48 protein-coding genes and 1 pseudogene (2 of these 49 only partly in view) are annotated in these 57,671 nt (G+C 67.9%); 28 read left to right on the top strand and 21 right to left on the bottom strand.

Going from position 1 to position 57,671, the window contains the following annotated elements; all coding sequences use genetic code 11:
* Together alaS and KXD97_RS20835 are read right to left on the bottom strand one after the other, a co-directional pair.
* Positions 1 to 2,432 carry the 5' portion of an alanine--tRNA ligase gene (gene alaS, locus KXD97_RS20840; RefSeq protein ID WP_260752068.1) on the bottom strand. 265 nt of this gene lie to the left of the window's left edge, so the window shows 2,432 of its 2,697 coding nt (coding positions 1–2,432); its start codon is at positions 2,430 to 2,432; its stop codon lies beyond the left edge, outside the window.
* Between the two features lie 73 nt (positions 2,433 to 2,505).
* Entirely contained in the window at positions 2,506 to 2,895 is a 390-nt protein-coding gene (locus tag KXD97_RS20835) for a secondary thiamine-phosphate synthase enzyme YjbQ (protein WP_260758088.1), read from the bottom strand.
* Between the two features lie 113 nt (positions 2,896 to 3,008).
* Between KXD97_RS20835 and KXD97_RS20830 the strand changes: the two genes are divergently transcribed.
* Entirely contained in the window at positions 3,009 to 3,317 is a 309-nt protein-coding gene (locus KXD97_RS20830) for a GlsB/YeaQ/YmgE family stress response membrane protein (protein WP_260752067.1), read from the top strand.
* Between the two features lie 75 nt (positions 3,318 to 3,392).
* On the opposite strand, the gene KXD97_RS20825 is transcribed toward KXD97_RS20830, so the two are convergent.
* The 7 genes from KXD97_RS20825 to KXD97_RS20795 form a co-directional block, all read right to left on the bottom strand.
* On the bottom strand, positions 3,393 to 4,733 hold the full coding sequence (locus KXD97_RS20825) for a replication-associated recombination protein A (protein ID WP_396884536.1): 1,341 nt from the start codon (positions 4,731 to 4,733) through the stop codon (positions 3,393 to 3,395).
* A 9-nt stretch (positions 4,734 to 4,742) separates the two neighbouring features.
* A complete protein-coding gene (locus tag KXD97_RS20820; RefSeq protein WP_260752066.1) occupies positions 4,743 to 5,582 on the bottom strand; it encodes a DUF3097 domain-containing protein in 840 nt (279 codons plus the stop codon).
* A 90-nt stretch (positions 5,583 to 5,672) separates the two neighbouring features.
* Positions 5,673 to 6,758 carry a putative zinc-binding metallopeptidase gene (locus tag KXD97_RS20815; protein WP_260752065.1) on the bottom strand — a complete coding sequence of 362 codons (1,086 nt, stop codon included), beginning with the start codon at positions 6,756 to 6,758 and terminating at the stop codon, positions 5,673 to 5,675.
* Positions 6,751 to 7,683: a transglutaminase family protein gene (locus KXD97_RS20810; RefSeq protein ID WP_260752064.1), complete on the bottom strand. Its 933-nt coding sequence runs from the start codon at positions 7,681 to 7,683 to the stop codon at positions 6,751 to 6,753. Before KXD97_RS20810 ends, KXD97_RS20815 begins: the two co-directional genes overlap by 8 nt.
* Complete coding sequence (locus tag KXD97_RS20805; RefSeq protein WP_260752062.1) at positions 7,680 to 10,316, bottom strand: circularly permuted type 2 ATP-grasp protein; 2,637 nt, start codon at positions 10,314 to 10,316, stop codon at positions 7,680 to 7,682. The genes KXD97_RS20810 and KXD97_RS20805 overlap by 4 nt, the downstream gene beginning before the upstream one ends.
* Complete coding sequence (locus KXD97_RS20800) at positions 10,316 to 13,648, bottom strand: DUF2126 domain-containing protein (protein ID WP_260752061.1); 3,333 nt, start codon at positions 13,646 to 13,648, stop codon at positions 10,316 to 10,318. Before KXD97_RS20800 ends, KXD97_RS20805 begins: the two co-directional genes overlap by 1 nt.
* Positions 13,649 to 13,691: 43 nt before the next feature.
* Positions 13,692 to 14,621, bottom strand: a complete 930-nt coding sequence (locus KXD97_RS20795; protein ID WP_260752060.1) for a DUF389 domain-containing protein — start codon at positions 14,619 to 14,621, stop codon at positions 13,692 to 13,694.
* 159 nt (positions 14,622 to 14,780) lie between these two features.
* Between KXD97_RS20795 and KXD97_RS20790 the strand changes: the two genes are divergently transcribed.
* The 8 genes from KXD97_RS20790 (at position 14,781) to KXD97_RS20755 (ending at position 22,920) form a co-directional block, all read left to right on the top strand.
* Positions 14,781 to 15,599 carry a DeoR/GlpR family DNA-binding transcription regulator gene (locus KXD97_RS20790; RefSeq protein ID WP_396884534.1) on the top strand — a complete coding sequence of 273 codons (819 nt, stop codon included), beginning with the start codon at positions 14,781 to 14,783 and terminating at the stop codon, positions 15,597 to 15,599.
* Entirely contained in the window at positions 15,596 to 17,077 is a 1,482-nt protein-coding gene (locus KXD97_RS20785; protein ID WP_260752057.1) for an FGGY-family carbohydrate kinase, read from the top strand. The genes KXD97_RS20790 and KXD97_RS20785 overlap by 4 nt, the downstream gene beginning before the upstream one ends.
* A 25-nt stretch (positions 17,078 to 17,102) precedes the next feature.
* Positions 17,103 to 18,437 (top strand): ABC transporter substrate-binding protein, encoded by a 1,335-nt coding sequence (locus KXD97_RS20780; protein ID WP_260752056.1) that lies wholly within the window; start codon positions 17,103 to 17,105, stop codon positions 18,435 to 18,437.
* A 65-nt stretch (positions 18,438 to 18,502) separates the two neighbouring features.
* Complete coding sequence (locus KXD97_RS20775; protein ID WP_260758086.1) at positions 18,503 to 19,354, top strand: carbohydrate ABC transporter permease; 852 nt, start codon at positions 18,503 to 18,505, stop codon at positions 19,352 to 19,354.
* Positions 19,351 to 20,166: a carbohydrate ABC transporter permease gene (locus KXD97_RS20770; protein WP_260752055.1), complete on the top strand. Its 816-nt coding sequence runs from the start codon at positions 19,351 to 19,353 to the stop codon at positions 20,164 to 20,166. The genes KXD97_RS20775 and KXD97_RS20770 overlap by 4 nt, the downstream gene beginning before the upstream one ends.
* Positions 20,167 to 20,190: 24 nt before the next feature.
* Positions 20,191 to 21,252, top strand: a complete 1,062-nt coding sequence (locus tag KXD97_RS20765; RefSeq protein WP_260752054.1) for an ABC transporter ATP-binding protein — start codon at positions 20,191 to 20,193, stop codon at positions 21,250 to 21,252.
* A gap of 28 nt (positions 21,253 to 21,280) precedes the next feature.
* Complete coding sequence (locus KXD97_RS20760; protein WP_260752053.1) at positions 21,281 to 22,051, top strand: SDR family NAD(P)-dependent oxidoreductase; 771 nt, start codon at positions 21,281 to 21,283, stop codon at positions 22,049 to 22,051.
* A gap of 47 nt (positions 22,052 to 22,098) precedes the next feature.
* Positions 22,099 to 22,920 carry a BtpA/SgcQ family protein gene (locus KXD97_RS20755; protein WP_313901319.1) on the top strand — a complete coding sequence of 274 codons (822 nt, stop codon included), beginning with the start codon at positions 22,099 to 22,101 and terminating at the stop codon, positions 22,918 to 22,920.
* On the opposite strand, the gene KXD97_RS20750 is transcribed toward KXD97_RS20755, so the two are convergent.
* Positions 22,908 to 23,393 (bottom strand): helix-turn-helix domain-containing protein, encoded by a 486-nt coding sequence (locus tag KXD97_RS20750; RefSeq protein WP_260752052.1) that lies wholly within the window; start codon positions 23,391 to 23,393, stop codon positions 22,908 to 22,910. The genes KXD97_RS20755 and KXD97_RS20750 overlap by 13 nt on opposite strands.
* A gap of 96 nt (positions 23,394 to 23,489) precedes the next feature.
* On the opposite strand from KXD97_RS20750, the gene KXD97_RS20745 reads away from it, so the two are divergent.
* Both KXD97_RS20745 and KXD97_RS20740 read left to right on the top strand, forming a co-directional pair.
* The gene (locus KXD97_RS20745) at positions 23,490 to 24,674 is read left to right on the top strand and encodes an acetyl-CoA C-acyltransferase (RefSeq protein WP_260752051.1); all 1,185 of its coding nucleotides are present in this window, start codon (positions 23,490 to 23,492) and stop codon (positions 24,672 to 24,674) included.
* 134 nt (positions 24,675 to 24,808) lie between these two features.
* Positions 24,809 to 26,200 carry an IS1380 family transposase gene (locus KXD97_RS20740; protein ID WP_260752049.1) on the top strand — a complete coding sequence of 464 codons (1,392 nt, stop codon included), beginning with the start codon at positions 24,809 to 24,811 and terminating at the stop codon, positions 26,198 to 26,200.
* A 157-nt stretch (positions 26,201 to 26,357) separates the two neighbouring features.
* On the opposite strand, the gene KXD97_RS20735 is transcribed toward KXD97_RS20740, so the two are convergent.
* Together KXD97_RS20735 and aspS are read right to left on the bottom strand one after the other, a co-directional pair.
* A complete protein-coding gene (locus KXD97_RS20735; RefSeq protein ID WP_260752048.1) occupies positions 26,358 to 26,819 on the bottom strand; it encodes a nitroreductase family deazaflavin-dependent oxidoreductase in 462 nt (153 codons plus the stop codon).
* Positions 26,816 to 28,630 (bottom strand): aspartate--tRNA ligase, encoded by a 1,815-nt coding sequence (aspS, locus tag KXD97_RS20730; protein ID WP_260758083.1) that lies wholly within the window; start codon positions 28,628 to 28,630, stop codon positions 26,816 to 26,818. Before aspS ends, KXD97_RS20735 begins: the two co-directional genes overlap by 4 nt.
* 109 nt (positions 28,631 to 28,739) lie before the next feature.
* On the opposite strand from aspS, the gene KXD97_RS20725 reads away from it, so the two are divergent.
* Positions 28,740 to 29,243: an SRPBCC family protein gene (locus KXD97_RS20725; RefSeq protein ID WP_260752045.1), complete on the top strand. Its 504-nt coding sequence runs from the start codon at positions 28,740 to 28,742 to the stop codon at positions 29,241 to 29,243.
* Between the two features lie 74 nt (positions 29,244 to 29,317).
* Complete coding sequence (locus tag KXD97_RS20720) at positions 29,318 to 30,961, top strand: HNH endonuclease signature motif containing protein (RefSeq protein ID WP_260752043.1); 1,644 nt, start codon at positions 29,318 to 29,320, stop codon at positions 30,959 to 30,961.
* 72 nt (positions 30,962 to 31,033) lie between these two features.
* On the opposite strand, the gene KXD97_RS20715 is transcribed toward KXD97_RS20720, so the two are convergent.
* On the bottom strand, positions 31,034 to 31,333 hold the full coding sequence (locus tag KXD97_RS20715) for a hypothetical protein (RefSeq protein ID WP_260752041.1): 300 nt from the start codon (positions 31,331 to 31,333) through the stop codon (positions 31,034 to 31,036).
* A 173-nt stretch (positions 31,334 to 31,506) separates the two neighbouring features.
* Between KXD97_RS20715 and KXD97_RS20710 the strand changes: the two genes are divergently transcribed.
* Positions 31,507 to 34,662: an AAA family ATPase gene (locus KXD97_RS20710; protein ID WP_260752040.1), complete on the top strand. Its 3,156-nt coding sequence runs from the start codon at positions 31,507 to 31,509 to the stop codon at positions 34,660 to 34,662.
* Positions 34,663 to 34,682: 20 nt separating this feature from the next.
* Positions 34,683 to 35,456, top strand: a complete 774-nt coding sequence (locus KXD97_RS20705) for an enoyl-CoA hydratase/isomerase family protein (RefSeq protein ID WP_260752039.1) — start codon at positions 34,683 to 34,685, stop codon at positions 35,454 to 35,456.
* A gap of 24 nt (positions 35,457 to 35,480) precedes the next feature.
* Here KXD97_RS20705 and KXD97_RS20700 read toward each other — a convergent pair whose 3' ends face one another.
* Positions 35,481 to 36,968: a carboxylesterase/lipase family protein gene (locus KXD97_RS20700; protein ID WP_260752037.1), complete on the bottom strand. Its 1,488-nt coding sequence runs from the start codon at positions 36,966 to 36,968 to the stop codon at positions 35,481 to 35,483.
* Positions 36,969 to 37,054: 86 nt separating this feature from the next.
* On the opposite strand from KXD97_RS20700, the gene KXD97_RS20695 reads away from it, so the two are divergent.
* A complete protein-coding gene (locus tag KXD97_RS20695; RefSeq protein ID WP_260752034.1) occupies positions 37,055 to 37,951 on the top strand; it encodes a neutral zinc metallopeptidase in 897 nt (298 codons plus the stop codon).
* On the top strand, positions 37,944 to 39,575 hold the full coding sequence (locus KXD97_RS20690; protein WP_260752033.1) for a DUF885 domain-containing protein: 1,632 nt from the start codon (positions 37,944 to 37,946) through the stop codon (positions 39,573 to 39,575). Before KXD97_RS20695 ends, KXD97_RS20690 begins: the two co-directional genes overlap by 8 nt.
* On the opposite strand, the gene KXD97_RS20685 is transcribed toward KXD97_RS20690, so the two are convergent.
* On the bottom strand, positions 39,576 to 40,460 hold the full coding sequence (locus KXD97_RS20685) for an acyl-CoA thioesterase II (protein ID WP_260752031.1): 885 nt from the start codon (positions 40,458 to 40,460) through the stop codon (positions 39,576 to 39,578).
* A gap of 75 nt (positions 40,461 to 40,535) precedes the next feature.
* Between KXD97_RS20685 and KXD97_RS20680 the strand changes: the two genes are divergently transcribed.
* From KXD97_RS20680 to KXD97_RS20665, 4 genes are all read left to right on the top strand, one after another.
* Entirely contained in the window at positions 40,536 to 41,156 is a 621-nt protein-coding gene (locus tag KXD97_RS20680; RefSeq protein ID WP_260752028.1) for a TetR/AcrR family transcriptional regulator, read from the top strand.
* Positions 41,157 to 41,287: 131 nt separating this feature from the next.
* A complete protein-coding gene (locus tag KXD97_RS20675) occupies positions 41,288 to 42,517 on the top strand; it encodes an amidohydrolase family protein (RefSeq protein ID WP_260752027.1) in 1,230 nt (409 codons plus the stop codon).
* A 34-nt stretch (positions 42,518 to 42,551) separates the two neighbouring features.
* Positions 42,552 to 43,685, top strand: coding sequence for an acyl-CoA dehydrogenase family protein (locus KXD97_RS20670; RefSeq protein ID WP_260752026.1), 1,134 nt, complete (start codon positions 42,552 to 42,554; stop codon positions 43,683 to 43,685).
* Positions 43,682 to 44,965: an acyl-CoA dehydrogenase family protein gene (locus KXD97_RS20665; protein ID WP_260752024.1), complete on the top strand. Its 1,284-nt coding sequence runs from the start codon at positions 43,682 to 43,684 to the stop codon at positions 44,963 to 44,965. Before KXD97_RS20670 ends, KXD97_RS20665 begins: the two co-directional genes overlap by 4 nt.
* 27 nt (positions 44,966 to 44,992) lie before the next feature.
* Here the strand turns inward: KXD97_RS20665 and KXD97_RS20660 are convergent, their stop codons facing one another.
* Complete coding sequence (locus tag KXD97_RS20660) at positions 44,993 to 46,015, bottom strand: Rv2578c family radical SAM protein (RefSeq protein WP_260752021.1); 1,023 nt, start codon at positions 46,013 to 46,015, stop codon at positions 44,993 to 44,995.
* Positions 46,016 to 46,154: 139 nt separating this feature from the next.
* Between KXD97_RS20660 and helR the strand changes: the two genes are divergently transcribed.
* The gene (gene helR / locus KXD97_RS20655) at positions 46,155 to 48,347 is read left to right on the top strand and encodes an RNA polymerase recycling motor ATPase HelR (RefSeq protein WP_260752020.1); all 2,193 of its coding nucleotides are present in this window, start codon (positions 46,155 to 46,157) and stop codon (positions 48,345 to 48,347) included.
* A 1-nt stretch (position 48,348) separates the two neighbouring features.
* Here the strand turns inward: helR and KXD97_RS20650 are convergent, their stop codons facing one another.
* The gene (locus KXD97_RS20650; RefSeq protein ID WP_260752017.1) at positions 48,349 to 48,774 is read right to left on the bottom strand and encodes a hypothetical protein; all 426 of its coding nucleotides are present in this window, start codon (positions 48,772 to 48,774) and stop codon (positions 48,349 to 48,351) included.
* A gap of 291 nt (positions 48,775 to 49,065) precedes the next feature.
* Here KXD97_RS20650 and urtA point away from each other — a divergent pair, with 291 nt between their 5' ends.
* The 5 genes from urtA to urtE are packed head-to-tail and all read left to right on the top strand — an operon-like array spanning position 49,066 to position 53,863.
* Positions 49,066 to 50,307, top strand: a complete 1,242-nt coding sequence (gene urtA, locus KXD97_RS20645; RefSeq protein WP_396885483.1) for an urea ABC transporter substrate-binding protein — start codon at positions 49,066 to 49,068, stop codon at positions 50,305 to 50,307.
* Between the two features lie 40 nt (positions 50,308 to 50,347).
* Positions 50,348 to 51,232 carry an urea ABC transporter permease subunit UrtB gene (gene urtB, locus KXD97_RS20640; RefSeq protein ID WP_260752012.1) on the top strand — a complete coding sequence of 295 codons (885 nt, stop codon included), beginning with the start codon at positions 50,348 to 50,350 and terminating at the stop codon, positions 51,230 to 51,232.
* Complete coding sequence (gene urtC, locus KXD97_RS20635; RefSeq protein ID WP_260752010.1) at positions 51,229 to 52,341, top strand: urea ABC transporter permease subunit UrtC; 1,113 nt, start codon at positions 51,229 to 51,231, stop codon at positions 52,339 to 52,341. Before urtB ends, urtC begins: the two co-directional genes overlap by 4 nt.
* Complete coding sequence (urtD, locus tag KXD97_RS20630) at positions 52,338 to 53,171, top strand: urea ABC transporter ATP-binding protein UrtD (protein ID WP_260752009.1); 834 nt, start codon at positions 52,338 to 52,340, stop codon at positions 53,169 to 53,171. The genes urtC and urtD overlap by 4 nt, the downstream gene beginning before the upstream one ends.
* Positions 53,171 to 53,863 (top strand): urea ABC transporter ATP-binding subunit UrtE, encoded by a 693-nt coding sequence (gene urtE / locus KXD97_RS20625; protein WP_260752008.1) that lies wholly within the window; start codon positions 53,171 to 53,173, stop codon positions 53,861 to 53,863. Before urtD ends, urtE begins: the two co-directional genes overlap by 1 nt.
* 375 nt (positions 53,864 to 54,238) lie before the next feature.
* Here the strand turns inward: urtE and KXD97_RS33170 are convergent, their stop codons facing one another.
* Both KXD97_RS33170 and KXD97_RS33165 read right to left on the bottom strand, forming a co-directional pair.
* Positions 54,239 to 54,715, bottom strand: a complete 477-nt coding sequence (locus tag KXD97_RS33170) for a cation:proton antiporter (protein ID WP_313901318.1) — start codon at positions 54,713 to 54,715, stop codon at positions 54,239 to 54,241.
* Between the two features lie 37 nt (positions 54,716 to 54,752).
* A pseudogene (locus KXD97_RS33165) lies at positions 54,753 to 55,394 on the bottom strand (cation:proton antiporter); the annotation flags it as partial.
* A gap of 232 nt (positions 55,395 to 55,626) precedes the next feature.
* Between KXD97_RS33165 and KXD97_RS20615 the strand changes: the two are divergent.
* The gene (locus KXD97_RS20615; protein ID WP_260752007.1) at positions 55,627 to 57,015 is read left to right on the top strand and encodes a DUF2254 domain-containing protein; all 1,389 of its coding nucleotides are present in this window, start codon (positions 55,627 to 55,629) and stop codon (positions 57,013 to 57,015) included.
* Positions 57,016 to 57,032: 17 nt separating this feature from the next.
* On the opposite strand, the gene KXD97_RS20610 is transcribed toward KXD97_RS20615, so the two are convergent.
* Both KXD97_RS20610 and KXD97_RS20605 read right to left on the bottom strand, forming a co-directional pair.
* On the bottom strand, positions 57,033 to 57,560 hold the full coding sequence (locus tag KXD97_RS20610) for a DUF421 domain-containing protein (RefSeq protein WP_260752006.1): 528 nt from the start codon (positions 57,558 to 57,560) through the stop codon (positions 57,033 to 57,035).
* Between the two features lie 8 nt (positions 57,561 to 57,568).
* Positions 57,569 to 57,671 carry the final stretch of a SigB/SigF/SigG family RNA polymerase sigma factor gene (locus KXD97_RS20605; protein WP_260752005.1) on the bottom strand. It continues 704 nt past the right edge of the window, so only the last 103 of its 807 coding nucleotides appear in the window; its start codon lies off the right edge, out of view — the gene reads right to left on this strand; its stop codon occupies positions 57,569 to 57,571.

Raw genomic sequence — 57,671 nt, 5'->3', positions numbered from 1 at the left:
CCGACCAGGGAGCGGAGGTCGCCGCCGGAGATCCCGCCGGCCATCCGCTGCGCCACCAGTTTCACGCCGCCGATCTGCTCGGCCCCGGCAGCGGCGTTGACCGCGGCCGAGCGCGCGTTGGCCAACCGCAGCCGGTCGAGCTCCTTCTCGGCGGCGCGCAGCCGCTCCACCAGCGTGGCGACGCGGTCGGGCACCTCCTCGGAGGGCACCTTCAGTGACGACGCCAGGCCGGCCATCAACGCGCGCTCCTTGGCGAGGTGACGGAACGAGTCCAGCCCCACATAGGCCTCCACCCGGCGCACCCCGGAACCGACCGAGGACTCACCGAGGATCGTCACCGGGCCGATCTGCGCCGAGCTGCGCACGTGGGTGCCGCCGCAGAGTTCCAGCGAGAACGGCCCGCCGATCTCGACCACACGCACCTCGTCGGGATAGTTCTCGCCGAAGAGCGCCATGGCACCCATCGACTTGGCCTTCTCCAGTTCGGTGGTGAAGCTGTGCACCTCGAAGTCGGCCTCGACCGCCTCGTTGGTGACTTCTTCGATTTGTGCGCTTTGCGCGTCCGTCAATGCGCCCTGCCAGTTGAAGTCGAACCGCAGGTATCCCGGCCGGTTCAGCGAACCGGCCTGAACGGCGTTGGGCCCCAACACCTGTCGCAGTGCGGCGTGCACCATATGGGTACCCGAATGGCCCTGTGTGGCGCCATGCCGCCAGCGCGGGTCGACCGCCGCGACGATCGTGTCGCCCTCGACGAACTCGCCGGACTCCACGTTCACGCGGTGCGCCCACAGCGTTTTGGCGATCTTCTGGACATCGGTGACGGCGGCCTTCGCCGTCTGCGAGGCGCCGGTGCCGGCGATGGCGCCCTCGTCGGCGATCTGTCCGCCGGATTCGGCGTAGAACGGGGTGCGGTCGAGGATCAGCTCGACTCGCTCCTGCGCGCCCTCGCGGCCGGTGTGCGTCACCACGGGCACCCGTTTGCCGTCCACGAAGATCCCGAGAACCCTTGCCTCGCTAGTCAATTCGTCGAAGCCGGTGAACTCGGTGGGGCCGGCGTCGACGAGTTCGCGGTAGGCCGACAGGTCGGTGTGCGCCTGCTTGCGCGCCGCCGCATCGGCTTTGGCCCGGGCCCGTTGCTCGGCCATCAGGCCGCGGAAACCCTCTTCGTCGACACTCAGGTCGGCCTCGGCGGCCATCTCCAAGGTGAGTTCGATCGGGAAGCCGTAGGTGTCGTGCAGGGTGAACGCGTCGCGCCCGGACAGCTTCCGGGCCCCCGATGCCTTCGTGGCGCGGGCCGCCTCGTCGAACAGCCTCGACCCGGACGCCAGCGTGCGGTTGAAGGCCGTCTCTTCGGCGACCGCGATGCGCTGGATGCGCTCGAAGTCCGTGGCCAGTTCCGGGTACGAGGGGCTCATCGCGTCGCGGACGGTGGCCATCAGCTCGGCCATGACCGGCTGCTCGACGCCGAGCAGCTTGGCGGCACGGATGATGCGGCGCAACAACCGGCGCAGCACGTAGCCGCGACCCTCGTTGCCCGGGCTGACGCCGTCGCCGATGATGATCGCGGCGGTGCGGCTGTGGTCGGCGATGATCCGGTAGCGGACGTCGTCGTCATGGACGCCCTGGCCGTATCCGCGCGGCGCCAGACCGGCGACCAGGTCGATGACCGGGCGCAGCAGGTCGGTCTCGTAGACGTTGTCCACGCCTTGGAGCAGGCACGCCACCCGCTCGATGCCCATGCCGGTGTCGATGTTCTGCCGCGGCAGCGGCCCGAGGATCTCGAAGTCCTCCTTCGAGGTGCCCTCACCGCGCTCGTTCTGCATGAACACGAGATTCCAGATCTCGATGTAGCGGTCCTCGTTGGCCTCGGGTCCGCCTTCGATGCCGTACTCGGGGCCACGGTCGTAGTAGATCTCCGATGACGGTCCGCACGGTCCGGGTATGCCCATCGACCAGTAGTTGTCGGCCATGCCGCGGCGCTGGATGCGTTCGGCAGGCAGGCCGGCCACCTCCTGCCAATACCCGACCGCCTCGTCGTCATCCAGATACACGGTGGCCCAGAGCCGTTCGGGGTCGAAGCCGTACCCACCCTGCTCGACCGGGTTGGTCAGCAGAGTCCAGGCGAACTCGATGGCGCCCTTCTTGAAGTAGTCGCCGAAGCTGAAATTCCCGGCCATCTGGAAGAAGGTGTTGTGCCGAGTGGTGACACCCACCTCGTCGATGTCCGGCGTTCTGATGCACTTCTGGATGCTGGTGGCGCGGTCCCACGGCGGAGTGCGCTGACCGAGGAAGTACGGCACGAACTGCACCATGCCGGCGTTGACGAACAACAGGTTCGGATCGTCGAGGATCACCGAAGCGCTGGGCACCTCGGTATGGCCCGCCTTCACGAAATGATCAAGGAACCGCTTCCTGATCTCGTGTGTCTGCACGTCCTGTTGTCCTTCGTTTAACCTGCGAATACTCGACCGCACCACAGTACCGGTCGCCCACAGGTGCGGGCCGTCAGCCCGACACGAAGCTCAGCCGGACCGAGCGGCTCGGATTGTCCCTGTTCAGGTCCACCAGCACGATGCTCTGCCAGGTGCCCAGCAACGGCCGGCCACCGGCCACCGGCACCGTCACAGACGGCGACACCAGCCCCGGCAACACGTGGTCGGCGCCATGGCCGGGTGACCCGTGCGCGTGCCGGTACCGGTCGTCGCGCGGCAGCAGGCGTTCCAGCGCGTCGAGCAGGTCCGCATCCGATCCGGAGCCGGTCTCGATGAGCGCAAGGCCGGCCGTCGCGTGCGGGACGAACACGTTGCACAGCCCGTCCTGGCGGCCCGCACAGAAGGTCCGCACCTCCGAGGTGAGGTCGACGATGCGGCGGCGAGAGGTGTCGACGTCGAGCAGTTCGGTGTCCACCTGTCGAGGGTACGGGCCGGGCACCCGATTGACGTGCGCGTTTATTGACCGGCCGGTGGGGTATGCCTGCGCCAGCCTGACATTCGCTTCTGGAGGAAGACATGACCATCACCGGCATCATCAGCGCCATCCTCATCGGCATCGTCGTCGGCGTGCTCGGTCGGCTCGTACTGCCCGGCAAGCAGCCCATCGGCATGCTTGTCACCATCCTGGTCGGCATCGTATCGGCCCTCATCGGCACCGCGGTCGCCCGCGCCATCGGGATTCCGACGGCCACCAGCGGTGTCGACTGGCTCGAACTGCTCGTCCAGGTCGTCGTCGCAGCTCTGGGTGTGGCGCTGGTCGCCGCGCTCATGGGCCGCCGTCGCACCGGCATCACCGGTGGCCGCCGCTCGGGGATGATGCGGTAGACGGACCCCAACACCCCCCTTGGTGATCCCGGCTGGGCCCCCGACCAGCCGGGATCACCTCATCTGGGGGGGCGGTCAGTGTCGACGGCGGATGATCGCCCGCAGCTTCTCCACCCGGGTCGAGATCTCCCTTTCCACTCCACGGTTCGTGGGCCGGTAATAGTCGACCCCGATCAGCTCGTCAGGCGGATACTGCTGCGGCACAACCCCGTCGGGACTGTCATGGGCGTACTTGTAGCCGACCGCGTTACCCAGCTTCTGAGCGCCCGAGTAGTGACCGTCGCGCAGGTGCGCCGGAACCAGTCCGGCCTTACCCGCGCGGATGTCGGCCATCGCGGCGCCGAGCGCGGTGGTGACGGCGTTGGATTTGGGTGCGGTCGCCAAATACACCGTCGCGTGGGCCAGCGTCAGCTGCGCCTCCGGCATACCGATCAGCTGGACGGTCTGCGCCGCCGCGACCGCGATCTGCAACGCGGTCGGATCGGCCATTCCGATGTCCTCGCTGGCAAGGATCATCAGCCGGCGCGCGACGAAACGCGGGTCCTCGCCGGCCACCAGCATCCGGGCCAGGTAGTGCAGGGCGGCGTCGACGTCGGAGCCGCGGACGGACTTGATGAACGCGCTGACGACGTCGTAGTGCTGATCGCCGTCCCGGTCGTAGCGCACGGCCGCCTTGTCCAGGGACTGCTCGATGACCTCGACCGTCACAGTTCCCTGGCCGGCCGCGGACGTCTCGGCCGCCACCTCCAGCGCGGTCAGCGCCCGCCGGGCGTCGCCGGCTGCGAGCCGGACCAGCTGCTCGACGGCCTCGTCGGTGACCTTCACCTTTCCGTCCAGCCCGCGCGAATCCTCGATGGCCCGCCGGATCACCGTGTCGATGTCGGCCGGCGTCAGTGGCTGCAACTGCAGGATCAGCGAACGGCTCAGCAGCGGCGCGACGACGGAGAACGACGGGTTCTCCGTGGTCGCCGCGACGAGCAGCACCACCCGGTTCTCGACCGCGGCCAGCAGCGCGTCCTGCTGGGTCTTGGAGAACCGATGCACCTCGTCGATGAACAGCACGGTCGGCTGCCCCCGGAGAAGCGCGACGCGGGCCTCCTCGATCACCGCGCGCACCTCTTTGACACCGGCGGCCAGCGCCGACAACGCCTCGAACCGGCGGCCCGTGGCCTGCGAGATCATCGACGCCAGCGTGGTCTTCCCGGTCCCCGGCGGCCCGTACAGGATCACCGACGCGGCGCCGGAGCCCTCGATCAGGCGGCGCAGCGGCGAGTTCGGTGTGAGCAGATGCCCCTGCCCGACGACCTCGTCGAGCGAGGTCGGACGCATCCGCACGGCCAGGGGCGTCGAGGCTCCCGCGGCCGCCGGGCGCGCGGCAGGCGCCTCGCCGGGGTCGTCGAACAAGCTGTCGGACACGCTCCCTGCTTACACGGGGGCGGTGACGAAGTCGATGAGCTCCTCGACACGGCCGATCAGCTCGGGCTCGAGGTCGGTCCAGTCCCGCACCCGGGCCCGGATCTTCTGCCAGGCCGCGGCGATGTCCGCCTGGTCGCGGTGCTTCCAGCCGAGCGCGGCGCACACGCCGTGTTTCCAGTCCTGGCCTCTCGGGATCACCGGCCACTCGGCGATCCCGAGCCGGACAGGTTTGACCGCCTGCCAGATGTCGATGAACGGGTGCCCGACCACCAGGGTGTGCTCACCGCCGGGGCCGCGCCGCACCGCTTCGGCGATGCGGGCCTCCTTCGTGCCGGTCACCAGGTGGTCGACCAGCACGCCGAGGCGGCGTCCCGGTCCCGGGCGGAATTCGGCGACGATCGCGGCGAGATCGTCCACGCCGCCGAGGTACTCGACGACCACCCCCTCGATCCGCAGATCTTCGCCCCACACCTGCTCGACGAGCTCGGCGTCATGGCGGCCCTCGACGTAGATACGGCTGGCCAGCGCGACCTTCGCGCGGGCCCCTTTGACCGCGACGGAGCCGGACGCGGTGCGCGTCGGGGCGGCCGGCACCGCTTTCTTCGGCGGGGTCAGGATCACGGGCTCACCGTCGATCAGATAACCGGGACCGACCGGAAACGGTTTGGTACGGCCGTTGCGGTCTTCGAGCACCATCCGGCCGTATTCGACGCGCAGCACCGCACCGACGAAGCCGGTCTGGGCGTCCTCGACGACCATGCCGATCTCGATCGGCTGCTCCCGCGAGCGCGGCTTGCGGGCCTGGTGCGGGTTGTTGGACAGGATGTCGGCGCCATAGCGATCAGCCACCGGCTGATCGTAGGGACAGCGCGGCCGGACTCGGGCCAACGCGGCCCCGTGTGTTGCTCACCTTCCGGCGCGGCGGCTCGCGCCAACCTGTCAGCCCATCTGCTGGCTCTGATCCGCGACGGGCGCTCCCACCTCGGCCAGTTTGGCCGGGTTCGAGGTGATCTCGTCGATCACGGTGTGGATGAACCGCATCTTCTCCAGCACCGGCGGTGGCAGCACGAACGGGTAGAGGTCCTGTTTGCCCATCGACCGGTTCACCATGTTCAGCGCCCAGGAAAGCGGCAGCCACAGGTCGATCAGCGTGTCGAATCCGCTGGGCCCCAGCATTCTGCGGTCGTAGGTGGCGTTCGCCGGCGCGAACCCGAACGCCGCCGCGGTGTCCAGGGTGTCGCGGATGTGGAGGTAATGCGCGAACGTCTCGGCCCAGTCCTCGGCGGGATGCATGGTGGCGTAGGAGGATACGTAATCGTCCTCCCAGCCGGCCGGGGCGCCCTCGCTGTAATGCCGGTCCAGTGCAGCCTGGTAGTCGGCGTTGGGGTCACCGAACAACTCGTGATAGCGCTGCAGGTAGTCCTGCGACGTCCCGATCAGCCGGTACTGGTAGTAGTGGCCGATCTCGTGGCGGAAGTGACCGAGCAGCGTGCGGTACGGCTCGTCCATCGAGATGCGTAACTGCTCGCGGTGAACGTCGTCACCCTCGGCGAGATCGAGTGTGATGACCCCGTTCTCGTGCCCGGTGAACACCTTCTCGAACTGACTGGAGAGCAGGTCGAACGCCAGTCCGAACTCGGGATCCAGGTCGCGGCCGACGATCGGCAGTTTGAGTTCGTGCAGCTCGGCGATGAGCCGGCGTTTGGCCCGCTCCGCGTTCGCGAACGCAACGAGCGCCATGGTGTCGGCGTCGTTGGGCCGCGTTCTGGTCAACGCGCACGACACGCACAGCTTGGCGATCGGACCCTTTTCCACCAGCCAGTTGCATTCGGCGAGATGCAGATTGGCGCACAGTTGGAACTGCCTCTCGTCGACCGCACCGGCGTGCTCGCTCTCCTCGGTCGGCGCGATCACCAGCAGCGCCATGTCGTCCAGCGAAAAGCCCAGCGCGCTACCGCAATTCAGACACACCGAGTTTTCGAACGCCAACCGCTGGCCACAGTTCGGGCACGTGAAGTCACGCATGCAGAACTCCCCCTCCATACGGCGCGACGTCGACGGACACGTCGATCGCGCTGTTCTCCGAATCGGTGTAGATGATGCCGCGCAGCGGCGGAATGTCGGCGTAGTCACGTCCGTAGCCGACCGTGACGTAGCGTTCGTCGACCATCTGGTTGTTGGTCGGGTCCAGCCCGAGCCAGACATTCTGGGGCGTCCACACCGAGGCCCACGCGTGTGTCGCGTCGACTCCCACCATGCGTTCCTTCCCGGGCGGAGGATCGGTGGCCAGATACCCCGACACATAGCAGGCGGCCAGACCATTGGCACGCAGGCAGGCGATCGCCAGCCGCGCGAAGTCCTGACATACCCCTTCCCGCGCCGCCAAAACCTCGCTCACCTTGGTCGACACCGTCGTCGACCCCGACCGGTAGGTGAAGTCGGTGTGGATCCGTTCGGTGAGGTGGCGCAGCACGTCGATCAGCGGCCGCTCCGCGGTGAAACTGGGTGCGGCGTAGGCGCGGATCTCCTCGGTGATCTCCGGCGGCTGCAGGTCGAGAGTGAACTCGGTCGCCAGGGCCCCGTCCGGGCCGACCGGACGCGCGATCTCCCACGGCGCCCGCGCCGAGGGGCCGTTGTAGAGGTCCGGCGGCGGCGGATCCACCTCGACCACCGAGCGACTGGTCACCGTCAGCACCCGATGCCGTTGCGTGACATGGAAATACGAGCTGACATTGCCCCATCCGTCGCGACTGGTGGAGCTGTCGGCCGCGTGCGGTTCCAGCACGACTTCGTGGAACAGGCACCGCTGGCGCGCCGAGTCACGCGGTGTCAGGAACCCGCGCCCGTAGGAGCTGGTGACCACATCGGAGTAGCGGTACTGGGTGCGGTGGGTGATCTCGTAGCTGCGGCCGCGGGCCGAAGCGGTGGGCCCGTCCGGGTACGCCGTCACGGAACCAGCCGCCGTTCGTGCGGGCCCCACAACGGCTGCATGTCACCGGGCAGGGACAGGTGGATCGCGGTGATCACGCTGGCGAGCTCGCGCAGGTCGCGATGGATGGCGGCCAGCAGCGCGTCGAACTCGTCGCGTCGGCCGTCCTCGCCGGCCTCCTCCAGTTCTGTCGGCTCGATGCGGCGCAAACGCGCGGCGATCTCGTCGACCATGCGCTCGGGCCGCGACGACCCCGACGCCCCGGGCAGCGACCGCAGGTGGGTGCGCAGCCGCTCCAACTGATACACCAGCGAGCGGGGATTACCGGCGTCGAACAGCACCAGTTCCGCGACACCTGCGACGTTGTAAGTGCCCGGGTTGCGGCGGCGGTAGATCACCAGCGACTCGCAGACCACCAGCGTCGACTCGGTGACGGTCTGCTCGGCGCCCGGCGTCCGCACCGTGGTCATGGTCGCCCGTAGCAGTGCGGTCATCGCGAGCGCCCGCTCGATGCGTTTGCCGATCTCGAGCATCGTCCAGCCGGCGTCGTGCACCATCGATTCGGCGACGACCCCCGACAACGTCAGCATCCCTGCCAGCGTGAGCGTGCTCGTCGACGACAGGAACGCGTCGCCTTCGGCCTTGGACTCGGGCGGGGTGTCCGGCGCATTGAGCAGTGCGCGTTCCAGCGTCGAGAGCACCATCCAGGTGTCGTTGGACATCTGATCACGCACCGCACGTGCCGCCAGCCCGAGCCGCTCCACCGAATGGGCCAGTGATCCCGGCCGGTGCCGGTCGGCGGTCAGCGACCACAGCGTCGTCGGTGCGATGGCCACCATTTCCGCATAGTCGCCGCCGGCTCCGGTGTCTGTGCCTGTGATCACACCCAGTGCGGTCAGCAGGACGGGCACGCACTCGCTGCCGTCGAGCGTGCGGCGGTACCGGTACTTGTGGTAGCGCTCCCGGGTCACAGTCAGCAATCGGGCCATGTTCTCGGCACGCTCGGCGTAGCGGCCTATCCAGAACAGGTCGGACAGCACGCGCGGCGAGCTGACCTCCTGGGTGGGGCTCGCAGTCGCCAGCTGTGGCAGCGCCGGAACCGTCTCGGCGGTGACCCGGCTGGGTGTACGGACCCAGATATCTTTGGCGGCAACTGATTTCAAACGGTATCCGTCGGCGCCAGGTGCCACCAGGTAGCCGAGGCCGCCGATCATCGGGGCATACCCGCCGCGCTGGGACACGGTGAACAGCCGCATGCCGACGCTAGCCGAGGTCAGCCCGCCCCCGAGGAAGTCGGCCGGCGCCGAGGAGAACTCGGGCAGCTCCTGACCGACCCACTGCCACGGCGCGGCGCTGATGCGTGCGGCCAACGCCTCCCGCTGCGCCGCCGACATCTGGGGACCGACGACGGTATCGCCTCCGGTGACGGGCTTGAACAGCAGCGACGACAGGTTTGCCAGCAGGTGGGAACGTTCGGTGTTGATGCCGCCCCAGTACGAGGGGGCGGTGGGTAGCAGCGGCGTCTCACCGAGCAGCTTCTCGGCCAGCTCAGGCAGGAAGCGAAGCAGCCCAGGGCTTTCCAGCACACCGCTACCGAGCGTGTTCACCACGGTCACCGCCCCGCGGCGCAGCACCTCGACGAGTCCGACCACACCGAGCCGGGAATCCGGCCGCAGGTCGAGCGGATCGGCGTAGTCGGCGTCGACGCGGCGCAGCACCACATCGACCCGCTTGAGGGTGCCCATCGACCGCATCCACAGCTTGCCGTCGCGGACCACAAGGTCGGCGCTCTCGACCAGCGGCAGACCCAGTACGCCGGCCAGGTAGGCCTGGTCGAACGCCGTCTCGGAGTGGATGCCCGGGCTGAGCACCACCACCACGGGCTCCTCGGCCGACTCCGGGGCGGCCTCGACCAGGGCCAGCCGCAGTGCCTGCGCCCAGGGCGACACCGGTTGCGGGCCGATCTGCTCGTAGAGCTCCGGGACCGCGTGAGCCACCACCCGCCGGTCGGCCAGCGCGTATCCCGCACCAGACGGCGCCTGGGTCCAGTCCGCGTTGACGACGAAGTCACCCGTGGCGCCGCGACTGATGTCGCAGCCGTGCAGGAACAGCTGGTGACGACCGGGTACCGCGATGCCGTGGGCGGCGCGGACGTACCCGGGATGGGCGAACAGCAGCTGCGGTGGCAGCGCCCCGCTGGTGATCGCGCGCCGCTCTCCATAGAGGTCGGACAGCACGGCGTCGAGTAGCCGCGACCTTTGCACCAGGCCCGCCTCCAGCCGGTCCCAGTCCGGGGCCGAGATGACCAGTGGCAGCGCGTCGAGGTGCCACGGCCCGGGCACCGCGTCGTCACCGTCGGTCTGGATGTAGGTGATCCCGTCGTTGTCGACGAGCTCCCGCACGATCGCGCGCAGCTGATCCAGACCGTCACGGCCGCGCTCCCGGACGCAGTCGGCGAGCTCCTGCCACGCCGGCCTCACTTCCCCTGCCGCGTCGACGAATTCGTCGTACCCGGTGGTCGGGCCGCCAAGCTGCGACCCGACGTCGAACAACGCCTGCTGGGCCCGCATGGTGCCGTAGGGCGCCAGCGGGTTGTCGAGATCGGTCGGTCCGGCACCCGGGTGGGGTGCCGGCGACGGTGCGGGGTAGGCCATTACTGCAGAACGGTACGCACTCGCCGCAGGTCGAGGATGCCGGGTGCGCCCACATCGGTGGATTGTCTGGCCTGCTTCTCGCGCAACTCGGCGAGATCGACCTTGCCCGGGGTGAAGCCGGTGGCCTCGAATCGCCGGGCCCGGCGCGACTCGGCCTCCACCGCGTTGACCGGGGGCGCATCGTAGGCGCGGCCCCCGGGATGGGACACGTGATAGGTGCAGCCGCCGCGGGACACCCCGGTGGCGGCGTCGATCAGCTCGAATCGCAGCGGCCCGTCCACGGTGATCGTCGGGTGCAGCGCACTCGGCGGCTGCCAGGCCCGGTATCGCACCCCGCCGACCTGGACGTCGGGGTTGTCGGTGGACAGCAGCGGCACCGGGTGGCCGTTGACGGTGACCAGGTAGCGCTGCCGGTCCGCTCCGATCAGCCGCACCTGCAGTCGCTCCACCGAGGAGTCGACGTAGCGCGCGGTCCCGCCGGCGGTGGCCTCCTCCCCCAGCACGTTCCACGGCTCGATGGCGCCGCGCAGCTCGACCTCGACACCGCCGAACACCGCGGTCCCGATGCGCGGGAAGCGGAACTCGGTGAACGGATCCAGCCAGCTGGTGTCGAATTCGATGCCGTGGGCGCGCAGGTCGGCGGCCACCTCGGCGATGTCCTGAATGATGAAGTGCGGCAATAGGTATCTACCGTGCAGGTTGGCACCGTGCCGAATCAGCGGCGCCCGCAGCGGCTCCTGCCAGAACCACGCCACCAGCGCGCGCACCAGCAGCGACTGCACCATCGCCATCTGATGGTGTGGCGGCATCTCGAAACCGCGCAGCTCCAGCAGACCGAGGCGGCCGCGCGGGCTGTCGGGGCTGTAGAGCTTGTCGATGCAGAACTCCGCGCGGTGGGTGTTACCGGTGATGTCGGTGAGCAGGTGCCGCAGGGCACGGTCGACGATCCACGGGGAGGAACCGCCCGACTCCTGGGTCAGCCGGGCGATTTCGGCGAAGGCGATCTCGAGCTCGTAGAGCGCGTCCGGGCGACCCTCGTCGACCCGCGGTGCCTGCGATGTGGTGCCGATGAACCGGCCGGCGAACAGGTAGGACAGCGCCGGGTGCCGCTGCCAGTAGGTGAGCAACGAGACCAGTAGGTCCGGGCGGCGCAGCAGCGGCGAGTCGGCCGGGGTGATTCCGCCGAGGGTGATGTGGTTGCCGCCGCCGGTGCCGCCGTGGGAGCCGTCCACGCCGAACGATTCGGTGGACAACCGTGCCTGCCGGGCCTGCTCGTAGAGCGTCTCCAATTGCGCGCACTGCTCGGCGAAGGAGCCTGTCGGTGCGACGTTGACCTCGATGACCCCCGGGTCCGGGGTGATCGTCATCGACGTGAGCCGGGCGTCGGCGGGCGGACCGTACCCTTCGATCACGACGGGACATCCGATCGCGCCGGCCGCGCTTTCGAGCCGCTCGACGAGGTCGATGAAGTGTTCCAGTTCCTCGGTGGGCGGCAGGAACACGTACAGCAGCCCGTCCCGGATCTGGGCGACCAGAGCGGTTGGCGGGAGCCGGTCGACGTCCTCGGTCTCCGGGTCTGTCGCCGCGGTCGCCACCGTGGAGCCGCGGGCCGGCAGCGGCAGCCGGCGCCGTGTCGGATCGGCGTCGAACGTGGGCCGCGGCGGCCGCCAGCTGATCGAATCCAGCGGCAGCCGCAGTCCGGCGGGCGAGTCCCCGTCCAGCAGCACGATCCGGCCGCGCCGCAAGGTCCAGTCCGCGCTCGCCCATCCTGTGTCGTCGTCACGGCGATGCAGCGGCAACACGAACGCGGCCGGTTCGGCGACCGAGGCGTCGAGTCGGGCCAGGAGTTGTGCGCGGCTGTCCGGGGTATCGCGCTCCAGGTCGTCCTGGGTCGGGACAGGCTCGCCATCGGGTTGGCGTACCGCCTTGGCGAGGCGGGCCAGCGCATCTTCATACGCCGGCCGGACCTGGGACCGCGGCAGGCCGAGTCCGTCGGCGACGGCGCCGAGCAGCCGGGCCGCGGCGTCGGGGGCAGGGGCACGGCGGTCCGGCTCCGGCTGCCAGGGGTCGGCCAGCAGCGATCCGTCAGTCCACAGCGGTTCACCGTCGGTGCGCCAGAAAATCCCGATCTGCCAGCGCGGCAACGGTTCTCCTGGATACCACTTGCCCTGGCTGCGCTGGACCAGCCCATGCGGCGCCCACACCGTCTTCAGACGAGCCGCCAGCGCGGAGGCCCGGTCCCGTTTGTGCGGCCCGTCGGCATCGGTGGTCCATTCAGGATCGACCTGGTTGTCGATCGACACGAAAGTCGGTTCACCGCCCACGGTCAGTCGGACGTCACCTGCACAGAGCCGCTCGTCCACGCGCCGGCCGAGCGCGGTGATCGCCGCCCACGACTGTTCGCTGTAGGGCAGCGTCACGCGCGGATCCTCGTGCACGCGGGTCACGACGTTGCTGAATTCCAGTGTGGTCTCGCAGGGTTCGACAGCGCCGGTGATCGGCGCGGCCGAGTCGGGATGCGGTGTCGCCGACAGCGGGATGTGCCCCTCGCCGGCGAACAACCCGGAGGTCGGGTCGAGTCCTATCCATCCCGCGCCCGGGACGTACACCTCGGTCCAGGCGTGCAGGTCGGTGAAGTCGGCGGTGGGACCGGACGGGCCGTCGAGGGCCTCGACGTCGGAGGTCAGCTGGACGAGGTAACCCGAGACGAACCGGGCGGCCAATCCGAGCTGGCGCAGGATCGACACCAGCAACCACGCGGAGTCCCGGCACGATCCGATGCCGGTGCGCAGCGTCACGTCCGGGGTCTGCACGCCGGGCTCCATCCGCACCGAATAGCCGACGTCGGCGTTCACGGCGCGGTTGAGCGCGACGAGGAAGTCGATGGTGCGGGTGCCCGGCGCGACGGTGAAGTTCTCCACCCACGCCCGGGCGAGGTCACCGGGCCCGGAGCCCGCCCCGTCCTCGTCGACGGGCCGCAGGTAGGGCTTGAGGTCTTCGGCCAGCGGACGGGGATAGGAGAAGCCGATGTGTTCGGCGTAGTCCTCGATGAAGAAGTCGAACGGGTTGACCACCTTCAGGTCGGCGATCAGGCCCACCGTGATGGTCAGGCTCCGAGTGCGCGCCGGGAACACGAGCCGGGCGACGAAATTGCCGAAGGCGTCCTGCTGCCAGTTGACGAAGTGATCGGCGGGTTCGACCTGCAGCGAATAGGCCTCGATCGGGGTGCGGGAGTGCGGCGCGGGGCGCAGCCGGACCACGTGCGGATGGACCGCGACAAGTCGGTCGAACGTGTAGCTGGTCCGATGCTCCAGGGCCACCTTGATCCCCATAGCGCTAGATCCCACCACACCGGGCAGTGCCACGCAGGATGCGTCAGGTCTGCGCGCGGCGCGGGATGAGGCTGCCCCGCGGCCGCAGCACCAGCACCAGCACGCCGGCCAGTACGACGCCGACCAGGTTCACCGTGAGCTGCGCGGCCGACATCGCGGCGACGTCCCAGTGTCCGAGGATGCCGGCGACCGCGGCGAAGCCGGCGGCGGGCACGGTGGTGACGGAAATGAACACCCCGACCAGCGCGGCGGACTTCGACGACATCAGCGACAGCATTCCCGCGGCGCCGGCCAGCAGCGCCACCACGAACGAGATCGGACCGACCCGGAAGATGAAGTCCACGTCGTGAATGTCGCTGATGGTGTCGAAGCTCAGCCACCCCACCGCCCGCCCGGCCAGCGTCACCAGCGCGGTGATGCCCATTGCCACCGGGAACCCGACGAGCAGCGCGATGAGCGCCCGCCGTGCGAGGTCCCCGCGTCGCTGCACCACCGCCACCGACAGCGCGGCCAGCGGACCGAACTCCGGCCCGAGCACCATCGCGCCCATCACCGTCACCATCGAGTCGGTGACGGCCCCGATCGCGGCCAACAGGCAGGCCAGGGTCAGGAACGTCGTGAATGTCACCGACAGCGTCGACTCCTCGCGGGTGCGGGTGATCAGTTCGTCCCACACCAGAGCGTCGGCGGGATCGCCTTCGGCTTGGTCCTCGGCCGCGTGCGCCCGGGTGGACAGCACGGTGTCGAGCACGGTCAGCGCGATCGCGCCGCGGTGCTGCACGTCGAGGCCTTTGAGTTGCTTGATCAGGTCGTTGGCGGACTCGCGGGCGATGATGGCGCTGATCTCGTCGCCGGCCGGTTCCACCGCCGCGCCCCGGTGCAACATGATGTGCGCGACGCCGACCTCGTGGCGCAGCACGGCCAGCACCTCGTCGCGCATGTCCTCGGGGACGATCACCTGCAAGTGCAGCACCGCCGCACGGTAACCGGGTGACGCACCGGAATTGAACAATCGCGCGCGAAATGTGGCGGCCCCACACATTCCTGTTATAGATTCACACTCCCGACGGCGATAACCGGCCCAATCCTGGTAGCAGATGGAGTTTTCTGTGAATTTTGAACAGGAAAAGTTTTGGTGACCCTGGACGTCAAGACCCGCCGGCAACGGATCGAACAACGCGTCCGCTCCGCCCGTGAGGTCAACTTCGCCGACCTGGCCGCCGAATTCGACGTCTCGGAGATGACCATCCGGCGTGACGTCGAGGTGCTGGAAGGTCTCGGTGTGCTGCGCCGGGTGGTGGGCGGCGCGATCGCGGTGCAGGGCAAGGACTCCGAACCCTCGTTCGCGACCCGGGTGGCCGACGCCGCACAGGAGAAGATCCACATCGCCGACGTGGTGGCCGACCTCATCGGGGTCAACGAGACGCTGATCCTGGACTCGGGCAGCACCGCGCTGGCTGTGGCGAACTCGTTGAAAGGACGCAACCTCGGTCTGACCGTGGTGACGCCGAGTGTCCTGGCGGCCGTGGCGCTGGTCGACGAACCGGACACCACCGTGGTGCTCACCGGTGGACAGCTGCGTGCGGGCGAGCTGAGCCTGATCGGGCCGAACGCCGAGGACACCCTGGCCAACTACAACTGCGACACCTATGTGATGGGCGTGGCCGGCATCGACGGCGACCGCGGAATCTCCGACTACCACCAGGCGGAGAGCCGGGTGAAGCGCGCCGCCAGCCGGCGGGCCGATCGGGTGATCGTCGCCGCGGACAAGAGCAAGCTCGGCCGGGTCACCTTCGTCAGCATCGCCGCGCTGTCCCAGGTCCAGACCATCGTCAGTGACGGCCCACCGGACCACCCCGCTCTGGTCGCCGCACGCGGCGCCGGCGTCGAGGTGATCTGCGTTGCCGCTCAAGATGATTCCTGTGCCACAGCGGCGGGCGGCGCCCGGTGAGCCGGTACACCGTCGGCGTCGACGTCGGCACCACCGGCACCAAGACGGTGCTGCTCGACACCCTCGGCGGACTGGTGGCCACCACCAACCGGGAGAACACGCTGCACTCCCGGGGACCCGGTTTCGCCGAGGCCGACCCGGCGCAGTGGTACCGCAACGTGGTCGACTCGATCCGCGAGGTGCTTTCCGCCGGCGGCGTCGCCCCCGAGCAGATCGGCGCGGTGTCCACCTCCGGCATGGTCCCGGCCGTCATCCCCGTCGACGCCTCCGGAAACCCGCTGCGGCACGCCATCCTCCAGAACGACGCCCGCGCACACCGGGAAGTCACCGACCTGGCCGCCGAGTTGTCCACCGTCGACCTGGTCAGCCTCACCGGGTCGGCGCTGACACAGCAGTCGGTGGCGCCCACGACCGTGTGGCTGCGCGAGCACGAACCCGACGTCTATGCGCGCACCGCCCACTGGGTCGGCTCCTACGACTGGGTGCTCTCGGCCCTCGGCGCTCCCGTTCACGTGGAACAGAACTGGGCGCTGGAGTCCGGGTTGTTCGCGATCGACGGTGACCTCGCTGCCGACGTCGTGCGGGCCGCCGGCCTGGACCCTGCCACGCTGGCCCCGATCCGGCGCCCCGGCACGCTGGTCGGCGAACTCAGCCGTCAGGCCGCCGACGCGACCGGGCTGCGAGCCGGCACCGCGCTGGTGGTCGGCGGTGCCGACCACGTCCTGTCGGCGTTCGCCGCAGGCGTCAACGAACCCGGTGACGCACTGGTGAAACTCGGTGGGGCGGGCGACATTCTGGTCGCCAGCGACACGAAGGTCGTCGACCGGCGACTGTACCTCGATGCGCACCCCGTCCCAGGCCACTGGCTGCCCAACGGTTGCATGGCCACCAGCGGCAGCCTGATCCGCTGGTTGCAGGCACTCATCGGCGGTCCGGAACTGACCGCGCTCGACGACGAGGCCGCCTCGCGCTCCCCCGCTGAGGTGCTCTGCCTGCCGTACTTCCTCGGCGAGAAGAGCCCGATCCACGATCCGGACCTGCGCGGCGTCTTCGCCGGCCTGCACCTCGGACACACCAGGGCGGACATGTACCGCTCGGTGCTGGAGGCCATCGCGTTCGGCTTCCGCCACCACGTCGACGTCTTCGGCGAGATCGGCATCCCGCTGCGCCGGGTGATGATCACCAACGGCGGCTCGAAATCGACGTTGTGGAAGCAGATTCACGCCGATGTGCTGGGACACCCGATGCATCCGGTCAGCGGCCACCCCGGCGCCTCACTCGGGGCCGCGGTGATCGCCGCGATCGGCATCGGCGCGCTCGACGACTGGTCCGATGCCGCCCGGTTCGTCACCCTCGACCCGCCCTACGTTCCCGACCCTCACCGCCGCGAGATCTACGCCAGCGCCTACGCCACGTGGCGCGACCTGAGTTCGGCGATGACACCGATCTCCCACGCGATCGCCCGCACCACCCGATGAAACACACGAAAGGATCACTCTGCCAATGAGAATCACGCAATGGCCCACTTCGGGGCGGAGGAGCAGGCGCCCAGGCACCGCATTCTCCGCCGTGACCGCCCTCGTCGCCGTGCTGGCCCTCGTGCTGACGGGTTGCGCGGGCAGTGGCGGACCAGACGAGGTGGAGGCCACCGGCACCGGCGAGGTGCCCACCGACGTCTCGGGCACCGTGCGGATCCTGATGGAGAACGTGCCGGACACCGACATCGTGAAGTCCATGGTCGCGGACTTCAACAAGGAGTACCCGGACGTCGAGGTCAACATCGAGTCGCTGACCTACGACCAGATGCGCGACAAGCTGGTGTCGTCCTTCCAGTCCTCGACGCCGACCTACGACCTGATCGTCGTCGACAACCCGTGGATGGTCGACTTCGCCAACGCGAAGTTCCTCCAGCCGCTCGACGCCCGCATCGACAGCACCCCGGACTACGACGCCGCCGACTTCTTCGCCCCGCTCACCGACATCACCACCGTCGACGGAACCCGCTACGCCGTGCCGTTCTACAACTACGCGCTCGGATACCTCTACAACACCGACGATCTCGCGGCGGCCAACCAGCAGGTCCCGACCACGCTCGACGAACTGGTCAGCACCAGCAAGGCCCTGAAGACCGCTGACCGCGCCGGGATCGCGATGCAGCCGCAGCGCGGCTACAAGATCTTCGAGGAATGGGGCAACTGGCTGTTCGCCGCCGGCGGCTCGATCTACGACGCCGACGGCAAGGTCACGCTGAACACCCCCGAGGCCAAGCGCGCGCTCGAGGCCTACATCGACACCTACCGCAACGCCGCGCCCGCCAACAGCCTCAACTGGAGCATGGACGAGGCCCAGCGCTCGGTGGCGGCCAATCAGTCCGCATCGATGATCAATTACAACTGGCAACTGCCCGCGCTCAACGAGCCGGGTTCCGGGCCCGCGGCCGGCAAGATCAAGCTCGCCACCATCCCCGGCGGCAAGCAGGTGCTGGGGTCGTGGAGCTGGGCGATCCCGGCGAACTCGGCCACCCCGGACGCGGCATGGGCGTTCGTGTCGTGGATCACCGCCAAGCCCAACGACGTCACCCGCACCCAGAAGGGCGGCGCGGCGATCCGCAAGAGCACCCTGCAGGATCCGGCCGTGCTCAGCGGCGGATTCGGCGAGGAGTACTACCGGACGGTCGAGCAGCTGCTGGCCGACTCGGCACCGCTGAGCCAGGGGCCCAGCGGTGAGGAGATGATCCAGGCCGTCGGCACCGAACTCAACGAGGCGGTCGCCGGAACCAAGAGCGTCGACGACGCACTGGCCGCCGCGCAGGCCGAGGCAGAGAAGATCCAGGGCTGATTCGAGTGCCCAGACCGGAAACCGACCACCCCACGAAAGGAGCGAGACCAGCCGTGAAGTCGCCCTTGAGGTTTCAGCACGGCATGGTCGCCCCCCTCGCCGCCCTCTTCGTCGGGGTGGTCGGTTTCCCCCTGCTCTACGCCGCATATCTCAGCGTCACCGACTACAAGCTGACCGACCGCGGCGCGCCGGACATCGTCGGCGCCGACAACTACGTCGCCACCTTCGCCGACAGCGCCTTCTGGGGCGCCTTCGGCACCACCGCTGTGTACGTCCTGGTGGCCGTCGGGCTGGAACTGGTGCTCGGGCTGGCCATCGCGCTCGCCCTGCAGAAGCAGCGCTGGGCGCGGGATCTGACCCGTTCGATGCTGCTGGCGCCCATGTTCATCACGCCGATCGCGGTCGGCTTGACCTTCCGGTTCCTGCTCAATGACCAACTCGGCGCGATCCCGGCGATGCTGCACGGCCTCGGAATGGACTACGACTTCTTCGGCCCCGGCCGTGCGCTGTTCACGCTGGCGTTCATCGACGTGTGGCAGTGGACGCCGTTCATGGTGCTGCTGCTGCTGGCCGGGCTGCAGTCCATCCCGAAGGAACCGCTCGACGCCGCGCGTCTGGACGGGGCCAGTGGTCTGTACGTCCTGCGCCGGGTCACCCTGCCGCTGCTGGCACCGGTGCTCGTGGTGGCGATCCTGCTGCGCTCCCTGGACGCGATGAAGGTGTTCGAGTACGTGTTCGCCACCACCCGCGGCGGCCCCGGCACCGAAACCGAGACGCTGCAGTACTTCATCTACCAGACCGGGATCCAGTTCTTCCGGCTCGGATCCGCATCCTCGATGGCGTTCATCGTGCTGGTCGTCGTTCTGGCAGTGATCGTCATCGCGTTCCGCCGCATGGAGAGGACCAAATCGCGATGACCCGTTCCTCGGTGGTCACCGTGTTGCGGGTGGCCCTGCTGTGGGCGGCGGGCATCACGGTGCTCTTCCCCATCGTCTGGATCGCCCTGGCGAGCGTGAAAACGCCCGAGCAGCTCAATGATCCCTTCCTGATCACCTTCACACCGAACTTCGCCAGCTGGCAGAACGTGCTCACCTCGGGGATCCTCGGCGCCGCCGGGCGCAGCGCGCTGGTCGCGCTGATCACCGTCGGCATCAGTGTGGTGGTCGGCAGCATGGGCGCCTACGCGATCGCCCGCTACCGGGCGGGCGGCACGCTGACCCGCTTCGGCATGCTCGCCGCGCAGGTGCTGCCGCCGGCGGTGCTGGTGTTCCCGTTCCTGACGATGGCGTACGCGCTGCGACTGACCGACACCCTGGTGCCGGTGATCTTCGCGCACCTGAGTTTCGTTCTGCCCGTGGTCACCTGGTTCCTGATCGGGTTCTTCGAGGCTGTCCCCCGCTCGCTGGAGGAACAGGCCCAGGTGGACGGCTTCAGCCGGTTCGCGGCGTTCCGGCTGGTGGTGCTGCCGCAGGTTTATCCGGGTATCGGGGCCGCAGCCATCTTCGGCTTCACACTGTCCTGGAACGATCTGTTCTACGGGCTCATCCTGGCTCCGGGTAAGGCGGCGATCCTGCCGGTGGCCATCGCAGGTTTCAACACATTCCGCGGGGTTCAGATCGGCTCGATGAGCGCGGCGATCCTCATCGCGGTCGTTCCCGTCGTCATCGCGAGCTTCTTCATCCAGCGCAAGCTGGTGCAGGGCATCAGCGGCGGCGCGGTGAAGTTCTAGACACAGATAGGTTTTTGGCACACCATGGCAACGGTCCGATTCTCCGGCGTCCAGAAGGCGTACGGAACCACCTCAGTCGTCAGCGATCTCGACCTCGAGCTGCCCGACGGGTCCTTCACGGTGCTCGTCGGCCCGTCCGGATGCGGCAAGTCGACCTCGTTGCGCATGCTGGCCGGTCTGGAGACCGTCACCTCCGGGCGCATCACCATCGGCGACCGCGACGTGACCCACCTACAGCCACGGGACCGCGACATCGCGATGGTGTTCCAGAACTACGCGCTGTACCCGCACCTGTCGGTCGCCGAGAACATCGCATTCCCCCTGCGCGCCACCAAGACCCCGCGACGTGAGGCGCTCACCCGCGCGGCGAGCATCGCCGAATCGCTGGGTCTGGGAAAACTGTTGGAGCGCAAGCCCAAAGACCTCAGCGGCGGTCAGCAACAGCGCGTCGCGATCGGCCGGGCGATCATCCGCGAGCCTTCGGTGTTCCTGTTCGACGAGCCGCTGAGCAACCTCGACGCCAAGCTGCGGGTGGAGACCAGGACCGAACTGCTGCAGATCCAGCGGCGGCTCGGCATCACGTCGGTGTACGTCACCCATGACCAGGAAGAGGCCATGACGCTGTCGGACCGCATGGTCGTCATGCGGGACGGGCACATCGCGCAGCAGGGCACCCCGCAAGAGGTGTACGCGCGGCCCGCCGACACGTTCGTCGCGACCTTCGTGGGCAGCCCGAAGATGAACCTGATCGACGGCGCCGTCGCGGGCACCGCGTTCACCGCGGGCAACGGCTTCACCCTCACCGTCGATCGGCCCCCCGCCCACGGTCCGGTCACCCTCGGGGTCCGGCCCGACGATCTGCTGCCCACCGCCGCCGAGGGTGACGGGCAGGCACGGGTGGTGCTGATCGAACATCTCGGACCACGCGCCATCGTCACGATCGACGCTCACGGCACCGAGCTGACCAGCGTGGTCGAGACCGCGCGTCTGTCGGGCATCAGCGAGGGCAGCCCGGTCGACCTGGCCGCCCGTCCGGGCGCCACCCACCTCTTCGACACCACCACCGGCCGGCGTCTGGCCGGCTGAAACAACACAGAAGAAACGAGTAGTGCAGATGACGAGAACTGTCGTGGTGACCGGAGCGGGATCCGGTATCGGCCGCGCGATCGCCCACACGCTGGCGCAACGGGATTGGCGGGTGGTGGTGACCGACCTCGACGCGGCCGCCGCGGGCGAGGTCGCCGCCGCGTTGCCCAATCCGGATGCCGGCCACGAGTCGGCCCAGCTCGACGTCACCTCGGCCGAGAACGCGGCCGCGGTGGCCTCCGACATCGCCGGTCGCCTCGGCCTGCACGCGTGGGTCAGCAACGCCGGCATCTCGTTCATGCACCGCTTCCTCGACGCACCGGTCGAGCGCTATCAGCAGACCATGGACGTCAATCTCAAGGGCGTCTTCGTCTGCGGCCAGGCCGCCGCCCGCGAGATGGTGCGGTCAGGCACGCGCGGGGCGATCGTCAACACCGCCTCGATGGCCGGAAAGCAGGGCCGGGTGCCGTTCCTGTCGGACTACGTCGCCTCGAAATTCGGTGTGGTGGGGCTGACCCAGGCGATGGCCTACGAACTCGGTGAGCACGGCATCACCGTCAACTGCGTCTGTCCCGGTTTCGTCGAAACACCCATGCAGTCAAGGGAACTGGAGTGGGAGGCCGAACTGCGCGGCACCACCGCCGACGACGTGCGCGCGATGATGATCGCCGACACACCGCTGGGCCGGCTCGAAGCGCCCGACGACGTCGCCCGCTCGGTGGCTTTCCTGCTCTCCGACGACGCCCGCTTCATCACCGGCGAAGCGCTCGCCGTCAACGGCGGCGCCTACATGGACTGAGCCGGCCGCAACTCATCCGTTTCACCCGAAAGAGAAAGGCACTTCACGTGACCACCACCTGGCTCGACGAGGTCTTCGGCGTCTCGAAACCCGTCATCGCCATGCTGCACCTGTCCGCGCTGCCCGGCGATCCCGGCTTCGACTCCGCGGGCGGCATCGCCGCCGTCGTCAACCGCGCCCGCACCGAACTGGACGCGCTGCAAGCCGGCGGTGTCGACGCCGTCATGATCAGCAACGAATTCAGCCTGCCCTACCTGACCAAGACCGAACCCATCACCGCGATCACGATGGCCCGGATCATCGGCGAGCTGCTGCCCGACATCTCGGTGCCGTACGGGGTCAACGTGCTCTGGGACGGCCGGGCGTCCATCGACCTCGCGGTGGCCACCGGCGCGAAGTTCGTCCGCGAGATCTTCACCGGGGTGTACGCCAGCGACTTCGGCCTGTGGGACACCAACGTGGGCGAGGTCGCGCGGCACCGGGCACGCATCGGTGGGTCACACGTGAAGCTGCTGTTCAACATCGTCCCCGAGTCGGCCCAGTACCTCGCCGACCGCGATCTGGCCGCCATCACCCGCACCACCGTCTTCGCGACGCGTCCCGATGCGATCTGCGTCTCCGGCGCGACCGCGGGCGCGCCCACCGACACCGAGACGCTGCGCGTCGTGAAATCGGCCGCAGGTGAGGTGCCGGTGTTCGTCAACACCGGTGTGCGCGCCGAGAACGTCGCTGCCCACCTCAGCGTCGCCGACGGCGCCGTCGTGGGCACCTACTTCAAGAAGGACGGCCTGTTCGCCAACGCAGCCGAGAAGTCCAGGGTCGAAGAGCTCATGGGCGCGGCCAAGGAGTTCCGCGCTCAGCTGGGCTGATCGTTCGTCCGCCGGACGAGCCGCATCCCCAGCTCGTCCGGCGGAACCGAATGCCCTTCGGCACAGACGATCTCGACGCCCGCCTGAGCACCGCAACCCAGGTGGGTGAGTCGCAGCGACGTGTCGTCGAGGTGCTTGCGTCCCCATTCGAACATCGCCCACACCACCGGCATGAACTCCGACCCGGCCTCGGTGAGCACGTATTCGTCGCGCGCCCGCTGTCCAGGCTCCCGGTACGGACGTTTGGTCAGCAGCCCGGCTTCTACGAGTTCGGACAAGCGCGCCGACGTCGCGGCCTTGGTGATTCCGACGCGTTTGGCGAAATCGTCGAAGCGCGTGGTGCCGTAGTAGGCCTCCCGCATGATCAGCATCGCGGACTTGGTGCCGACGAGCGCCATCGTCTTCTCGATCGGGCACCGGCCGACCGCCGACCATGCGCCACGGTCGGCGAGCGGACCCTGCAGGACTGTCATGCACATCACTCCACCGCTGGGTTGTCTTGACTGAACCTAGGTGTTACATCTAGGTACACAGCAGCATACTCAGCGACGAGTTCCAGGAGGATCCGCATGGCCGACTATTCCGATCGCGACGCCGTCATCGTCGGCGCCGTCCGCACCCCCGTCGGCAAGGGCAAGGCCACCGGCGCCCTCCACGACGTGCTGCCCGCCGACCTGCTGGCACACAGCCTGCGCGAGCTCGTGACGCGTACCGGCGTGGATCCCGTCGAGGTCGAGGACGTCATCGCCGGCGCCGTCACCCAGGTCGGTGACCAGGCCGTCAACATCGCCCGCAACGCCCTGCTCGGCGCCGGGTTCCCCGAGAGCGTGCCCGGCACCACCGTCGACCGCCAGTGCGGCAGCAGCCAGCAGGCGATCAGCTTCGCCGCACAGGGAGTGCTGGCCGGCGCCTACGACGTGGTGATCGCCGCGGGCGTGGAATCCATGAGCCGGGTGCCGATGGGATCGTCGGTGCTGCCCGGCAGCAACCCGTTCGGCCGCGACATGACCGCCCGCTACCCGGATGGCCTTGTCGCCCAAGGCATCAGCGCCGAACTGATCGCTGCGCGGTGGAACCTGTCGCGCACCCAGCTCGACGAGTTCTCCGCCGCGAGCCATCAGAAGGCGGCGCGCGCTGCCAAGGACGGACTGTTCGACGCCGAGCTCGCCCCCATCGCCGGACTGACCGCCGACGAGATCGTCCGCCCCGACACCACGGCCGAGACGCTGGCCGGGCTCAAGCCGGCGTTCTACAACGAGGCCCTCGGCGCGCGGTTCCCGCAGATCGGTTGGAACATCACGCCGGGCAACTCCTCGCCGCTATCGGACGGGAGTGCCGCGGTGATGATCACCAGCGGCGCGGCGGCCCGCCGGCTCGGTCTGCGCCCGCTGGCGCGCATCCACACCACCGTCGCGGTCGGATCCGATCCGCTGTACATGCTGACCGGCGTGATCCCGGCGACGGAGAAGGTATTGCGGAAAGCCGGCTTGAGCCTTCCTGATATCGACCTGTTCGAGGTGAACGAGGCGTTCGCGCCGGTGGTGCTGGCGTGGGCCGCGGACGTGGGCGCCGACCTCGAGAGGACGAACGTCAACGGCGGCGCGATCGCGATCGGCCATCCCCTGGGCGCCAGTGGTGCGCGCATCATGACCACGCTGGTCAACGCGTTGCAGCAACGCGACGGGCGCTACGCGCTGCAGACGATGTGTGAGGGCGGCGGCATGGCCAACGCCACCATCATCGAACGGCTGTAAACGTCTGCGCTTAAGCCTGGATACACCGATTAGGTGGCGGCCTGGGTGGGTTGAAACAGCGAAATGCCCTGTCGTGGTGGGAGAATGAGATTTGTTCAGGATCCAATTCAGCCACTACGAAGGGCATCTCGTAGATGCAACTATCTCACACTCGGCCCGTCGCGGCGGCCCGCTTCGATGATCCGAACCTGGTGTCGTGCGCCGGACTGGTCCCGATCACCGCGTTGGCGCAAGAATGCGGTCTGGCCGCGTTGGCTGATGAGCACCTCACGGTGCCCACGGACAAGGGCTCCAACGCGGGGGCGAAGGTGAGCGCGCTGGTCGCGGGGATGGTCGCTGGCGCGGACAGCATCGACGATATGCGCCTGCTGCGCCACGGCGCGATGCGCACGGTGTTCGACCGTCCGTATGCACCCTCGACGCTGGGCTCGTTCCTGCGGGAATTCAGCTTCGGCCACGTCCGCCAACTCGACGCCATCGCGGCGCGGGTGCTGGCGAGCCTGCACGAACGCACCCCGGTGCTGGCCGGCATCGACGGCCCCGTGCTGGTCGATCTCGACGACACCATCATCGAAGTCCACGGCTACAGCAAGCAAGGATCCGGTTACGGCTACTCCGGAGTCCGGGGTCTCAACGCCCTGCTGGCCACGGTCACCACCGGTCAGTGTGCTCCGGTGATCGCCGCCCAACGCCTGCGCAAAGGCTCGTGTGGCTCCCCACGCGGAGCTGCCCGCATGATCAGCGACACCCTGTCCACTGTGACACGGCTGCGCTCACCCGAGGCCACCAGCAAGCCGCTGGTCCGCGCCGATTCGGCGTTCTACGGTCACCGCAGCGTGGGCGCGGCGCTGCGCGGTGGCGCCGAGGTGTCGATCACCGTGCCCCTGGACTCGAAAGTCAAGGCTGCGATCGCGGCCATCAACGATGATGCGTGGACCTCGATCGAGTACACCGACGCCGTCTACGACGAAAACACCGGCCAATGGATCTCCCGGGCCGAGGTCGCCGAGATCGGATTCACCGCGTTCAGCTCCAAGAAAACCCACCAGCAGGTCCCGGGCCGCTTGGTGGTACGCCGCATCCCCGACCTGAACCCCACCAGCGATGGACAGGCCACCCTGTTCGACACCTGGCGGTTTCACGCCTTCTTTACGACCACCGATCTGGACACCGTCACCGCCGACAAGACTCACCGCGGCCACGCGATCATCGAACAGGTCCACGCCGACCTGAAAGCCTCCGCGCTGGCCCATCTACCGTCAGGCCGGTTCTCGGCCAATAGTGCATGGTTGGTGCTGGCGGTCATCGCGTTCAACCTCACCCGCGCCGCGGCCACCCTCACCGGCCCCACGCTGGCCAAGGCCCGCACCGCCACCATCCGCCGCACGCTGATCACCGTGCCCGCACGCATCGCCTCCTCGGCACGACGGCTGACGTTGCACCTGCCGCGCAACTGGCCCTGGGAACACGCATGGAACTTGCTGTTCGGCAACCTCTTCGGCCGATATCAGCCGCTCACGGCCTAATCAGACCACTCCCTACCGGCCTTCGACGCGAAACACCAACAGGAACAACCCGATACCGAGATCGGGCGATCAGCCACGCCCACTGGGACCTATACATCAGCTCAAAGCCTCACAACCAGATTCAACCCCACACCAACCGCCGATCGGTGTATCCAGGTTAAGCCCGGGTCAGCTCGAACAGCGGGATGACTCGGTCGGTCTTGGCCTGGTAGTCAGCGAACACGGGCGCGATCTCGACGATCTTCGGATACAGCGCCTCGCGCTCGTCGTCGGACAGCTCACGGACGTCGACGTCATAGGCGTCGGTGCCCACCTCGATGTAAGCCTTCGGGTTCGCCCGCAGGTTGTGCACCCAGGCGGGATGCCGGGGTGCGCCGGCGTAGGACCCGACGATGAGCATCTTGCCGTCGATGGTCAGGTAAGCCAGCGGTGAGAGCCGCGACCTACCCGACTTCGCGCCCGTGGTGTGCAGCAGAAGCAGCGTGGCGCCGTCGAACGGCCCGCCGACCTTGCCTCCGTTGGCGCGGAACTCTTCGACGATGTTGCCGTTGAATGCGTCCAGCGCCGCAGTGTCGGCGACGAGCTTGTCTTTGTCCGGTTGCCTGTCCGGTGGTGTCATGCCTTGTCCAGCTTCTCCGGCTTGACGTCTATTCCGGACTCCTTGCGCTGCTGATCGGTGATCGGCGCGGGTGCTTCGGTCAGCGGGTCGACACCGCCGCCGGACTTCGGGAACGCGATCACCTCGCGGATCGAGTCCACGCCGGCCAGCAGCGCGGTGATGCGGTCCCAGCCGAACGCGATACCACCGTGCGGCGGAGCGCCGAAAGTGAACGCGTCCAACAAGAATCCGAACTTCTCGCGCGCTTCGTCGTGATCGATGCCCATCATCGCGAACACCCGTTCCTGGACGTCGCTGCGATGGATACGGATGGATCCGCCGCCGATCTCGTTGCCGTTGCAGACGATGTCGTAGGCGTCCGACAAGGCACTGGCCGGATCGGTGTCGAAGGTCGCCTCGGACTCGGGTTTCGGCGCGGTGAACGCGTGGTGCATCGCGGTCCAGGCGCCGGATCCGACCGCCACATCACCGGCGGCCGTCGCCTCGGCGGTGGACTCGAACATCGGCCAGTCCACCACCCACGTGAACGCCCACGCGTCCGGGTCGATCAGGTCGAGCCGTTTGGCGATCTCGATGCGGGTGGCGCCCAGCAGCGCCCGTGCCGACTTCGCGGTGCCGGCCGCGAAGAACACACAGTCGCCGGGATTGGCGCCCACGTGCGCGGCCAGCCCGTCCCGCTCGGCGTCGCTCAGGTTCTTGGCGACCGGCCCACCGAGCGTGCCGTCCTCGCCGATCAGTACGTACGCCAGCCCCTTGTGCCCGCGTTGCTTGGCGAACTCCTGCCAGCCGTCCAGCGTGCGCCGCGGCTGCGAGGCTCCGCCCGGCATCACCACGGCGCCGACATAGGGTGCCTGGAACACCCGGAACGGCGTGTCTTTGAAGTAGTCGGTGCACTCCACGAGCTCCAGGCCGAAGCGCATGTCGGGCTTGTCCGACCCGAACCGACGCATCGCGTCGGCGTAGCTGATCCGCGGCAGCGGCAGCGGCAGGTCGTACCCGATCGTCGACCACACGGCCTTGAGGACCTGCTCGGACACCGCGATGACGTCGTCGGCGTCGACGAAGCTCATCTCCATGTCCAGCTGGGTGAACTCGGGCTGGCGGTCGGCGCGGAAGTCCTCGTCGCGGTAGCAACGGGCGATCTGGTAGTACCGCTCCATACCCGCGACCATCAGCAACTGTTTGAACAGCTGCGGGCTCTGCGGCAGTGCGTAGAACGAGCCGGGCTGCAACCGGGCGGGCACCAGGAAGTCACGGGCGCCCTCCGGTGTGGAGCGCGTCAGCGTGGGGGTTTCGATCTCGATGAAGTCTTGCTCGGCCAGCACACTGCGTGCGGCGGCATTCACCTTGGAGCGCAAGCGGATCGCGTTGCCCGGCCCCTCCCGGCGCAGATCCAGGTAGCGGTACTTCAGCCGGGCTTCCTCGCCGGCGGTCTCGTCGAGCTGAAACGGCAGCGGAGCACTCTCCCCCAGTACCGTCAGCGACGTCGCGTTCACCTCGACCTCACCGGTGGCGATGTCGGGATTGGCGTTGCCTTCCGGACGGACCTCGACGACGCCGGTGACGGCGACGCAGAACTCCGAGCGCAACCGGTGCGCCTGCGCCAGCACATCGCCCTCCCGGAACACCACCTGAGCCACGCTCGGCCCGATTTTCCCGTCGCTACCGTCCTGCCCTCCGGACAAGCCGTCTCGCAGGTCGATGAAGATGACGCCGCCGTGGTCGCGACGGCGCGCCACCCACCCGGCCAGCGTCACCGTTTGACCGGCATCGGTGGGGCGCAATGAACCGGCGGTGCGGGTGCGCAGCACGAAGTACTCCTGTTCGCGGGGGATAGTCAACAGTTCAGTCTAGTGGGGCACGGTGGACAGCTCGACGAGGTCCGATCTTCCGTCGACCAGTCATGGTGACCTAACGTGTATGGTCATGCATCCCTGCGAGCGCGTCGGCCTGGACTTCGTCGACACCGCCCCGTACCGGTTCGTCAGCACCGTCGACCTGACCATCACCCCCGAGCAACTCTTCGAGGTACTGGCCGACGAGACGTCATGGCCACACTGGGCCAGTGTCATCACCAAGGTGACCTGGACCAGCCCGGAACCCCGTGGAATCGGGACGACGCGCACCGTGGACATGCGCGCCGGGATCACCGGTGCCGAGGAATTCCTGGCGTGGGAGCCATTCTCCCGCATGGCGTTCCGCTTCAACGAGTCGAGCACGTCGAGCATCTCGGCGTTCGCCGAGGACTACCACGTGGTGCCGACCGCCAAGGGGTGCCACCTGACCTGGATCATGGCGCTCAAACCCCATGGGCTCGCCGGGCGGTTCGGCCTGGCTGCCGGGAAGCCGTTGATGGCATGGATGTTCCAACGCTTCCTGCACAACCTGCGGCGCTACACCGATGAACGGTTCGCCGTGCGCTGAGGTCTGTGGCGCGGCCTCGCTGAGTGCGAAGAAACGTGCCGGCCGTGTCACAGCCCACGGGTAGAATCGCACATATGTTCGATGGATCGCTTCCCGGGCCCACTGCGATGGGTACCGTCAGCGACTCCGTGCTGGTGCAGTCCATCACCGGGTGGGCCGCTACTGCCTCTGCCGCCGAGGCCCGAAAACTCGCGGCCATCGCCGAACTTCACCGCCGCGTGGTCGGCGGTGAATTCCGCGAACGCCTCGCGATCGACGACACCGACGCCGCTGCCGCTCACGTCAGCTGCGCGCTGACCCTGCGCCACGGCAAAGCTGTCGGGCTCATCGACCTCGCCGTGACGCTGCGCGACCGCCTTCCCAAGGTCGGTGCCCGTTTCCTTGCCGGAGAAATCAGCGCGGGCATGATCGCCACGATCGCCTGGCGAACCTTCCTGGTCGGCCAAGCCGCACTTGCGGCCATCGACACCGCCCTGGCCGAGCACGCCCCGACCTGGGGCAACCTGTCCGACGCCAAACTCGCCCAAGCCATCGACGTGTGGATCCATCGCCACGATCCCGACGCCGTGCGCCGCGCCCGCAACGCCATGCGCGGCCGCTACTTCAACGTCGGCGACTACACCGACGAGAACACCGGCACCGTCACTGTGCACGGTCGCGTCAGCCTCGCCGACGCCGCATTGATGCAACAACGCCTGGCCATCATGATCGCCACGCCCTGCCCTGATGACCCGCGTACCAACGATCAACGCCGCGCCGACGCCGTGGGCGCCGCCATGGGTTTGGGAGTGTTCTTCCTGGCCTGCACCTGCCCCGACCCTGACTGCGCCGCCAAAGTGGACGACGGACGAGCCAGCAGCATCACCATCCACGTCATCGCCGACTCCGACTCCCTGCACGCCGAACCCGATCCGCAGATGCACGGAGACGCTCCCATCGAGGCCGCGCCCGCCCCACCTGGTCCGCCGGCCCAGCCCACGCCCACCGCCGAGCCCCCGCAGCTGTCGCCGTCCGACCCGGAGCCTCACCCGGTACCGCCGGAACGCAAGCCTGCGCTGATCCCTGGGTTCAACGGCGCGATCCTGCCCGCGCCACTGCTGGCCGAGCTGGTTCTGCACGGCGCCAAGATCCGCCTCGTCGACACGCTCAACCTCAAGACCGAACCGCGTTACAAGCCCTCAACCGCACTTGCGCGCTTCGTCCGCACCCGGGACATGACCTGCCGTTTCCCCGGCTGCGATCGTCCGGCCGTCTACTCCGATCTCGACCACACCCAGCCCTGGCCGGCCGGGTCCACCCACCCGGCCAACATCAAGTGCTACTGCCGCACGCACCATTTGATCAAAACTTTCCTTCCCGGCTGGAGCGACCACCAACACCCCGACGGCACGCTCACCGTCGTGACCCCCGCCGGGCTTCGGTACACCACGAAACCGCTGACAGCTCTGCTGTTTCCACACTGGAACACCACCACCGGACCCCCACCGCCACCACCGCCGAGCCACCAAGCCTCACCGAGCCGACCCGGCCGGCAACTGATGATGCCCACCCGCCGACGGACCCGCGCCCAGAACCGCGCCGCCCGCGTCACCGCCGAGCGCACCTACAACGCCACCCAACGCGCACTCGAACAATCCGCCCGACAAGCCACCGAAGCAGCGGCCGCGGACCAATCGTTCCGGCGACCCGGCTATGGCGACGACCCACCACCGTTCTGAAGCACGTTCATGCAAGTCGTCTGCGCGGCAGGCGAACCCGAACATCGCCGGGGGTCCGTTGCAACTCCGGTGTCACCTGACGTCGACGTAGTAGATGCTGCCGGTCTTGCTGTTCTGGAACGTCCGATCGTTGCGGAAGTCGCGGACCGTGGAGCGGACGTCGCTTCCCTTGTTCACACCGACGACGTTGGCCTGGCTCAGCGGGGCATCCGACAGGCGGTTGACCACGACCCGGTGACCCTGGGCCTCCAGGTGGCTGATGGTCGCGTCGGCGTTGCCGCCGGTGGGGGCGGCAACCGCAGGAGCGGCCAGCCCGACGACAGCGGCACCCAAGCCGGCGGCGAAAGCGGTGGCGATGGTGAGGTTCTTCATTGTTCTTGCCCTTCCCGGTGGCATTTCCCTGTGGTTCTGACGGGTTAAACCGGCGGCTCAGCGGGTTCATTTCAGTTGGCAGAAATTGAGCTCCGCCTGGCAGGAATGAGTCGTCGGGCCGGTCCCGCAGGACTATGGTGAGCCCAACTGCCGTCAGATCGTCGGGATCGCGGATGGGTGAACAACAGACCCGGTGCCGAACCTGTAGCACCGAAGCCCGTCAGGGTGCGCGCTTCTGCGACCAGTGCGGCGCGGTGCTGTCCCCCGTGCCTCCGGTGCCCGAGTACAAGAATGTGACGGTGTTGTTCGCCGATGTGACCCGGTCGATGGACATCGCCAGCGCAGTAGGCCCAGAACGTCTGCGCGAGATCATGTCCGAACTGCTCGACAGGTCGACACGAGTGGTACGACGCTACGGCGGCACAGCCGAATTCATCGGGGACGGGGTCATGGCGCTGTTCGGCGCACCTGTCGCGATGGAGGACCATGCCTTTCGCGCATGTCTGGCGGCATTGGCCATTCAGGACGAAGCACGTGATCTGGCCGAGAGGGTCCTCGTACGCGACGGTATGGATTTCAAGATTCGTGTCGGTCTGAACTCCGGCCAGGTCATCGCCGGTGACATTGGTTCCGCTCGGGCCGGTTACACCGTGATCGGCGAACATGTCGGGCTGGCCCAGCGAATGGAGTCCGTGGCGCCGCCGGGCGGGGTGATGATCAGCGAGACCACCGCACGCCTGGTCGAACACGTTGCTCAACTGGGTGACGTGGAGTGGGTGCACATCAAGGGCGCAGATCAACCGGTACCTGCGCGGACGCTGCTGGGAACCGCCGAGCGACACGACCTACGGTCAGCAGACACCCCGTTCGTCGGGCGCACCTCGGAAATCGCCGAGCTGGTAGGCACTCTGGACAACTCATCTCGTGGCCGCGGCGCGGTGGTCCGTGTGGTGGGAACACCCGGTATCGGCAAGAGCCGACTCACCCGCGAACTCGCCGCGCTCGCCACCGATCGCGGCATGCAGGTGTTCTGGACCTACTGCCAGTCCCATACCCGCGATGTGCCCTTCGGTACGGCCACCGGATTACTGCGAGCCTTCTTCGGCATCGCGCACGTGTCGGCCGAAAGCGCCAGGGCGGCCACGCGCTCGGCGCTGCCTGACGCCGACCCGCAGGACCTGCTGATGCTCGACGACATGCTGGGAATCGGCGACGGCCGTCCCCCGCCAGAAGACGTCACCCCTGATGCCCGAAAGCGGCGCCTCACCGCACTTTTGGACAAAGCCCTGCTGTCGCGTCATCAACCGACGGTGTATGTGGTCGAGGACGCCCACTGGATCGATGCGGCCAGCGAGGCGATGATCGCGGATTTCCTCGGCACGATCACCGAGGCCGCGGCCTTGGTGCTCATCACGCACCGACCCGAGTACCACGGCGCGCTCGCGAGAGCGGACAACAAGACGATCGCACTTGCACCCCTGGACTATTCGAGCTCATCGAAGCTCACTGTCTCACTCGTCGGTCCGGACACCTCGGTGGCCACGCTCGCCCAACGCATCACTGATCGAGCCGCGGGGAACCCGTTCTTCATCGAGGAGATGATCCGGGATCTCGCCGAGCGCCGCGTCCTCGGTGGAACGAGGGGCGCCTACACCTGTCACGGCGATGCCGACATCCCCGTCCCAGCGTCCGTGCAGACCACCATCGCCGCCCGGATCGACCGGCTCGCGCCGGCAGCCAAGCGCACCCTTTACGCGGCTGCGGCAATCGGCTCCCCGTTTTCTCGCACGCTCTTGGACGCTGTATCCGGGTCCTCGGCGATCGACGACCTGAAGGATGCCGAGTTGATCGCACAAGTGAGCACCCGCCCGGATCAGTACGCGTTCCGGCACCCCTTGATGCGCGCCGTTGCCTATGAAACTCAGCTGAAGGCCGGCCGGGCCGAACTTCACCGTCGCATCGCGGCCGAGATCGAACGCACCGATCCCGAAGGCGCTGCGGCCAACGCGGCACTGATCGCCACCCACCTCGAAGCAGCTGGTGACCTCCGTGCGGCATTCAGCCGGCATATGGAGGCCGGCACCTGGGCGACTCATCGCGACATCGCCGCGGCCAGGATGAGCTGGCGGCGCGCGGCCGCCGTCGCCGATGGCCTCCCTGAGGACGAACCGGATCGCTTGACGATGCGCATCGCTGCGCGAACATTGCTTGTGGCCACGATCTGGAGGGTCGGCGGCCAGCTGGCCGACGTCGGGTTCGACGAGCTGCGCACACTGACCCAGCAGGCCGGCGACAAACGGTCCCTGGCGATCGGCATGGCCGGACTGATCCAGATGCTGAACTTCCACGGCCGGTACACCGAGGCGTCTCGACTTGCGTCCGAGCAGGTGCAGCTCCTCGACGCCATCGACGACCCGGAACTGGCGGTCGCACTGATCCCGATGGTGAGCGCCATCGCCAAATGGGACGCCGGTGAGATGACGGCATCGCTGGATCTGGCCCAACGGTCCATCGATGACGCGGCCGGAGATCCGACGATGGGCAACCTCGTCATCGGATCTCCACTGGCCATGGCGTTGGCGATGAGGGCGTCGACGCGGTGCTGCCTGGGGATCAGGGGCTGGCGTCAGGATTTCGACGACGCACTCTCGATCGCCCGAAGTGTGGACAAGTTCACCTTCTCGACCGTGGTGATGTTCAAGTACATCGCAATCATGAATTGGGCGCTCGTCGCCGACGATAACGCGCTGCGCGATACCGCTGAGGCCCTTGACATCGCCCGCCGGTTCGGCGACAACTTCCTGCTAACCAACGCCGAATTCACCTACGGATTCATCCTGGTACGCCGTCGGGACACCGACCGGCAGCTGGGCTTCGAGTTGTTGGCGAAAGCGCGGCAGGTCGCGCTCGAACACCGTTACACGATCATCGCGGCATGGTGCGTCGACCTGGAAGTGGCCGCCGAGTCGATCCGCCGCGGGGACTACGACACCGCTGTCGATCTCTGCCGGGGTGTGCTCGCGAGCGAGATCCGCGCCGGCGAGGGCATCAACCGGGGCTGGTCCACCACCGTTCTCGTCGAGGCCCTCCTCGCCCGCAACCGCGAAGGTGATCGCGACCACGCCGGGCAGGTCGTCGCTGAACTGGCCGCCGTCCCGACGGAACCCACCTTCCTGTATCACGAACTTCCGCTGATGCGCATGCGGGCGATGCTTGCGAAGGCCGACGGCGATCTGCGCGCCTACACCGCGCTGCGTGACCGCTACCGGGCCCGCGCCGAGGAGGTCGGTTTCGACGGTCACATCGCGATGGCGCGGGCCATGGCCTGAACCGGCGCTAGGGTCCAGCCATGAGCCTCGTCACCTACGAAGTGGACGATCACATCGCCACGATCACCCTGAACCGCCCGGGGGCACGTAATGCCATCAACGGCGCACTACGCCGCGACCTGAATGCGGCATGGGACCGGTTCCGTGACGACGAGGACGCGTGGGTTGGCATCCTGACCGCCAACGGTGACGTCTTCTGCGCGGGCGGGGACCTCAAGGACGGCGAAGGCTCGGTGGGCACCTTCGGCGGCACGTTCTGGGAGAAGCCGACGATCAACTCGTTCGAATCCGGGATGGAACTGTTCAAGCCGACGATCGCCGCCGTCCACGGCCCGTGCATCGGCTACGGATTGACCGGGATCCTGTTCTGCGACTTCGTCATTGCGAGCACCGAGGCCACGTTCGCGTTTCCGGAGGTGTCCCTCGGAGTGCCCACCATCGTCGGCGCGATCCGACTGCCGGAGCGGGTGCGGTGGGCCGATGCCATGGAGTTGCTGCTGACGGGCAAACCGGTCACGGCCCAGCGCGCCAAGGAGATCGGCCTGGTGTGGCGGCTTGTCGAACCGGATCGTCTGCTCGCCGAAGCGCAGTCGTGGGCGCGAACGCTCACCGAGGCAGCGCCGCTGGCGCAGCGCGCCACCAAGGAGGTCGCGTGGCGGACGGCGAAGATGGGCTGGATCGAATCCGTGCGGTTCGGGGAGACCATGCGCAAGGTCGCCGCCGCGACAGATGACGTGGCCGAGGGCATCCAGGCGTGGCGGGAGAAGCGTGCGCCGCGGTGGCGCGGCCGCTGATATCCCGTCGACCGCACCAGTCCCCTAGTACACCGCCGCCCAGGCTCGTCGCCGGTCCCGGTCCGGGTCGGGCGCCATGACGTCGCGGGTGGAGGTGATCAGCCGGGTCAGCCGCTGCCCGGTCTCGTAGCACGGCCAGTGCTCGTCCTCGCCGTCCTCGGTGGTGCGGGCGAAGTCCAGCCAGGCCCGCTGCATCCGCCGTCCGACACCGGGCTGGATACGCCGGCCCAACGGGTGCAGCTTTCGCCCGACGAACGACTCGTAACTGTGATGGATGTGCACGATCTCGCTGCCGTGCGTCGCACCCAGACCGAGCATGCGCAGGCTCCACCCGAAGTGGTCGAAGCGGTACACCCGTGTCGGCGCATGCGCGCTGTAGGCATCGGCCAGCGCCCAGGTCGGTCCACCGAACATCGCGTCGGCACCCAGCGCGACCAGGGCGCTGCGCCGCGGGTATGACGGATATGCTTGCAGCACCGTCTGTTTGGCGTCCGGCGCCACCCGCGCGAAGTACGCGTCGACCGACGCCTTGGTGGTGGGCAGCATCGGCGGCTTGGTCCACGCGAACATCGAGGCCTCATGGCTGTTGGTGCCGACGATCAGCGGCACCGCCGACATGCGGCCCTCCCGCGCGGCCTGCACCGGGTGCTGAGGCAACAACTCGGTGCCGTGGGTCAGCCCGTAGGCCAGCGTCGGGGTGGTCGCGGCGCTCTTGAGCTGCAGCACACCGGCGGCGCGGCGCAGTTGCCTCTGCGGCAGGTCCTTCACCTGAGCGGCGCTCACCCCAAGGCGGCGCAGGAACTCGTGCGCGTTGGCGGCGCGGAACTCCCGGTCGGCGATCAGCGGCAACGCCGGGCTCTGCGCGATGGCCCGCTGGAACAGTCCGCCCGCCTGCGGTGCGGCCATCAACGCCAGCACCGACGTCGCCCCCGCCGACTCGCCGAACACCGTGATCCGGTCGGGGTTCCCGCCGAACGCGGCGATGTTGTCACGCACCCACTGCAGCGCGGCGATCTGGTCGCGCAGCGCGAGGTTGTCGTCGAATCCGTGCCCCAGATCGCCGAGCTCGAAGCCGCCGAACACCCCGATGCGGTAGGTGACGTTGACGACGACGACGTTGCCGTTGGCCGCCAGCCGCGACCCGTTGTACAGCTGGAACTGGCCCGCGCCGTAGACGAAGGCCCCGCCCGGGATCCATACCATCACCGGCAGCGAGGCCGTGGTGTCGGGCGACCACACCGTCAGCGTCAGGCACGCTTCGTCGCGCGCCTTCGGGTCGTCGCGACCGCCCCCGACGAACGACTTCGTCTGCGGGGGCAACGGCCCGTGTTCACGCGCGTCGCGCACCCCGGTCCAGGGCTTGCGAGGTTCGGGCGCCAGGAACCGGCGCGGCCCGACCGGCTGCTCGGCATACGGCACACCGCGCCACACACCGATCCCACCCTCGACCTCGCCCTGCAGGTCGCCCGACGGAGTGCTCAGCACGCTGGGTACTCCCGCCACGACAGACACGCGGCAAATCGTAGTGTGCGAAGCTGGACCGACAGCGGTGTCAGGCAGCCCCGCCCAGCGGCGGACGGCAGATTGGGGGTAGCGACATGACCTTCAACGAGGGTATGCGGATCGACACCAGCACCACCTCGACGAGCAGTGGCGGCGGCCGCGGACCCGGCCGCGGCATCGCGGTGGGCGGCGGTCTGGGCGGTCTGCTGATCGTGGTGGTGGCGCTGTTCCTGGGCGTGGACCCGGGCACGGTGCTGCCGAACCAGACCCCGATGGACACCCAGGGCGCGCAGGCGCAGGGCTTCGATCTGAGCCAATGCCGGACCGGCAGGGACGCCAACGACATCCCCCAGTGCCGGGTGGTGGCGACCGGCAACTCGCTCGACGGCGTATGGGCGCAGCTGATGCCCGGCTACACCCGGCCGCAGATCGAACTGTTCACCAACGGCGTCGATACCGACGGATGCGGTTTCGCCAGCAGCGACGTCGGACCCTTCTACTGCCCTGTCGACAAGACTGCGTACTTCGACGTCGGTTTCTTCGACGTCCTGCAGAACCAGTTCGGCGCCAGCGGTGGCCCGTTCGCCCAGGAGTACGTGGTGGCCCACGAGTTCGGTCACCACGTGCAGAACCTGCAGGGCGTGCTCGGCCGCGCCCAGCAGGACCCCACCGGCCCCACGGGCGCAGGGGTGCGCACCGAGCTGCAGGCCGACTGCTACGCCGGCGTGTGGGCGCACTACGCGGCGATCACCAAGCAGGAAGGCACCGACGTTCCGTTCCTGGAACCGTTGACCGACAAGGACATCGCCGACGCGCTGTCGGCAGCGGCGGCCGTCGGCGACGACCGCATCCAGGAGGCGGCCACCGGCCGGGTCAGCCCGGAATCCTGGACGCACGGCTCCTCGGAGCAGCGGCAGAAATGGTTTACCACCGGTTACCGGACCGGTGACCCGGCGCAGTGCGACACCTTCGCGACGAACAACCTTGGCTAGGCCCACCACGGCCGTCGACGCGGTCGCCGAGCGCTATCTCGACACCCTCGCGGCCCTGGACCCGTGTGCCGCCACCGAGGCCGGCATCGCGGGACACGACGACCAGATCACCGATTACTCCCCTGCCGGGGTGGCGGCCCGCGCCGACGCCGCCCGCGCCGCTCTGCGCGAACTGGACAGCGTCGAGCCGTCCGACGGCGTCGACGCCGTCACCGTCGCCGCGATGCGCGAACGCCTCGGCGTACTGCTCGAGATGCATGACGCCGGACTCGATCTCGGCGAACCCAACGTCATCGCCTCACCGCTGCAGACGATGCGCGACGTGTTCGACCTGATGCCCACCGACACCGAGGACGACTGGGCCACCATCGACCGGCGGCTGACCCAGATCCCGGTGCGCGTCGACGGCTACGCCGAGGCGCTGCGTGCGTCGGCCCGTGACGGGCGGGCCCCGGCGGCCCGGCAGGTGCGGCGGGGCATCCAGCAGGCGACCCAGAACGCCGAGCTGTTCGTCGCGATGGTCGCCGAGGCGGACCATCCCACGCTGGCGCCCCAGCTACGCGGCCATGCCGAGGAAGCGGCCAACGCCTACGCGTCGCTGGCCAGGGTGCTCAGGGACGACATCGGCCCGCACGCCCGCGACAGCGACGGCTGCGGACGGGATGTGTACACCGTGATGTCTCGCTTCTTCCTCGGCGCCGCAGTCGATTTCGACGAAGCCTACGAGTGGGGTCTGGATCTGCTCACGAGCATCGTGGCCGAGCAGGACACGATCGCCGACCGGCTCTACCCCGGAGCGTCCGCGGCCGAGGCACTGCGCCGACTCGACGGCGAATCGCGCTACCTCGTGCACGGCACCGACGCTCTGCAACGCTGGATGCAGGAGTTGTCCGACCGGGTGGTGGATGCGTTGAGCGGCAACCATTTCGACGTCGACCCTGCGCTGCGCAACCTGGAATGCCGGATCGCACCGACGCAGACCGGGGGGATCTACTACACCGGCCCGTCGGAGGACCTGTCCCGCCCGGGCCGGATGTGGTGGTCGGTGCCGCCCGGCGTCGACACCTTCCACACCTGGCAGGAGACCACGACCGTCTTTCATGAGGGGGTGCCCGGACACCATCTGCAGATCGGCCGGGCGGTGGTGCTGGCCGATCAGCTCAACCGGTGGCGCCGGCTCGGGTGCTGGGTGTCCGGCCACGGCGAGGGGTGGGCACTGTACGCCGAACGGCTGATGGCCGAACTGGGTTGGCTCGAGGATGCCGGAAACCGGATGGGAATGCTTGACGCGCAACGCTTCCGGGCCGCACGGGTAGTCATCGACATCGGCGTCCACTGCGGCCTCACGGCTCCGGACGGCGGTATCTGGGACGCCAATCGCGCGTGGACGTTCTTGCAGAGCCATAGCGCAATGGCCGAGGAGAATCTGCGGTTCGAACTCGACCGCTACCTTGGCTGGCCCGGACAGGCGCCGTCCTATGCGATCGGGCAGCGTATCTGGCAGCAGTTGCGCGACGACGCGGTCGCGCGCGGTGTGTCGCTCAAGGAGTTCCACAGCCGAGCGCTGGACCTGGGCGGTCTGCCGCTGGAGGTGTTGCGCTCGGCTGTGCTTGCCGCGCTCTGACTAGAGGCGCGATTGCTCCTTGATCGCGGTGTCGGTGGTGCGCAGCGGCCGGATCAGCGCGTCCTGGGCGAAGGACGCGATCAATTCGCCTTCCTCGGTGTGCACGGCCCCGCGCACGTACGACATCCCGGCTCCGACCTGGGTGCTCTCGTGGGTGTACAGCAGCCATCCGTCCCAGCGCACCGGTTCATGGAAGCTCACCGACACGGTCATCGGGGCGGTCGAGACGGTGAGGTGGGCCTGGCTGGTGCCGATGCCCTCGTGGGCGCGCATCGTCGTCGAAATACCAAGGTGGCCGGTGAAATACGCGACAAGCGCCTTTGCCAGATCGTCGCGGGCAGGGATCGGGTCGTAGTGCAGCCAAGCGTACAACTCCGGCGGGCCGACCTCGTCGGGGCTGTTGACGTCGACGACGTCGACCAGGCGCAGTTCCCGTCCCGTCATCGGCATGGCAGACACGTTCGCCTGGGCGGGCGGCGTGACGTCGGGCTTGGGCAGGTGGTGCCGGATGACGTCATCGGTCGGCACGTCGGCCAATACCGTGGTGGTGATGCACCGCTTGCCGTTCTGCTTTGCGGTGATGACCGCAGTCGCGGTCGAACGCCCCTCGCTGACCACGTCGATCTCCAACTCGACCGGCCCCGCGCTCACCATCACCGCACGAGCGAACACCGAGTACACCGACCGCACCGATTTGTCCGGAAAGCGCTTGGCCGCTGCCACGATCGACTGGGCGAGCACCTGCGTGCCCTCCACCACCTGCCGCTCATCCGCCGCGGCCAGGCCGGTCTCCGCGGTGAAGACGTCCTGCCCGCACGGCTGCGCGTCGAACAGGTCGAGCAGACCCTGGACCGTCCACGGGGTTTGCGCCGAATCGGTTGTCATGTGCCATCGCTTCCACTCGGTGACTGTCGCAGGGAACAGTAACCGAGGTTTCCCGAAAGCGGTAACGTCATTACCATGTCCGCGAAGGCGCACCCGGATCCGACCGTGCAGCAGGACGGGCCCGAATCCCGCGCGAGCCGCTTCATGCGCTCGGCGCTGGCGATCCTCGGCGAGACGGGAAGGACGGATTTCACCGTCCTTGAGGTCGTCGAGCGATCCAAGACCTCGCTGCGCGCCTTCTATCAGCATTTCGCCACCAAGGACGAACTGCTGCTGGCGTTGGTGGAGAAGATCATGGCCGACGCGACCGAACGGTGGCGCGCCGAGACGGACGCGCTCGACGGCGGCGAGGCGTTGCGCCGGCTCATCGATCGGATCAGCGCCCCGGCGGAGTCCAGCACCCAGGACAGCATCAACCGGGGCCTGACGTACTACAACGACCACCTGCTGGAGACCAGACCCAAGGAATTCGCCACGGTGCTGGCCCCGCTGCACCGACTGGTGGCCGACATCCTGCACCGCGGCATCGCGGAAGGGTCCTTCCGCACCGACCTCGACGTCGACACCGACGCCGCGATCCTGATGCAGACGGTCCTCGGCGCGCTCCGCCTGCGCGACCTGGGCGCCGAGCTCAACGGGGTGCCGATAGTCGGGGCTCACGTCCACGCGTTCTGCATCCGCAGCCTGCTCCGATAGCGCCCTGAACTGCCCAAACACCGACAACGAGCGCTCTGGCGCCGTTACATACCTGCGTGGTAATGTCGTTACCATCGAACGGTAATGCGATTACCACTGTGTGCAAATACGTCATGTGAGGAGCCCACATCATGCCGTCACGCATCCTCGACTATCCGGTGTTCGACGCTGACAACCACTTCTACGAGCCCAAGGAGGCGCTCACCAAGTTCCTCCCGGACAAGCGCAAGGGCGTCATCGACTACATCGACGTGCACGGCCGCACCAAGATCATGGTGCGCAACCACATCAGCGACTACATCCCGAACCCGACCTTCGAGGTGGTCGCGCGCCCCGGCGCCCAGGAGGAGTACTTCCGGCACGGCAGCGGAGGCAAGAGTTTCCGCGAGATCATGGGCAAGCCGATGAAGGCGATCCCCGCGTTCCGCAACCCGCAGGCCCGCCTCGAGGTGATGGACGGTCTAGGCCTGGACTACACCCTGATGTTCCCGACGCTGGCGTCGCTGGTCGAGGAACGACTCAAGGACGATCCGGAACTGATCCACGACATCATCCATGCGCTCAACGAATGGATGTACGAGACTTGGCAGTTCAACTACCAGGACCGGATCTTCTCGACCCCGGTGATCACGCTTCCGATCGTCGACCGCGCGCTCGAGGAACTCGAATGGTGTCTGGAGCGCGGCGCCAAGACCGTGCTGGTGCGGCCCGCGCCGGTCCCGGGATACCGCGGCACCCGATCGTTCGGCACCGAGGAGTTCGACCCCTTCTGGCAGGCGTGCGTCAAGGCCGGAATCCCGGTGGCGATGCACGCTTCGGACAGCGGCTACGCGCAATACCTCAACGACTGGGAGCCTGCCGACGAGTTCCTGCCGTTCCGCCCCACGGCGTTCCGGATGGTGGCGATGGGCAAGCGCCCGATCGAGGACACCATGGCCGCGCTGGTGTGCCACGGCGCGTTCACGCGAAACCCCGATCTGCGGATCCTGTCGATCGAGAACGGCGCCTCCTGGGTGCCGTACCTGTTCTACCAGTTCAAGGACGTCTTCTCGAAGATGCCGCAGGAGTTTCCGGAGGACCCGGTTGAGGCCTTCAAGCGCTGCGTGTACGTGGCGCCGTTCTGGGAGGACGACTTCAAGAAGATGGCCGACCTGTGCGGCATCGACCGGGTGATCTTCGGGTCCGACTGGCCGCACCCCGAAGGTCTGGCCGATCCGCTGAACCTCGTCGCCGACCTGGAAGCGCACGGCCTGGACGCTGAAGGTGTCCGAAAGGTCATGGGCAAGAACATGATCGATCTGTTCAAAGTCGACAACAAGGTCGTTTACAAACCCGACGTGCCGGCCCTCGTCCTCACCTGACATCCCCGAAAACCGAAGAGGCTGAGCCTGTTTCATGACAACCGCCAACCCGGAACAGCTGCTGTTCGCGTCTACCACCCAGACCTTTCTGGAGAAGCAGGCGTCTCTGACCCATGTGCGCGGGCTGCATGCGTCGGAGGTGTCGTTTCAGCCCGAATGGTGGCAGCGTGCCGCCGAACTGGGGTGGGCCGGCCTGCTGGTGCCCGAGGAACTCGGGGGCGGCAGCGTCTCCGGCGACGGGGTCGCCGATCTGGCCATGGTCGCCGAGCAGATCGGCCACACCGTCGCGCCCGGTCCGCTGCACCCGGTCAGCGTCGTGTTGGCAGGGCTCGTGGAGGCACCGACCGGGCACGAGCAGACCATCGAGGCGCTGATCTCCGGTGAGCTGGTCGCGTCCTGGGCGGTGTACGAACCGCGTCGTCCTTTCGCCCCGCTGCAGGCCGCGACGACAGCCACCCGCACCGCGAGCGGCTACCGCCTCGACGGTGTCAAGGACCGGGTGGAGGCCGGCGCCGAGAGCGGTGCGGTGCTGGCGGTCGCCGAGTTGGACGGCGCTGTCCGGCAGTTCCTGGTGCCGACGGACACCGTCGGCGTCACCGTAACCCCGCAGAACTCGGTGGATCTGGTGAAGCGTTATGCGCGTGTGCAGTTCGACGGGGTCGAGGTCGACGACTCCGCCGTCGTGGGCACCGCCGAGCAGACCGCGGCGATCATCGAGCGACAGCGCCAGATCGCGCTGGTTCTGCAGTGCGCGGAGATCGTCGGCGTTCTCGACGCGGTGCTGACGATGACCAACCAGTGGCTGTTCGACCGGCACAGCTTCGGCCGGCCGCTGGCCTCCTATCAGGCGCTCAAGCATCGGGCCGCCGACATGAAGATGTGGTTCGAGGCGGCGCGCGCGACCACCGCGGGCGCCGTCCGCGCGGTCGCGCAGCGGACCCCCGACGCCGAGATGCTGGTGAGCGTCGCGAAAGCCTATGTGGCTGAGCGTGCCCCGGTGATGCTGCAGGACTGTGTGCAACTGCACGGCGGAATCGGTGTCACCTGGGAACACGATCTGCACCTCTACCTGCGTCGGGTGGCGCTGTACCGGGCCATGTTCGGCTCCCCGGAGGATCACCACCGCGCGGTGTACGCGCTGAGCAGCACGACGGAGGCGACGGCATGACCGAGACCATGGCATCGACCGGCTCCACCGGCACCGTTGAGACGGTCGACGAGTTCGCCGCCCGCGCACGGGCGTGGCTGGCCGAGAACATGCCACGCATCGATCCCGACAACCCGCCGTTCTCGGTCCGCGCCGAGCAGTCCTCCTGGGACCGGGCCAAGGACCTGCAGAGGCGGCTGCACGAGGGGGGTTTCGCGGGGATTTGTTTCCCGCGCGAGTACGGCGGCCTCGGACTGGACTACGCCTACCAGAAGGCGTTCAACGCCGAGTGCCGCAGCTATGAGATGCCGCTGATCCTCAACGTGCCGACGTTCACCATCTGCGCGGCGACCCTTCTGGACATGGGCAGCGAAGCCCAGAAGCGGGACCGCATCTCGGCCGCGATTCGAGGTGACGAGATCCTGTGCCAGTTGCTGTCCGAACCCAGCGGCGGGTCAGACCTCGCCGGGGTGATCACCCGCGCCGAGAAGCAGGGCGACTCGTGGATCATCAACGGCGCCAAAACCTGGAGCACCAGCGCCTTCGCCGCCGACTACGGGCTGCTACTGGCTCGCACCGACTGGACCGTGCCCAAGCACGAGGGTCTGACGATGTTCCTGGTGCCGCTGAACGCACCCGGCATCACCATGCGCCGCATCAAGGAGGTCAACGGTAACGAGGAGTTCTGCGAGGAGTTCTTCGACGGCCTCGAGCTCGGCGACGACGCCGTGGTGGGCGAGGTGAACAAGGGCTGGGAGGTCGCGACCCGCCAGCTGCACCATGAGCGGCGCGCCGTCGGCGGCGGCTCGGAGTTCGCCAGCGGCACCGCCGCGGAGAACGCCAGCGAGATGCCGCCCGACCACGTCGGGTTGGCCGAGGCCACCGGCCAGGGTGACGATCCCCGCGTTCAGGACCTCGCCGGCCGGGCCCTGGTGCGCCGCATCGTCAAAGAACAGCTCATCGACCACGTGTTCCGCAGCATCGGTGACGGCTCGCTTCCGCCGAACGCCGGCACGCTGATCCGGCTGTTCCACGCCGAGACCACCGAGCTGGAGGTCGACACCGCGCTCGCCATCACAGGCACGGCCGGTGTGGTCGACGAGGGCACCGCGGATGCCCCGGAACTGGCCGGGCTGCTCGACGTCGGGGTGCGCTACCTGTCGCGTCAAACCGGATCGCTCGGCGGAGGTTCCTCCGAGATGGCGCGCAACGTCATCGGTGAGCGCATCCTCGGATTCCCCCGTGAGTTCGCCGCCGACAAGGGCCTGCCGTTCAATCAGGTCAAGCGCAACAAGAGCTGACGCCGCGCCGGCGCGTCAGTCGTCGCCTCAGAACAGCGCCTGCTGAATCGGCGCGACGGCGGCCGGCGCCGCGGCGGGTGCGGCGGGTGCGCTCATCCGCGACCCATTGGTCAGTCCATGCTTGGCCATCAGCGGCGCGGACCGGCGCGCCAGCTCCGCCCGGTACTCGGCGGGCAGGTACGCCCCGCGCCGGTACAGCCGCCGGTACTCCCCAACCAACCCGGGATGGGCGCGCGCCAACCAGTCCATGAACCAGCCTCGGGTGCTGCCCCGCAGGTGCAGACCGAAGACCGTCACGCTGGTGCCGCCCGCGGCGGCGATCCGGCGCAGGAGATCGTCGAGGTGCTCCCGCGAGTCGGTCAGCCCGGGCAGCACGGGGGCCACCATCACGTGGCAGCGCAGCCCCGCCGCCCGGATCGCCGAGATCAGACCGAGGCGGGCCTCGGGAGTCGGCGTACCGGGCTCGACCTGGCTGTGCAGCTCGGGATCACCTACCGCCAGTGACACCGCGACGCTGACGTCCACAGAGCCCGCGACGTCGGCGAGCATCGGGAGGTCGCGGCGCAACAGCGTGCCCTTGGTGAGGATGGACAACGGCGTCCCGGATTCGGCGAGCGCGCCGATGATCCCGGGCATCAGCGCATAGCGCCCCTCGGCGCGCTGGTACGGATCGGTGTTCGTGCCCAGTGCCACGGTTTCCCGCGTCCACGAAGGGCGGCGCAGTTCCCTGCGCAACACCTCGGCGACGTTGGTCTTGACCACCACCTGGGTGTCGAAATCCCGACCGCTGTCGAAGTCCAGGTACTCATGCGTGGGCCGGGCGAAGCAGTAGCGACACGCGTGCGAGCATCCCCGGTAGCCGTTGACCGTGTACCGGAACGGAAGATGAGCGCTGCCGTCGGGCACCTTGTTCAGCGCCGACTTGCACAGCACCTCGTGGAAGGTGATTCTGTCGAATTGCGGGGTACGCACGCTGCGGATGAGGCCCATACGCTGCAGGCCGGGCAACGCGCCGTCGTCGACGGCAACTCCCTGACCGGCCCAGCGCATACCTCATGCGAACACATGTTCGATGGGGTGTCAAGTGACCGGCGCCTGCCCGTCCACCATACCGCCGGGACGGGGGCTTGCGGCAAGGCCGGGGTGATGGCGCAGAATCGCATACTCAGCTCAGAAATCTAAGGGGCACATGTCAACTCACTACGAGGACGAACTGCGGTCGGAGCGCGGGTACGTCGACGGGCTCTACGCCCGGCTGGACGCCGAGCGCGCACGGATCAAAGACAGGTACGCGGCGGCGCTGCGTAGTCCGGTCGACAAGCAGAGTGGCGCGACCCTGGTGGCCCGCGACGCCGAGGTGCGCGCGACGGCAGCGCAGATGGACCGGCTCAACGTGGCCGACCAGGGCCTGTGCTTCGGCAGGCTCGACAGCGTCTCCGGTGAGCGGCTCTACATCGGCCGCATCGGCATCCTCGACGACGAGCACGAACCACTGCTGCTGGACTGGCGCGCCCCGGCGGCCCGCCCGTTCTACGTCGCGACGGGCGCCCACCCGGAGAACATGCGCCGGCGCAGGCAGTTCCACAGCCTGGGGCGGCGCCTGCTCGACTTCACCGACGAGGTGTTCGGCCGACCCGCCGCCGAGGAGGCCGGCGACCAGCCCGGAAGTTCCAGCGACGTGGCGCTGCTGGCGGCGGTGAACGCGCCCCGAGGCGAGGGCATGCGCGACATCGTCGCCACCATCCAGTCCGAGCAGGACGCGATCATCCGGCTGGATCACCCGGGAGTGCTGGTCATCGAGGGCGGCCCCGGCACCGGAAAAACGGTGGTGGCCCTGCACCGGGTGGCCTATCTGCTGTACACCCAGCGCAAGCGCATGGAGAGCCACGGCGTGCTCGTCGTCGGTCCGAACGAGGCGTTCCTGCGGCACATCGGGCGCGTACTGCCCTCGCTGGGCGAGACCAACGTGGTGTTGATGACCGTCGGCGATCTGGTGCCCGGCCTGCACGTCAGCGCCGAAGACACCCCTGCGGCCGCCACAGCGAAGGGCTCGCTGGCGATGCTGCAGGTCCTCAGGGCCGCGGTCGCCGACCGTCAGCAGGTCCCGGCGGACCCCATCCCGATCGACCTGTCCGACGTCTCGGTCAGCATCGGCGCCGACATCGCCGGATGGGCGATCCAGGAAGCCCGCGCGAGTGAACAGCCGCACAACGACGCCCGGGCGGTGTTCGTCGACGTCGTCACGTGGGCACTGACCGAACGGGCGATCGCCAAGATCGGCCGGGGGTGGTTGACCCGTGAGGACCGCGCGGCGTGGGAGCATCTTCGCGCCGACCTCCTCGACGAGCTGGAGGACAACGCCGCGTTCCAAGCCGCCCTCGATCGCCTCTGGCCGGTACTGACTCCGGAAACCCTTCTTGCAGAACTGTATTCGTCTCCTGAGCGGCTGCGTGCCGCCGGTGCCGACCCCGCGCTGCATCGCGCCGACGGCCATGCCTGGACGGTGTCGGATGTGCCCCTGCTCGACGAACTCGTCGACCTGCTCGGACGGGACCGGTCGGGCGAGGAGGCCGCCGAGCGGGAACGCCGGGAAGAAGCCGCCTACGCCGCCGGCGTGCTGGACCTGATGGTCGACCGCGAGGACCTGATGGACGACGAGGACCTGCTGCTGGCCCGCGATGTCATCGGCGCCGAGGACCTGGCCGAACGCTTCCTCGAGCGCGACACCCGCGATCTCGCCGAACGGGCGGCCGCCGACCGGGACTGGACGTACGGGCACATCGTCGTCGACGAGGCCCAGGAGCTGTCCTCGATGGACTGGCGGGTGCTGATGCGGCGGTGCCCGAGCCGGTCGTTCACGATGGTCGGTGATCTGGCGCAGCGCCGGTCGCCGGCGGGGGCGACATCGTGGGACGCGATGCTGAACCGGTACGTCCCGGACCGCTGGGTGTACCGGACTTTGACGGTGAACTACCGCACGCCGGCCGAGATCATGGCCGTCGCCGCTTCGGTTCTCGGCGAGTTCGCCCCGTCGGCCGCGCCACCGGAGTCGGTGCGTTCCACCGGTGTGGCGCCGTGGTCACGTCGCGTCTCCGACGACGAACTCGCCGGCGCCATCGCCGATTTCGTCACCGCAGAAGCCGGCCGCGAAGGCACGAGTGTGGTGATCGGGCCTGCGGGTGTGCCCGGCACCGTGACACCCACGCAGACCAAGGGCCTGGAATTCGACGCCGTGCTGGTCGTCTACCCGGAACGGATCCTTGCCGAGGGGCCGCGCGGGGCCGCCGACCTCTACGTCGCGCTGACCCGCGCCACGCAGCGGCTCGGCGTGCTGCACAGCGGGCCGCTGCCGCCGGCCCTGGCCGGGCTGGCGGCAGGGTGACTCACCACTGACCCAGCTGGCACCGCACGTTGTAGGGGTCGTCGTGCTGGGTGAGCACCCGACCGTCGACGGCGATGTCGCAGTGCGCGTTCGGTGCTGCCTGCCCGCCCCGGGTGGTGCTGCTCACCTGCAGGATCGCCCAGTTCGGGTCCTCCATCGTGGTCTCGAAGACCCAGGGCTGCCCCGGCGCGAGGTTGACCTTCTCGCGCTTGGCGAACGCGTAGGCGTCGGCGTTGAACGCCTCCATGCTCGGCGGCTGGCTCGTCAGATAGAACAGATCGAATTCATAGGCGCCGGCCGAGGTGAGCGTGTAGCGGACCTGATGTCCCTCCTGCGCGCTCGCCATTGCCGGGCTGATCATTCCCGCGGCGGCCACCAGTGCTGCTGCCCCGACTGCCGCCCCTACTTTGGCTGTAGCTGTTCGCATGTTGGTCACATCGCCGGACGGTACCGGATCGTTACGTGGTACCGGACCAGCGACCGCTCACCCCATCGATGGCAAACCGGCGGTGTTTGGTGCACACAGGTTAACGCGGCTGTCACACATAGACATTTGGCAGAAACACAGGCGCTCTAACGTCCGGATTCGACACCGGGACGGTGTCACCACTTCGTGTTCTGAAGCGTTTTGAAGTACTTCCGACTCGGCGCCTCATCTGCGGATGAGCGCTGCCGACAGCCAGAAAGGCCGTTCATGGACCAACCCCGACGCCACCCGATGAAACGATCCGCGCTCACTGCAGGAAGCGTCGTGGCCGTGGCGATCCTGCTGCTGGCCGGTTGCGGAAGCAAGGCCAGTGACACCGATTCAGCAAATGCCGAGTCGTGCGTGGACACGTCCGGGTCCACGATCAAGGTCGGCGCACTGAACTCGCTGTCGGGCACCATGGCGATCTCCGAGGTCACCGTCCGCAATGCGATCGACCTGGCCGTCGAGCAGATCAACGCCTCCGGCGGGGTGCTGGGCAAGCAGATCCAACTCGTGGCCGAGGACGGCGCCTCCGAACCGACGGTGTTCGCCGAGAAGGCCGAGAAGCTGATCAGCAGCGACTGCGTCGCCGCGGTGTTCGGCGGGTGGACCTCGTCGAGCCGCAAAGCGATGCTGCCGGTGTTCGAGAGCGCGAACTCGCTGCTGTACTACCCGGTCCAGTACGAGGGCCTGGAGTCCTCACCCAACATCTTCTACACCGGCGCGACCACCAACCAGCAGATCGTGCCCGCGCTGGACTACCTCAAGGAGAAGGGCGTCACGTCGCTGTATCTCGTGGGCAGCGACTACGTGTTCCCGCAGACCGCCAACCGCATCATCAAGGCCTACGCCGAGGCCAACGGGATCGAGATCAAGGGCGAGGACTACACGCCGCTCGGCTCGACGGACTTCTCCACGATCGTCAACAAGGTCCGCACCGCCGATGCCGACGCGGTGTTCAACACCCTCAACGGCGACTCCAACGTGGCCTTCTTCCGCGAGTACAAGAACGTGGGGCTGACCCCCGAGCAGATGCCGGTGGTGTCGGTGTCGATCGCCGAGGAAGAGGTCGGCGGTATCGGTGTGCAGAACGTCACCGGTCAGCTCACGGCGTGGGATTACTACCAGACCATCGACACTCCGGTGAACAACGAGTTCGTCAAGGCCTACAAGGCCAAGTACGGCGCGGACAAACCGACGTCCGACCCGATGGAAGCCGCCTACGTGTCGGTTTACCTGTGGAAGAACACCGTCGAGAAGGCACAGTCGTTCGAGGTCAAGGCGATTCAGGACAACGCCGACGGCGTCACGTTCGACGCGCCGGAGGGTCTGGTCACCATCGACGGCGAGAACCACCACATCACCAAGACCGCCCGCATCGGCGAGATCCGGCCCGACGGTCTGATCTACACGGTCTGGGAATCCGACGGCCCGATCGAGCCGGACCCGTTCCTGAAGTCCTACCCGTGGGCCGCCGGGCTTTCCGGCTGATGCCGGGGCGAGCGAAGCGACGGGAAGTCATTCAGCGCACATGGATGTCGTAATCGGACAGCTGGCAACAGGATTGAGCCTCGGCTCGATCCTGTTGCTGGCCGCATTGGGCCTGGCACTGACATTCGGCCAGATGGGCGTCATCAATATGGCGCACGGCGAGTTCATCATGGCCGGCTGCTACACCGCCTACGTCGTGCAGCAGATCGTCTCGAGCGCCGGTGTCTCGCTGATCATCTCGCTCGTTCTCGGGTTCTTCATCGGCGGCGCCATGGGCGCACTGCTCGAAGTGACGCTGATCCAGCGGATGTACCACCGCCCGCTGGACACCCTGCTGGTCACGTTCGGTGTCGGGTTGATCCTGCAGCAGGTGGCCCGCGACATCTTCGGGGCCCCGGCGGTCAACGTCGTGGCACCGGAGTGGTTGTCGGGCGGCATGGAGATCTTCGGGGCCGTCGTCCCCAAGACGCGCATCTTCATCCTGGTGCTGGCCGTCGTGTGCGTCGCTGTGCTGGCCACCGTGCTCAAGGTCAGCCCGATGGGCCGGCGCATCCGAGCCGTCGTGCAGAACCGGGATCTCGCCGAGACCAGTGGTATCTCGTCCCGCAAGACCGACATCACCACGTTCTTCATCGGCTCCGGGCTCGCGGCCGTGGCCGGTGTGGCACTGACTCTGATCGGCTCCACGAGTCCGACGATCGGGCAGAGCTATCTGATCGACGCGTTCCTGGTGGTCGTGGTCGGTGGTCTCGGCCAGATCAAGGGCACGGTGATCGCGGCGTTCACCCTCGGTTTCCTGAACTCGTTCATCGAATACAACACCACCGCCTCCCTGGCGAAGGTGATCGTGTTCGTCATCATCGTGATCTTCCTGCAGGCGCGCCCGCAGGGCCTGTTCACGGTCCGGACAAGGAGTCTCGTATGACCAGCCTGCTAGGCCGATGGCAGACCTGGGCCGGCTTCGGGGTCGCCGCGCTGGTGCTGTTCGTGATCGCGCCCGCCGTGCTCTCGGACTTCCGGCTCAGCCTGCTGGGCAAGTTCCTGTGCTTCGCGATCGTCGCCGTCGGTATCGGCCTGGCCTGGGGCCGCGGTGGGATGCTGGTGCTGGGGCAGGGCGTGTTCTTCGGGCTCGGCGGCTACATGATGGCGATGCACCTCAAGATCGCCGATGCGCAGCTGCGTGGTGACGAGGTCCCGGACTTCATGCAGATCCAGGGGATACGCGAATTACCCGGTTACTGGGCGCCTTTCGCGTCGCCGGTGGTCACGCTGATCGCGATCGCGGTGATCCCGGCCGGGATCGCCGCGGCGCTCGGTCTCGGCGTGTTCAAGCGCAAGGTCAAGGGCGCCTACTTCGCGATCCTGTCCCAGGCGCTGGCCGCCGCGCTGGCCATCCTGCTCGTCGGCCAGACCAGCCTCGGAGGATCCAACGGCCTCAACCGATTCCGGACGTTCTTCGGCTTCACGCTCAACGACCCGGTGAACCGACGGATGCTGTACTTCATCGCCGCGGCGGTGCTGCTGATCGTCATCGCCGTGGTGCGCCAGCTCATGCAGAGCCGCTACGGCGAACTGCTGGTGGCCGTCCGTGACGGTGAGGAGCGGGTGCGGTTCCTGGGCTACGACCCGGCCAACATCAAGGTGGTGGCCTACACGGTGGCGGCGCTGTTCGCCAGCATCGCCGGGGCGCTGTTCGCGCCGATCGTCGGCTTCATCGCACCGTCACAGGTCGGCATCCTGCCGTCCATCGCGTTCCTGATCGGCGTCGCGATCGGCGGGCGCACCACGCTGCTGGGTCCGGTGCTCGGCGCGATCGGCGTGGCGTGGGCGCAAACGCTGTTCTCCGAACGCTTTCCGTCGGAATGGACCTACGCCCAGGGACTGCTGTTCATCATCGTCGTCGGGTTCTTCCCCGCCGGCTTCGCCGGACTTGCAGTACTGCTCAAACGTCGCCGTAAGGCCAAAGCCGATCCGCCATCGGAGGAAGCCGCCGACTCCGACCCCGACGCAGCGAAGGTGGGCGCCAGCTCATGACCGAAGTCGAAGCGAGCACCGCGGGTAAGGAGCCCGTCGAGGGCGGCAACGCCGGCATGGGCGCCCAGTACCTCGAAGTCCGGGGTTTGACAGTCGATTTCGACGGTTTCAAGGCGGTCAGCGGCGTCGACCTGACGCTGTTCCAGGGCGACCTGCGGTTCTTGATCGGTCCCAACGGCGCCGGGAAGACCACGGTGATCGACGCCATCACCGGTCTGGTTCCGGCGACCGGGTCGGTGAACAAATCCGGCGTGGAACTGCTCGGCAAAAAGGTGCACCAGATCGCCCGCCGGGGCGTGGGCCGCACCTTCCAGACTGCGAGCGTGTTCGAACAGCTCACGGTGCTACAGAATCTCGACATCGCGGCCGGGGCCGAGCGCTCGGCATGGACGCTGTTGCGGCGGCGCAAGGGCGTGCTCCCCGCGATCGAACAGGCGCTGCACACCATCGGGCTGACCCACCTGGCCGACAAACCCGCCGGTGTGCTGGCACACGGGCAGAAGCAGTGGCTGGAGATAGGGATGCTGCTGGTGCAGAACGCCGACGTGCTGCTGCTCGACGAGCCCGTCGCCGGCATGAGCACCGAGGAGCGGGAGGAGACCGGAAAATTGTTGCGCCGCATCGGCGCCGAACGCACGGTGGTGGTCGTCGAGCACGACATGGACTTCATGCGGGCGTTCGCGACGTCGGTGACCGTGCTGGCGCGCGGACAAGTGATCGCCGAGGGCTCGGTCGCCGAGGTCCAGGCCAATCCGAAGGTGCAGGAGGTCTATCTGGGGACCGCCGCGGCCGGCGCCGACGGAATCGAACTCGTCGAGGGGAACTCCTGATGCTGCAACTGGTCGACGTCCGCACCGGCTACGGCCGCAGCGAGGTCATTCACGGGGTCGGCATCGAGGTTCCGACCGACGGCGTCGCGGCGGTGATGGGGCACAACGGTGCCGGCAAGACCACCCTGTTGCGCGCCGCGGTGGGCTTGCTGAAGTGCACGGCGGGCAAGGTGCTGTTCGACGGCGAGGACATCACCAAGCTGCGGCCGAGCGCCCGGGTGGCGCGCGGTCTGGCGTACGTGCCGCAGGGCCAGCAGTCGTTCGGGCAGTTGACCACCGCGGAGAACCTGCAGGTGGTCGCCGACGGTCGCAAGAACGGCAAGGCGCTGATCGACGAGCAGCTCGACCTGTTCCCGGCGCTCAAGGAACTGCTGAGCCGTCGAGCGGGGCTGCTCTCCGGCGGGCAACGCCAGCAGCTCGCCATCGCCCGCGCGCTGATCACCACCCCGAAGTGCCTGATCCTCGACGAGCCCACCGAGGGCATCCAGCCCTCGGTGGTCGCCGAGATCGAGGAGGCCATCACGGCGCTGACCCGCCGCGGCGACCTCGGGGTGCTGCTCGTCGAACAGCACATCGGGTTCGCCCTGGAATCGTCGCAGCGCTACTACATCCTGGAGGCCGGGCGGGTGACCACCAGCGGCGCGGGCGGTTCGGCCTCGGAAGCGGAAGTCCGCGCCGCAATGGCCATCTGAGCGGCCCGCCGCTGTGGCCATCTGAGCGGCCCGCCCTCCAGCGCGAGCGTGCGTGTTTACAGGCGACACGCCGAAAAATGTCGGACAAATGCGCACGCTCGCACTCGATTTGGCGCACCGACGTCTCCGGTGGCACGGCGAACACAGACAACCGGCGCGGTCGCGGTGGAGTTCAGCTCGCGGATGTGTCGGCCCCTTCACCTGGGCGTGATCTTAGGCGTGAAAGACCAGGTAGACACCAAGGTTTGGGTGCCGGCTGCGGCGATCACGCTTGACCTGGCTGTGCACGTCCCTTTGTGCTGATGAAGTTCCGCTGCGATGTACTACCCTCGGCATCACCGGAGTGGTCATCGGCATCCAGTGGTGGGCGGTACGTCAACGTTCGACCGCGCACCCCTGACGAGTCGCTCGACGGTACAAGCCCCTACCGATGACGCCCGTAACCCCGAACGCGACTGTGCTACAAGCCAACACGAGCGCCCCGGCAGCGAGCACCGTCTCATTCGCCCCGAGCCGGTCTGCTTCCAAGGTGAGATAGAACAGTGCGGATACGCCCACGGGCCCGAACCACCCGAGGTAGAGAGCGTCCGGGGCGCCCAGCCGCAGCACACGTTTGATCAGAAGCACAATCGGCAGTCGCCGTAACGTAAGCACGGTGAGCACCAGAAGCATTGCCGGCCAGCCAAATTCGTACCATTCGTGCCACGGCAATGTCGCCCCGAACAGCACGAACAGCGGCAGAACGGCGAATCGATTGATGGCCTCGTCGATCGGCACCGCCGACGCACGCTCCTGCCCGGTGCCGACGATGTTGAACACGACCCCCGCCGACGAAGACGGCGAGAACTCCATCGACACGCAGTAGACCGGACACTCCGAGGATGCCGAGCGCCAATACGACGGTGACGAACAGTGCCGGCGCACCGGCGGTCGAGCCGTGGTCCGCGCCCAGACGGAGCGCACCGCCGCCCAACCAGCCGATGACCCCGCCGACGATCACAGCACCGCCCACCTGCCACACCGATTCCGCGACCGCGTCTCCCGCCCCGAGAGGGCCTGCCACGGCGAGCGCGACCAGAACGAGCGGCAGCGCCAGACCGTCATTGGACCCCGATTCCAGGGACAGCAATTGCCGATCCCGAGCGGGAAGGTCCCGTTCGGCATCGTCGCCGGTCACCACACTCGACGCGAGAACAGGATCGGTGGGGCTGACCGCGGCACCGAAGAGCGCGGCAGCGGCGATGGGCATACCGAGAACAGCCCACCCCAGCGCCGCCGACACGACGGCCATCACCGGCAGGACGATCAGCAGCAGCACAAGCAGCGACCAGCCGTGACGACGAATCTCGCCGAACGGGTAGCGCAACGCCACCGCCATCACCGGGATCGCCAACAGCACCCTGCTGCCCTCGTGCAGCACGGACTGCTCGACAGTCAGCGGAGACATCGACAACACGCCGGTGACCTGTGGTCCGAGCACGATTCCGGCCGCCAGCCCCAGCAGCGGTTCTGAGATCGGCAGACTCCGCATCTTCACTGACAACGTCGCAACCGCCATGCCGAGGACACCGACGGCCGCCAGCACAATGTCCAGTTCCACGGACAGGCGTTTCCCACGCAGAGCTCCAAGTCCGCACCAAACCAGGTGAATCCACACCAACCCAGGTGAAGTCGGGGCAAAGGTGTGCCGGTGCCTCGGCCCGGGTACTTGGAGGGGGCCGGCCGTCGATGCTCGAACGCACCATGAAGGTGTTTCGCCGCTGATGGACAACCGAGTCGGCGACTGCCGCAAGCCTCTGGTGCTCGGTCAGCGCGCCGCCGCGGTCGCCGACGGACTACGCAGTCGACTATGGCCGGTTCCGGCTCTCGGGGTGGTCACTGCTCTGCTTGCCGGCATCGCCATCCCTGAACTCGACACCGCCGTCGATCAGCAGATGCCCCCGGCACTGGCGGGCTACTTGTTCGGCGGAGGCGCCGACGCGGCGAGAGAAGTCCTCGGCGCCATCGCAACCTCGCTGATCACCGTGACGTCGCTGACGTTCTCCCTGACTCTAATCACGTTGCAGCTGGCCAGTTCTCAATACACGCCGCGGCTGTTACGGACATTCGCTGCCGATCGTTTCGTCCAACGAACCCTGGCACTGTTTCTCGCGACCTTCGTTTACGCACTGACTGTCCTGCGCACCGTTCGTAATGGCAATGACGGTTCAGCGGAGTTCGTTCCGCAGATTGCGGTCACGGTGGCCTACCTGCTGGCCATGGCCAGCGTTCTGGCCCTGGTGCTGTTCCTCGGGCACCTGGTACGTCAGATACGGATCGAGACCATGCTGGACCATGTCGCCGGCGACATCGAGCAGACCGCAGACCGGCTGCTCGGCCGGATCGAGGAACAACCCGCTGACCGCGACGCACCTGTCCCGCCCGCCGACGCGGCGATTATCACAGCCCGCTCTTCAGGCTTCCTCGTCTCGGTCGCCGAGCAGGCGCTGGTAAAGGCCGCCGTCGACGCCGATGTGGTGGTCTGGGTGGAGCGTCCGATGGGATCGGACCTCACCGCAGGCGTACCGGTGGCCTTCTGCTGGTCCTCCCAGAACCGGGGCGGCACCCTCCACGGGGAGCGGTTGATCTCGGTGCGTGAGCAGGTCGCCGACGCCCTCACCGTGGGTAACGAACGCACCGCGTCCCAGGACATCGGCTATGGGTTCCGTCAGCTCACGGACGTCGTTGTGCGTGCGTTGAGCCCTGGTATCAACGACCCCACCACCGCTGTGCACGGCCTGAACTCGTGCAGCGCCGCACTGTGCCGACTGGCCGGATACCGTCTGGGTCCCCGGATTCTGCGCGACGAGAACGGGGCGGCCCGGGTGGTACTGGCGCAACCCGACTTGCCGGATCTGCTCGATATCGTCTCCAACCAGCCATTGCTCTACGGCGCGAGCGACCCGGCGGTGCTGAAACGGTTGCTGTCGATGCTGCGCGAACTCGCCTGGGTGGAGGTGCTCCCCGAACACCGGCACGCGATCGCTGACCGGCTCCGCCGTCTTGAGAGGGCGGTGGCCGACCGGGATTACGATGACGTCGAGCGGCGTCAGTTGGATCAATTGGCGCGAAACGTCCGGGAAGCACTCGACCGTCGATGGCCTGCGGGTTGATTCCGTCAACGACAGCGTCATCGCCTCGGTGGCGCTGAAGCGTTCGCCACTCCGGCCAGCGCAGACCCATCGCCGATCTTGTCGTGGGGAATGACGCTGAGGGAACCGTCGCTCTCCAGTACGACCGCCGCGATCCGGCTGACGTCACCGTGCCCCGACGACCGGATCGCCTGGTGAATCTCGTCGGCACTGACGCGCTGGCGGCGCAACGCGTCGTCGAGTGATCGGCCATGGGACAGCAGGAGCGTCGGTCGGGCGGTCAGCACCGTCCGACCGGCGCGAAACCGCGATGACACCTTTGCCGCGGCATACTGCAGCCCGGCGAGCAGCGCCAGCGCGGTCGATCCCTCCACGAATGACACGTCGGTGTTGAGCAGAATGGTGGCCAGCGTCGAGCCGACGGCGACGGTGACCACCAAGTCGAACGCGTTGAGTTTGGCCAGAGTCCGTTTGCCCGATACCCGCAGTACTACGATCAGGGCGACGTAGGCAGCCGAACCGATGAGCAGAACTCGGACGACGTCGGACCATGTGTCAAACCACATGCAGCGCACTACCTCTCAAAGTCCATGGCGACGCCGGCCACATCCGTCGGTACCGAATCTGTTCGGCTTCCGCTCGCTGTCGACGCGGCGTCGGCGGTCAATCGCCGTCGC

This window comes from Mycobacterium sp. SMC-8, assembly GCF_025263565.1.
Classification (GTDB): domain Bacteria; phylum Actinomycetota; class Actinomycetes; order Mycobacteriales; family Mycobacteriaceae; genus Mycobacterium.
The sequence above is the reverse complement of the archived record's forward strand: the minus strand, read 5'-3'. Positions and strand labels throughout refer to the sequence as shown.

What these genes read in the sequence shown, in the direction of transcription:
- KXD97_RS20830 (WP_260752067.1), top strand. Translation starts at nt 3,009, where the DNA reads ATGACCATCACCGGCATCATCAGCGCCATCCTCATCGGCATCGTCGTC.
- KXD97_RS20815 (WP_260752065.1), bottom strand. Translation starts at nt 6,758, where the DNA reads ATGCGTGACTTCACGTGCCCGAACTGTGGCCAGCGGTTGGCGTTCGAA.
- KXD97_RS20805 (WP_260752062.1), bottom strand. Translation starts at nt 10,316, where the DNA reads ATGGCCTACCCCGCACCGTCGCCGGCACCCCACCCGGGTGCCGGACCG.
- KXD97_RS20800 (WP_260752061.1), bottom strand. Translation starts at nt 13,648, where the DNA reads ATGGGGATCAAGGTGGCCCTGGAGCATCGGACCAGCTACACGTTCGAC.
- KXD97_RS20780 (WP_260752056.1), top strand. Translation starts at nt 17,103, where the DNA reads ATGAGAATCACGCAATGGCCCACTTCGGGGCGGAGGAGCAGGCGCCCA.
- KXD97_RS20770 (WP_260752055.1), top strand. Translation starts at nt 19,351, where the DNA reads ATGACCCGTTCCTCGGTGGTCACCGTGTTGCGGGTGGCCCTGCTGTGG.
- KXD97_RS20765 (WP_260752054.1), top strand. Translation starts at nt 20,191, where the DNA reads ATGGCAACGGTCCGATTCTCCGGCGTCCAGAAGGCGTACGGAACCACC.
- KXD97_RS20760 (WP_260752053.1), top strand. Translation starts at nt 21,281, where the DNA reads ATGACGAGAACTGTCGTGGTGACCGGAGCGGGATCCGGTATCGGCCGC.
- KXD97_RS20750 (WP_260752052.1), bottom strand. Translation starts at nt 23,393, where the DNA reads ATGACAGTCCTGCAGGGTCCGCTCGCCGACCGTGGCGCATGGTCGGCG.
- KXD97_RS20745 (WP_260752051.1), top strand. Translation starts at nt 23,490, where the DNA reads ATGGCCGACTATTCCGATCGCGACGCCGTCATCGTCGGCGCCGTCCGC.
- KXD97_RS20740 (WP_260752049.1), top strand. Translation starts at nt 24,809, where the DNA reads ATGCAACTATCTCACACTCGGCCCGTCGCGGCGGCCCGCTTCGATGAT.
- KXD97_RS20735 (WP_260752048.1), bottom strand. Translation starts at nt 26,819, where the DNA reads ATGACACCACCGGACAGGCAACCGGACAAAGACAAGCTCGTCGCCGAC.
- KXD97_RS20725 (WP_260752045.1), top strand. Translation starts at nt 28,740, where the DNA reads ATGGTCATGCATCCCTGCGAGCGCGTCGGCCTGGACTTCGTCGACACC.
- KXD97_RS20720 (WP_260752043.1), top strand. Translation starts at nt 29,318, where the DNA reads ATGTTCGATGGATCGCTTCCCGGGCCCACTGCGATGGGTACCGTCAGC.
- KXD97_RS20715 (WP_260752041.1), bottom strand. Translation starts at nt 31,333, where the DNA reads ATGAAGAACCTCACCATCGCCACCGCTTTCGCCGCCGGCTTGGGTGCC.
- KXD97_RS20710 (WP_260752040.1), top strand. Translation starts at nt 31,507, where the DNA reads ATGGGTGAACAACAGACCCGGTGCCGAACCTGTAGCACCGAAGCCCGT.
- KXD97_RS20705 (WP_260752039.1), top strand. Translation starts at nt 34,683, where the DNA reads ATGAGCCTCGTCACCTACGAAGTGGACGATCACATCGCCACGATCACC.
- KXD97_RS20695 (WP_260752034.1), top strand. Translation starts at nt 37,055, where the DNA reads ATGACCTTCAACGAGGGTATGCGGATCGACACCAGCACCACCTCGACG.
- KXD97_RS20685 (WP_260752031.1), bottom strand. Translation starts at nt 40,460, where the DNA reads ATGACAACCGATTCGGCGCAAACCCCGTGGACGGTCCAGGGTCTGCTC.
- KXD97_RS20680 (WP_260752028.1), top strand. Translation starts at nt 40,536, where the DNA reads ATGTCCGCGAAGGCGCACCCGGATCCGACCGTGCAGCAGGACGGGCCC.
- KXD97_RS20675 (WP_260752027.1), top strand. Translation starts at nt 41,288, where the DNA reads ATGCCGTCACGCATCCTCGACTATCCGGTGTTCGACGCTGACAACCAC.
- KXD97_RS20670 (WP_260752026.1), top strand. Translation starts at nt 42,552, where the DNA reads ATGACAACCGCCAACCCGGAACAGCTGCTGTTCGCGTCTACCACCCAG.
- KXD97_RS20665 (WP_260752024.1), top strand. Translation starts at nt 43,682, where the DNA reads ATGACCGAGACCATGGCATCGACCGGCTCCACCGGCACCGTTGAGACG.
- KXD97_RS20660 (WP_260752021.1), bottom strand. Translation starts at nt 46,015, where the DNA reads ATGCGCTGGGCCGGTCAGGGAGTTGCCGTCGACGACGGCGCGTTGCCC.
- helR (WP_260752020.1), top strand. Translation starts at nt 46,155, where the DNA reads ATGTCAACTCACTACGAGGACGAACTGCGGTCGGAGCGCGGGTACGTC.
- KXD97_RS20650 (WP_260752017.1), bottom strand. Translation starts at nt 48,774, where the DNA reads ATGCGAACAGCTACAGCCAAAGTAGGGGCGGCAGTCGGGGCAGCAGCA.
- urtA (WP_396885483.1), top strand. Translation starts at nt 49,066, where the DNA reads ATGAAACGATCCGCGCTCACTGCAGGAAGCGTCGTGGCCGTGGCGATC.
- urtB (WP_260752012.1), top strand. Translation starts at nt 50,348, where the DNA reads ATGGATGTCGTAATCGGACAGCTGGCAACAGGATTGAGCCTCGGCTCG.
- urtC (WP_260752010.1), top strand. Translation starts at nt 51,229, where the DNA reads ATGACCAGCCTGCTAGGCCGATGGCAGACCTGGGCCGGCTTCGGGGTC.
- urtD (WP_260752009.1), top strand. Translation starts at nt 52,338, where the DNA reads ATGACCGAAGTCGAAGCGAGCACCGCGGGTAAGGAGCCCGTCGAGGGC.
- urtE (WP_260752008.1), top strand. Translation starts at nt 53,171, where the DNA reads ATGCTGCAACTGGTCGACGTCCGCACCGGCTACGGCCGCAGCGAGGTC.
- KXD97_RS33170 (WP_313901318.1), bottom strand. Translation starts at nt 54,715, where the DNA reads ATGGAGTTCTCGCCGTCTTCGTCGGCGGGGGTCGTGTTCAACATCGTC.
- KXD97_RS20615 (WP_260752007.1), top strand. Translation starts at nt 55,627, where the DNA reads ATGGACAACCGAGTCGGCGACTGCCGCAAGCCTCTGGTGCTCGGTCAG.
- KXD97_RS20610 (WP_260752006.1), bottom strand. Translation starts at nt 57,560, where the DNA reads ATGTGGTTTGACACATGGTCCGACGTCGTCCGAGTTCTGCTCATCGGT.